At 72.0% G+C, this 55,799-nt stretch carries 49 protein-coding genes, 1 tRNA gene and 5 pseudogenes (1 of these 55 running past the window's edge); 25 read left to right on the top strand and 30 right to left on the bottom strand.

The window, feature by feature from the left end:
- The 10 genes and pseudogenes from MMR14E_RS08840 to MMR14E_RS08795 all read left to right on the top strand — a co-directional run.
- On the top strand, positions 1 to 43 hold the 3' portion of the coding sequence (locus tag MMR14E_RS08840) for a TetR/AcrR family transcriptional regulator (RefSeq protein WP_331313750.1). The gene continues 503 nt to the left of window position 1, outside the view; the window shows 43 of its 546 coding nt (coding positions 504-546); the start codon falls outside the window, past its left edge; it ends in the stop codon at positions 41 to 43.
- 200 nt (positions 44 to 243) lie between these two features.
- Complete coding sequence (locus MMR14E_RS08835) at positions 244 to 3,279, top strand: PAS domain S-box protein (RefSeq protein WP_331313749.1); 3,036 nt, start codon at positions 244 to 246, stop codon at positions 3,277 to 3,279.
- Between the two features lie 139 nt (positions 3,280 to 3,418).
- The gene (locus tag MMR14E_RS08830; RefSeq protein ID WP_331313748.1) at positions 3,419 to 3,703 is read left to right on the top strand and encodes an Hpt domain-containing protein; all 285 of its coding nucleotides are present in this window, start codon (positions 3,419 to 3,421) and stop codon (positions 3,701 to 3,703) included.
- A gap of 202 nt (positions 3,704 to 3,905) precedes the next feature.
- Positions 3,906 to 4,931 (top strand): taurine ABC transporter substrate-binding protein, encoded by a 1,026-nt coding sequence (gene tauA, locus MMR14E_RS08825; RefSeq protein ID WP_331313747.1) that lies wholly within the window; start codon positions 3,906 to 3,908, stop codon positions 4,929 to 4,931.
- 23 nt (positions 4,932 to 4,954) lie between these two features.
- Positions 4,955 to 5,731: pseudogene (locus tag MMR14E_RS08820) on the top strand (taurine ABC transporter ATP-binding protein); the annotation flags it as partial.
- On the top strand, positions 5,705 to 6,571 hold the full coding sequence (locus tag MMR14E_RS08815) for an ABC transporter permease subunit (protein ID WP_331313814.1): 867 nt from the start codon (positions 5,705 to 5,707) through the stop codon (positions 6,569 to 6,571). The pseudogene MMR14E_RS08820 and the gene MMR14E_RS08815, both read left to right, overlap by 27 nt.
- 571 nt (positions 6,572 to 7,142) lie before the next feature.
- Complete coding sequence (locus tag MMR14E_RS08810) at positions 7,143 to 7,742, top strand: PAS domain-containing protein (RefSeq protein ID WP_331313746.1); 600 nt, start codon at positions 7,143 to 7,145, stop codon at positions 7,740 to 7,742.
- 345 nt (positions 7,743 to 8,087) lie between these two features.
- On the top strand, positions 8,088 to 8,597 hold the full coding sequence (locus MMR14E_RS08805; protein WP_331313745.1) for a ferritin-like domain-containing protein: 510 nt from the start codon (positions 8,088 to 8,090) through the stop codon (positions 8,595 to 8,597).
- 108 nt (positions 8,598 to 8,705) lie between these two features.
- Positions 8,706 to 9,350, top strand: coding sequence for an isochorismatase family cysteine hydrolase (locus tag MMR14E_RS08800; protein ID WP_331313744.1), 645 nt, complete (start codon positions 8,706 to 8,708; stop codon positions 9,348 to 9,350).
- Positions 9,351 to 9,553: 203 nt separating this feature from the next.
- Positions 9,554 to 9,751, top strand: coding sequence for a hypothetical protein (locus tag MMR14E_RS08795; protein WP_012318739.1), 198 nt, complete (start codon positions 9,554 to 9,556; stop codon positions 9,749 to 9,751).
- Between the two features lie 91 nt (positions 9,752 to 9,842).
- Here MMR14E_RS08795 and MMR14E_RS08790 read toward each other — a convergent pair whose 3' ends face one another.
- Positions 9,843 to 10,613 (bottom strand): glucose 1-dehydrogenase, encoded by a 771-nt coding sequence (locus tag MMR14E_RS08790; protein WP_331313743.1) that lies wholly within the window; start codon positions 10,611 to 10,613, stop codon positions 9,843 to 9,845.
- 152 nt (positions 10,614 to 10,765) lie between these two features.
- Between MMR14E_RS08790 and MMR14E_RS08785 the strand changes: the two genes are divergently transcribed.
- Positions 10,766 to 11,395: a TetR/AcrR family transcriptional regulator gene (locus MMR14E_RS08785; protein WP_331313742.1), complete on the top strand. Its 630-nt coding sequence runs from the start codon at positions 10,766 to 10,768 to the stop codon at positions 11,393 to 11,395.
- An 11-nt stretch (positions 11,396 to 11,406) separates the two neighbouring features.
- Here MMR14E_RS08785 and MMR14E_RS08780 read toward each other — a convergent pair whose 3' ends face one another.
- From MMR14E_RS08780 to MMR14E_RS08760, 5 genes are all read right to left on the bottom strand, one after another.
- Positions 11,407 to 11,751, bottom strand: a complete 345-nt coding sequence (locus tag MMR14E_RS08780) for a DUF1330 domain-containing protein (RefSeq protein WP_043346068.1) — start codon at positions 11,749 to 11,751, stop codon at positions 11,407 to 11,409.
- A gap of 63 nt (positions 11,752 to 11,814) precedes the next feature.
- Complete coding sequence (gene pyrF / locus MMR14E_RS08775) at positions 11,815 to 12,507, bottom strand: orotidine-5'-phosphate decarboxylase (protein ID WP_331313741.1); 693 nt, start codon at positions 12,505 to 12,507, stop codon at positions 11,815 to 11,817.
- A gap of 70 nt (positions 12,508 to 12,577) precedes the next feature.
- Complete coding sequence (locus MMR14E_RS08770; RefSeq protein WP_331313740.1) at positions 12,578 to 13,195, bottom strand: uracil-DNA glycosylase family protein; 618 nt, start codon at positions 13,193 to 13,195, stop codon at positions 12,578 to 12,580.
- Between the two features lie 137 nt (positions 13,196 to 13,332).
- Complete coding sequence (locus MMR14E_RS08765) at positions 13,333 to 15,528, bottom strand: xanthine dehydrogenase family protein molybdopterin-binding subunit (RefSeq protein WP_331313739.1); 2,196 nt, start codon at positions 15,526 to 15,528, stop codon at positions 13,333 to 13,335.
- 72 nt (positions 15,529 to 15,600) lie between these two features.
- The gene (locus tag MMR14E_RS08760) at positions 15,601 to 16,056 is read right to left on the bottom strand and encodes a (2Fe-2S)-binding protein (protein ID WP_103984994.1); all 456 of its coding nucleotides are present in this window, start codon (positions 16,054 to 16,056) and stop codon (positions 15,601 to 15,603) included.
- 284 nt (positions 16,057 to 16,340) lie between these two features.
- On the opposite strand from MMR14E_RS08760, the gene MMR14E_RS08755 reads away from it, so the two are divergent.
- Positions 16,341 to 17,876 carry a HAMP domain-containing sensor histidine kinase gene (locus MMR14E_RS08755; RefSeq protein WP_331313738.1) on the top strand — a complete coding sequence of 512 codons (1,536 nt, stop codon included), beginning with the start codon at positions 16,341 to 16,343 and terminating at the stop codon, positions 17,874 to 17,876.
- A 27-nt stretch (positions 17,877 to 17,903) separates the two neighbouring features.
- Here MMR14E_RS08755 and MMR14E_RS08750 read toward each other — a convergent pair whose 3' ends face one another.
- Positions 17,904 to 18,320 (bottom strand): EVE domain-containing protein, encoded by a 417-nt coding sequence (locus tag MMR14E_RS08750; protein WP_331313737.1) that lies wholly within the window; start codon positions 18,318 to 18,320, stop codon positions 17,904 to 17,906.
- 222 nt (positions 18,321 to 18,542) lie between these two features.
- Between MMR14E_RS08750 and MMR14E_RS08745 the strand changes: the two genes are divergently transcribed.
- Positions 18,543 to 20,978, top strand: a complete 2,436-nt coding sequence (locus MMR14E_RS08745) for an EAL domain-containing protein (RefSeq protein WP_331313736.1) — start codon at positions 18,543 to 18,545, stop codon at positions 20,976 to 20,978.
- A 40-nt stretch (positions 20,979 to 21,018) separates the two neighbouring features.
- Here MMR14E_RS08745 and MMR14E_RS29205 read toward each other — a convergent pair.
- The 4 genes and pseudogenes from MMR14E_RS29205 to MMR14E_RS08725 all read right to left on the bottom strand — a co-directional run.
- A pseudogene (locus MMR14E_RS29205) lies at positions 21,019 to 21,474 on the bottom strand (TerB family tellurite resistance protein); the annotation flags it as partial.
- Positions 21,468 to 22,274 (bottom strand): annotated as a pseudogene (gene tsaD / locus MMR14E_RS08735) (tRNA (adenosine(37)-N6)-threonylcarbamoyltransferase complex transferase subunit TsaD); the annotation flags it as partial. The pseudogenes tsaD and MMR14E_RS29205, both read right to left, overlap by 7 nt.
- 147 nt (positions 22,275 to 22,421) lie before the next feature.
- Positions 22,422 to 22,631, bottom strand: coding sequence for a TOBE domain-containing protein (locus tag MMR14E_RS08730; RefSeq protein WP_010686190.1), 210 nt, complete (start codon positions 22,629 to 22,631; stop codon positions 22,422 to 22,424).
- A 95-nt stretch (positions 22,632 to 22,726) separates the two neighbouring features.
- Positions 22,727 to 23,065, bottom strand: coding sequence for a DUF2293 domain-containing protein (locus MMR14E_RS08725; protein ID WP_042670839.1), 339 nt, complete (start codon positions 23,063 to 23,065; stop codon positions 22,727 to 22,729).
- Between the two features lie 102 nt (positions 23,066 to 23,167).
- Between MMR14E_RS08725 and MMR14E_RS08720 the strand changes: the two genes are divergently transcribed.
- Complete coding sequence (locus tag MMR14E_RS08720; RefSeq protein WP_331313735.1) at positions 23,168 to 23,470, top strand: hypothetical protein; 303 nt, start codon at positions 23,168 to 23,170, stop codon at positions 23,468 to 23,470.
- Positions 23,471 to 23,581: 111 nt separating this feature from the next.
- On the opposite strand, the gene rpsD is transcribed toward MMR14E_RS08720, so the two are convergent.
- Positions 23,582 to 24,199, bottom strand: coding sequence for a 30S ribosomal protein S4 (gene rpsD / locus MMR14E_RS08715; RefSeq protein ID WP_010686187.1), 618 nt, complete (start codon positions 24,197 to 24,199; stop codon positions 23,582 to 23,584).
- Positions 24,200 to 24,392: 193 nt separating this feature from the next.
- Here rpsD and MMR14E_RS08710 point away from each other — a divergent pair, with 193 nt between their 5' ends.
- A complete protein-coding gene (locus MMR14E_RS08710) occupies positions 24,393 to 24,872 on the top strand; it encodes a GNAT family N-acetyltransferase (protein ID WP_331313734.1) in 480 nt (159 codons plus the stop codon).
- A 127-nt stretch (positions 24,873 to 24,999) separates the two neighbouring features.
- On the opposite strand, the gene MMR14E_RS08705 is transcribed toward MMR14E_RS08710, so the two are convergent.
- The 10 genes from MMR14E_RS08705 to MMR14E_RS08660 form a co-directional block, all read right to left on the bottom strand.
- Positions 25,000 to 26,634: an alpha-D-glucose phosphate-specific phosphoglucomutase gene (locus tag MMR14E_RS08705; protein ID WP_331313733.1), complete on the bottom strand. Its 1,635-nt coding sequence runs from the start codon at positions 26,632 to 26,634 to the stop codon at positions 25,000 to 25,002.
- A gap of 231 nt (positions 26,635 to 26,865) precedes the next feature.
- Positions 26,866 to 29,031, bottom strand: coding sequence for a methylmalonyl-CoA mutase (scpA, locus tag MMR14E_RS08700; RefSeq protein ID WP_331313732.1), 2,166 nt, complete (start codon positions 29,029 to 29,031; stop codon positions 26,866 to 26,868).
- Between the two features lie 105 nt (positions 29,032 to 29,136).
- A complete protein-coding gene (locus MMR14E_RS08695; protein WP_331313731.1) occupies positions 29,137 to 29,922 on the bottom strand; it encodes an SURF1 family protein in 786 nt (261 codons plus the stop codon).
- Between the two features lie 14 nt (positions 29,923 to 29,936).
- Positions 29,937 to 30,332, bottom strand: a complete 396-nt coding sequence (cyoD, locus tag MMR14E_RS08690) for a cytochrome o ubiquinol oxidase subunit IV (RefSeq protein WP_331313729.1) — start codon at positions 30,330 to 30,332, stop codon at positions 29,937 to 29,939.
- On the bottom strand, positions 30,329 to 30,961 hold the full coding sequence (cyoC, locus tag MMR14E_RS08685) for a cytochrome o ubiquinol oxidase subunit III (protein WP_020093234.1): 633 nt from the start codon (positions 30,959 to 30,961) through the stop codon (positions 30,329 to 30,331). Before cyoC ends, cyoD begins: the two co-directional genes overlap by 4 nt.
- Positions 30,962 to 30,965: 4 nt before the next feature.
- Positions 30,966 to 32,966, bottom strand: a complete 2,001-nt coding sequence (gene cyoB, locus MMR14E_RS08680; protein WP_331313728.1) for a cytochrome o ubiquinol oxidase subunit I — start codon at positions 32,964 to 32,966, stop codon at positions 30,966 to 30,968.
- 75 nt (positions 32,967 to 33,041) lie between these two features.
- Positions 33,042 to 34,271, bottom strand: a complete 1,230-nt coding sequence (cyoA, locus tag MMR14E_RS08675) for a ubiquinol oxidase subunit II (RefSeq protein WP_331313727.1) — start codon at positions 34,269 to 34,271, stop codon at positions 33,042 to 33,044.
- Between the two features lie 139 nt (positions 34,272 to 34,410).
- Positions 34,411 to 35,742 carry an MFS transporter gene (locus MMR14E_RS08670; RefSeq protein WP_331313726.1) on the bottom strand — a complete coding sequence of 444 codons (1,332 nt, stop codon included), beginning with the start codon at positions 35,740 to 35,742 and terminating at the stop codon, positions 34,411 to 34,413.
- 167 nt (positions 35,743 to 35,909) lie between these two features.
- Positions 35,910 to 37,733 carry a glycosyltransferase family 2 protein gene (locus tag MMR14E_RS08665; protein WP_331313725.1) on the bottom strand — a complete coding sequence of 608 codons (1,824 nt, stop codon included), beginning with the start codon at positions 37,731 to 37,733 and terminating at the stop codon, positions 35,910 to 35,912.
- A gap of 453 nt (positions 37,734 to 38,186) precedes the next feature.
- Complete coding sequence (locus MMR14E_RS08660; protein WP_331313724.1) at positions 38,187 to 39,230, bottom strand: hypothetical protein; 1,044 nt, start codon at positions 39,228 to 39,230, stop codon at positions 38,187 to 38,189.
- 487 nt (positions 39,231 to 39,717) lie between these two features.
- On the opposite strand from MMR14E_RS08660, the gene MMR14E_RS08655 reads away from it, so the two are divergent.
- Positions 39,718 to 39,792, top strand: a tRNA-Val gene (locus MMR14E_RS08655).
- A 356-nt stretch (positions 39,793 to 40,148) separates the two neighbouring features.
- Here the strand turns inward: MMR14E_RS08655 and MMR14E_RS08650 are convergent.
- Positions 40,149 to 40,649: an STM3941 family protein gene (locus tag MMR14E_RS08650; protein ID WP_331313723.1), complete on the bottom strand. Its 501-nt coding sequence runs from the start codon at positions 40,647 to 40,649 to the stop codon at positions 40,149 to 40,151.
- A gap of 520 nt (positions 40,650 to 41,169) precedes the next feature.
- Between MMR14E_RS08650 and MMR14E_RS08645 the strand changes: the two genes are divergently transcribed.
- The 4 genes from MMR14E_RS08645 to MMR14E_RS08630 all read left to right on the top strand — a co-directional run bounded on the left by MMR14E_RS08645 (position 41,170) and on the right by MMR14E_RS08630 (position 45,012).
- Positions 41,170 to 41,949 carry an SDR family oxidoreductase gene (locus MMR14E_RS08645; RefSeq protein WP_331313722.1) on the top strand — a complete coding sequence of 260 codons (780 nt, stop codon included), beginning with the start codon at positions 41,170 to 41,172 and terminating at the stop codon, positions 41,947 to 41,949.
- A 66-nt stretch (positions 41,950 to 42,015) separates the two neighbouring features.
- Positions 42,016 to 43,299 (top strand): amidase, encoded by a 1,284-nt coding sequence (locus MMR14E_RS08640; RefSeq protein ID WP_331313721.1) that lies wholly within the window; start codon positions 42,016 to 42,018, stop codon positions 43,297 to 43,299.
- 408 nt (positions 43,300 to 43,707) lie between these two features.
- On the top strand, positions 43,708 to 43,962 hold the full coding sequence (locus MMR14E_RS08635; RefSeq protein ID WP_012318703.1) for a hypothetical protein: 255 nt from the start codon (positions 43,708 to 43,710) through the stop codon (positions 43,960 to 43,962).
- Positions 43,963 to 44,211: 249 nt separating this feature from the next.
- Complete coding sequence (locus tag MMR14E_RS08630) at positions 44,212 to 45,012, top strand: class II aldolase/adducin family protein (protein WP_331313720.1); 801 nt, start codon at positions 44,212 to 44,214, stop codon at positions 45,010 to 45,012.
- A gap of 223 nt (positions 45,013 to 45,235) precedes the next feature.
- Here MMR14E_RS08630 and MMR14E_RS08625 read toward each other — a convergent pair whose 3' ends face one another.
- Positions 45,236 to 46,135 carry a LysR family transcriptional regulator gene (locus MMR14E_RS08625; protein ID WP_331313719.1) on the bottom strand — a complete coding sequence of 300 codons (900 nt, stop codon included), beginning with the start codon at positions 46,133 to 46,135 and terminating at the stop codon, positions 45,236 to 45,238.
- A 140-nt stretch (positions 46,136 to 46,275) separates the two neighbouring features.
- Here MMR14E_RS08625 and MMR14E_RS08620 point away from each other — a divergent pair, with 140 nt between their 5' ends.
- The gene (locus tag MMR14E_RS08620; protein WP_331313718.1) at positions 46,276 to 48,438 is read left to right on the top strand and encodes a malate synthase G; all 2,163 of its coding nucleotides are present in this window, start codon (positions 46,276 to 46,278) and stop codon (positions 48,436 to 48,438) included.
- Between the two features lie 572 nt (positions 48,439 to 49,010).
- On the opposite strand, the gene MMR14E_RS08615 is transcribed toward MMR14E_RS08620, so the two are convergent.
- Entirely contained in the window at positions 49,011 to 49,838 is an 828-nt protein-coding gene (locus MMR14E_RS08615) for an EscU/YscU/HrcU family type III secretion system export apparatus switch protein (RefSeq protein WP_331313717.1), read from the bottom strand.
- Between MMR14E_RS08615 and MMR14E_RS08610 the strand changes: the two genes are divergently transcribed.
- Positions 49,824 to 50,954 carry a chemotaxis protein gene (locus MMR14E_RS08610; protein ID WP_331313716.1) on the top strand — a complete coding sequence of 377 codons (1,131 nt, stop codon included), beginning with the start codon at positions 49,824 to 49,826 and terminating at the stop codon, positions 50,952 to 50,954. The two genes, MMR14E_RS08615 and MMR14E_RS08610, sit on opposite strands and share 15 nt — an antisense overlap.
- Positions 50,955 to 51,442: 488 nt before the next feature.
- Here the strand turns inward: MMR14E_RS08610 and MMR14E_RS29200 are convergent.
- Positions 51,443 to 51,577: pseudogene (locus tag MMR14E_RS29200) on the bottom strand (4Fe-4S binding protein); the annotation flags it as partial.
- Between the two features lie 290 nt (positions 51,578 to 51,867).
- Here MMR14E_RS29200 and MMR14E_RS08605 point away from each other — a divergent pair.
- Positions 51,868 to 52,272 carry a flagellar hook-length control protein FliK gene (locus MMR14E_RS08605; protein WP_331313715.1) on the top strand — a complete coding sequence of 135 codons (405 nt, stop codon included), beginning with the start codon at positions 51,868 to 51,870 and terminating at the stop codon, positions 52,270 to 52,272.
- A pseudogene (locus MMR14E_RS08600) lies at positions 52,232 to 52,776 on the top strand (transglycosylase SLT domain-containing protein). The gene MMR14E_RS08605 and the pseudogene MMR14E_RS08600 overlap by 41 nt, the downstream one beginning before the upstream one ends.
- 256 nt (positions 52,777 to 53,032) lie before the next feature.
- On the opposite strand, the gene MMR14E_RS08595 reads toward MMR14E_RS08600, so the two are convergent.
- Both MMR14E_RS08595 and MMR14E_RS08590 read right to left on the bottom strand, forming a co-directional pair.
- Entirely contained in the window at positions 53,033 to 53,437 is a 405-nt protein-coding gene (locus MMR14E_RS08595; RefSeq protein WP_331313714.1) for a hypothetical protein, read from the bottom strand.
- Between the two features lie 197 nt (positions 53,438 to 53,634).
- Positions 53,635 to 53,826: a hypothetical protein gene (locus MMR14E_RS08590; RefSeq protein WP_331313713.1), complete on the bottom strand. Its 192-nt coding sequence runs from the start codon at positions 53,824 to 53,826 to the stop codon at positions 53,635 to 53,637.
- 87 nt (positions 53,827 to 53,913) lie between these two features.
- Between MMR14E_RS08590 and MMR14E_RS08585 the strand changes: the two genes are divergently transcribed.
- Positions 53,914 to 54,210 carry a hypothetical protein gene (locus tag MMR14E_RS08585; protein WP_331313712.1) on the top strand — a complete coding sequence of 99 codons (297 nt, stop codon included), beginning with the start codon at positions 53,914 to 53,916 and terminating at the stop codon, positions 54,208 to 54,210.
- 75 nt (positions 54,211 to 54,285) lie between these two features.
- Here the strand turns inward: MMR14E_RS08585 and MMR14E_RS08580 are convergent, their stop codons facing one another.
- The gene (locus MMR14E_RS08580) at positions 54,286 to 54,912 is read right to left on the bottom strand and encodes a cell wall hydrolase (protein ID WP_331313711.1); all 627 of its coding nucleotides are present in this window, start codon (positions 54,910 to 54,912) and stop codon (positions 54,286 to 54,288) included.
- Positions 54,913 to 55,051: 139 nt separating this feature from the next.
- Complete coding sequence (locus MMR14E_RS08575; RefSeq protein ID WP_331313710.1) at positions 55,052 to 55,378, bottom strand: multidrug efflux SMR transporter; 327 nt, start codon at positions 55,376 to 55,378, stop codon at positions 55,052 to 55,054.
- Positions 55,379 to 55,799 lie beyond the last annotated feature (421 nt).

Genomic DNA, 55,799 nt, shown 5'->3' with positions numbered 1-55,799 from the left:
TCGGGCGCAGGTGCGGGCGATCGTGGAGCGGCTGGTGCGGTAGGCCCGCCTGTCCCGGCATCGCGGAGGCGGCCACGGCGCGCCGGACCCTCGAGCGATCGTGATCGCCGGGGGGGCAGGCGCCGAATGCCGCACGGTGCCGGCAAGGAATTCGCAACCATCGCGCGAGCAGGTTCGACCCGATGCGCGCCGCCGGCGCGCCCGGGCGCGGTCCGCGCCGGCGTTGGGGATCCCCAGGGACCGATGCAGACTGACGCGACCCGCCCGGCCGCGCCGCCGGATCCCGCCGTGCTCCAGGCCGCGGGCGAGCCTGCCCCCTGGGACGGGGCACCCGGGTTCGGACAGTGGCGGCTCGATCCGCGCACCCGCCGGGTGACCCGGTCGGCGAACCTCGCGCGGCTGCTCGGGACGCCCGGCGCGTGCGACCTGCCGCTCGTCGAGCACGTCGCCTGCTATCATCCGGACGATCGCGCCACCCTGGTCGCGCGTCTCGATGGAATCCTGGAGGGAAACCGGCCGGCCATCCCCTACCAGGCGCGGGCCCGCTTCGTCCGCCCGGACGGGACCGTGCGGGACGCGATCATCCAGGGCCTGCCCGAGTTCGGGCCCGACGGCGCGCTCCTCGCACTGCACGGCCTCATCCTCGACGTGACCGACCTCGTGCAGTCGGAGCGGCGGGCGCGCGAGACCGACATGATCCTGCGCGGCACGCTGGACAGCATGGACCAGGGTCTCGTCGTCCTCGATGCCGACCGGCGTGTGCGCGCGTTCAACCGGCGCGCCGCGGACCTCCTCGAACTGCCAGCCGACGTCCTCCGGGCCGGCGTCGCCCTCCCGGACATCCACGCCTACCAGCGGGCCCGCGGCGATTTCGCGGAGGCCGGGTCCGATCCGGGCCTCGGGCCGGGCGCGCGCGGCGCGCTGCCGCCGCTGTTCGACTGGCGCCTGCCCGGCGGCCTGATCCTCGAGGTCCGGTGCGCGGCCCTGCCGGACGGCGGCACGGTCCTGACCTTCGGCGACGTGACCCAGAGCCGGATCGCCGAGCAGGTTCTGGAGGAGAGCGAGCGCCGCTACCGGCTGCTGGCCGAGAACGCCACCGACATCATCATCTGGTCCGACCTGACCGCCCGCCGCCGCTACGTCTCGCCGGCGGTGCGCGCCGTCCTGGGCTACGACCCGCAGGACCTGATCGGCACCCACCCCCTCGACTTCGTCCATCCCGACGAGGTCGGCGCGTACCGCCGCCTCCTCGACGACCTCACCGGCGGCCGCGCGTCCCGCGCCCTGACCTCCCAGCGCTACCGGCACCGGGACGGGCACTGGGTCTGGCTGGAGATCTCGTTCAGCCTGACCCACGACCGGGCGACCGGTGCCCCGGACGGCTACGTCGCCACCCTGCGCGACGTGAGCGCCCGCAAGGCCGCGGAGGACGCCCTGCGGTTGAGCGAGGCCCGCTACCGTGCCCTGGCCGACGCGCTGCCGCAGCTCGTCTGGATCGCCAGCATCGAGACCGGCGACGCCTCCTACGTCAACCGGCGCTTCGAGGATTACTACGGCCCGATCGGCCCGACGCGCGCCGCGCGGATCGCCCGGACCCATCCCGACGACGCGGAGCGGATGGAGCGGCTGTGGTCGGAGGCCCCCGCCCGCCGCGCGCCCTACGAGGTCGAGGGCCGCCTGCAGCGGCACGACGGCCCCTACCGCTGGCACAAGATCGTGCTCCTGCCGATCTGGCAGGGCGAGAGCATGGTGGGCATGCTCGGCACCGCCCTCGACATCGACGAGATCGTGACCGCCCGGCGCGCGGTGGAAGCTGCCAGCAGCCTGCTGCACCTCGCCCAGCAGGCCGCCCATGCCGGGACGTGGCACCTCGACCTCGACAGCGGCCGGATCGAGTGGTCCCCCGAGAGCGCGCGGCTCCACGGCATCGAGACCGACCGGAACCACAGCCTCGACACCCGGGACTGGCTCGCCCTGATCGACCGCGCCGACGGCGAGCGGGCGATCCAGATCGCCGCGGCGGCCGCGGCCGCGGGGGAGACCTTCTCGATCGAGTTCCGGGTCCCCACCGCGGACGGGGGCGTGCGCTGGATCAACGGCGTCGGGCGCGGCGCGCCCGGGCAGGCGCGGCGGATGATCGGCCTCAACATCGACGTCACCGCCCGCAAGGCCGCCGAGGCGGCGCTCCTCGCCGCCAAGGCGGCGGCCGACGCCGCGTGCCTGGAGGCGGAGCGGGCGAGCGCGGCCAAGAGCGAGTTCCTCGCCGCCATGAGCCACGAGATCCGCACGCCGCTCAACGGGGTGATCGGCTACGCCGACCTGCTCCTCGACGGGACGGATCTCGGCCCGGCGGCGCGCCGGAACGCCGAGCGCATCCGCACCGCCGGGGCCGCGCTCCTGACGGTGGTCAACGACGTCCTCGACTTCTCGAAGGTCGAGGCCGGGCAGATCGAGATCGTGCCCCGGCCCTTCGCCCTGGAGGCGCTGATCGACAACGCGGTGTCGATCGTGCGCCCCCTCGCGGCGGGCAAGGGGCTCGCCCTCACGGTCGCCCAGGGCCCGGGCCTGCCCGACTGGGTCGAGGGCGACGAGGACCGCCTCCGGCAGATCCTGCTCAACCTGCTCAACAACGCGGTGAAGTTCACCGCGTCGGGCGGCATCGAGCTGTCGGTCCGGGTCAGCCCGGACGCCGCCCGCGCGACGGGCGGGACGCGGCTGCGCTTCGCCGTCCGCGACACCGGCATCGGCATCCCGACCGACAAGTGCGGCCGCCTGTTCCGGCGCTTCTCGCAGGTCGACGGCTCGATCAGCCGCGAGTACGGCGGCACCGGGCTGGGGCTCGCCATCTCGAAATCCCTCGTCACGCTGATGGGCGGCACGATCGGCGTCGCGAGCACGGTCGGGCACGGCTCGACCTTCTGGTTCGAGGCCGACCTGCCCGCCGCCGGCCCACCGGCCCGCGAGACCGCGCCGGACGCGGCGATCGCGCGCGCGACCGGCCGCCGCCTCCTCCTGGCCGAGGACGTGCCGCTCAACCAGGACCTCGCCCGGATGATCCTGGAGCGCGCCGGGCACGCCGTGGACGTGGYGGCCGACGGGGTCGCCGCGGTGGCGGCCGTCCAGGCACGGTCCTACGACCTCGTGCTGATGGACGTGCAGATGCCCGTGATGGACGGCATCGCGGCGACCCGGCGGATCCGCGCCCTGGGCGGCGCCCCCGGCCGGCTGCCGATCCTCGCGATGACGGCCGAGCTCGGCATCACCGACCTGTGCCGGTGAACCGATCTTCCTATAGTGAGAGACATTTCGATCGCTCACCAGTTGATGACAAACCGAGCTGAACGCTGTCCGCCACGCCGCATTCTGTCCGGCATGGCCGCAGCTGACAGCGAAGACATCCGCNGACGAGATGACCGCGATGGTCGGCCAGACGCGGATGGGCGATCTCCTGGCGATGCTGGCGAAGGAGCTCGCCGAGCGGTTCGGGCCGGGGGCGCCCGTCGGCGACCGGGCGCGGCTGACGGGCGACGCGCACGCCATGGTGTCGGCGGCCAGCATGATCGGCTTCGTGGATCTCGCCGCGACCTGCCGGACCTTCGAGACGGCCTGCCGCGCGGGCGACGACGTCACCGCGCTGCTGTCCACGCTCCGGGCTCAGGCGGCCGCCACGATCGACGAGATCGCGGTGCTGCGCGCGGCCTGAGCGGGGGCGCCGCCCGGCTGGCGGCCCCGTCGCAGGCCGGGCCCCGGTGTTCCGCACGCCGACACGTTCCTCTCCCGGACCCCGGCGGCGAGGGACGATGTTCCGGCCCGGGCCCTTGCCTTCGACGCCGAGCCTGGCCGAACCTCATCCCCGGCCGCCCGAGTCGCCTCCGCGCCGGGCCGGCCGGAGAGGGGGACATCTCATGACATCTGCCGGTACATCTGCCGGTCCGCACCGCCGCGCCGTCGCGCTGGCCGCCCTGGCCGCCCTGGTTCTCGGCGCGCCGGCGCCCGGCCCCGCCCGCGCGGCCGACCGGGAGGTCACCTTCGCCCACCAGGACATGGTGGTGCCGTTCCGCGCCCTGATGGCCTCCGGGGCGATCGAGAAGGCGACCGGCTACACGGTCCACTGGCGCAAGTTCGGCGGCGGCGGCGACGTGATCCGCGCCATGGCCTCGGGCAGCGTCCAGATCGGCGAGGCGGGGTCGAGCCCGATCGCGGCGGCCGCCTCGCAGGGGCTCGACATCCAGCTGTTCTGGATCCTCGACGAGATCGCCGACGCCGAGCAGCTCGTGGCCCGCGCCGGCAGCGGCGTGACGGGCGTGGCCGACCTGCGCGGCAAGACGATCGCGGTGCCGTTCGTGTCGACCGCCCACTATCAGCTGATCGCCGCCCTGGCGGAGGCCGGGCTGACGCAGGCCGATGTCCGGATCCTCAACATGCGCCCGCCCGAGATCGCCGCCGCCTGGGAGCGCGGCGACATCGACGCGACCTTCATCTGGGACCCGGTGCTCGCCCGGGTGAAGAAGTCCGGCACCGTGGTGGTCTCGGCCGGCGACCTCGCCCGCCGGGGCAAGGCGACCTTCGACGGCCTCGTGGTCGACCGGGCCTGGGCGGCGCGGAACCGGGACTTCCTGGTGACGCTCGTCCGGCTGATCGCCGCCCAGGACGCGGCCTACGCCGCCAGGCCCTGGAGCGCCGACGCGCCGGAAGTGGCGGCGGTGGCCCGGATCAGCGGCTCGGCGCCCGCGGAGGTGCCGGCGAGCCTCGCGGCCTACCGGTTCCCGACCCTGGAGGCGCAGGCCTCCCCGGCCTGGCTCGGCAGCGGGGCCGCCAAGGCCCTGACCGAGACCGCCGCGTTCCTGAAGGCGCAGGGGCGCGTGCAGGCGCTGGCGCCCGATTACGGTCGGTTCGTCACGACGGAGGTCGTGGACGCGGCCCGGAAATAGCCTGTCCCCGGACCGGAGGGCCCATGATCGAGATCCGCAACCTGAGCGTCCGCTACGGCGAGGGCGCCGACGCGGTCGCCGCGCTGTCGGGGATCGACCTGACCATCGGTCCCGGGGAGTTCGTCGTGGCGCTCGGCGCCTCGGGCTGCGGCAAGACCACCCTGCTCTCGGCGATCGCGGGGTTCCTGGCGCCGACCGAGGGCCGCGTCCTCCTCGACGGGGAGCCGGTCCGGGGGCCCGGGGCCGAGCGGGGCGTGGTGTTCCAGCGCCACGCCCTGATGCCGTGGCTGGACGTCGCCGAGAACGTGGCCTTCGGGCCGCGGATGCGGGGCGCGCCCCGGGCGGAGCGGCGGCGGATCGCCCTGGCGATGCTCGACCTCGTCGGCCTGGCCGACTGCGCCGACCGGAAGGTCCACGAACTCTCCGGCGGGATGCAGCAGCGGGTCGGCCTCGCCCGGGCGCTCGCCGGAGACCCGCGCGCCCTGCTGATGGACGAGCCGCTCGGCGCGCTGGACGCCTTCACACGCGAGCAGATCCAGGAGCTGATCCTCCGGATCTGGCACCGGACCGGCAAGATGGCCTTCTTCATCACCCACGACGTCGAGGAGGCGGTGTTCCTCGCCACCCGGCTGGTGATCATGAGCCCGCGGCCCGGCCGGGTCGTCGAGACGCTGGACCTGCCCTTCTCCCGGGCCGCCGTCGGCGGCCGCGACACGCGGGCCGTGAAGTCGGACCCCGCCTTCATCGCCGTGCGCGAGCGCGTGCTCGCGCGCATCCGCGGCGGCGCCGGCGCGGCGCCCGNGGACCCGGCTACGGTCCCGGTCCCGGCCTCGGCGGCGGTCCCGCGGGCGCGGCCCGGAGCCCGCCGACGCGGCGGGATCCTGGTGCCGGCGGTCAGCGCCGCCACGGTGCTGGGAGCCCTCGGCCTCTGGCTGGTCGCCACCCGCTCCGGCTGGGTGAAGCCGCTGTTCCTGCCGCCGCCGGAGGCGGTCCTGGCGGCCTTCGGTCAGGCCTGGCGCGGGGAGATCGACGGCGCCCCGCTCGGGCTCCACATCGGCGACAGCCTGCTGCGCGTCCTCGGCGCCTTCGGCCTCGCCGCCCTGGTGGGCATCCCGGTCGGGCTCGCCATGGGCACGAGCCGGATCGCCCGGGGCATCCTCGACCCGCCGATCGAGTTCTACCGGCCGCTGCCGCCGCTCGCCTACCTGCCGCTGATGATCATCTGGTTCGGGATCGGCGAGCTGTCGAAGGTGCTGCTGATCTTCCTCGCCTGCCTCGCCCCGGTGGCGCTCGCCGCGCGGGCGGGGGTGCGCTCCGCCTCGGTCGACCAGATCAACGCGGCGCGCGCCCTCGGGGCGAGCCGTTGGCAGGTCCTGCGCCACGTGGTCTTCCCGGCGGCGCTGCCGGAGATCCTGATCGGCCTGCGGATCGGCATGGGCGTGGGCTGGACCACCCTGGTGGCCGCCGAGATGGTGGCGGCCCAGGCCGGGCTCGGCCAGCTCGTCCTCAACGCCTCCAACTTCCTGCGCACCGACGTGGTGCTGATGGGCATCCTGGTGATCGGCCTGTTCGCGGGCCTGTTCGAGCTCGCGATGCGGGCCCTGGAGCGCGTGCTGGTGCCCTGGAAAGGCAGACACTAGCGCCGCGGGTCATTCCTCCGCGGGCCGCCGGGACGTCCGAACCCGCTCTCGCGGCGCGTTCACGGCGTGGGGGCGGACGGTGCCGCGCGGAGGCTTTGCGCGTCCGAGGAACCGGCCGGCCCCGCATCCACGTCCGCGTCCCGACAAGATGTGGGGCCCACCAGGCAGCGGACGTGGAGGTCGGCAGAACCAACCCGTCCTGATCGCGTCGGCCCGCTCGCCGGTCGCCCTCATTTGATGCGCTGACGAATCGCGCCCCGGGTCCGTCGGGGGGCAACGCGCGCACGGCCTGGTTCGGATCGGCCTCGGCACCGCTCCTGCCCGGGCAGTTCAGGTGCCGGCCAGTGGAAGGATCCGGGCGTCGCCGCACCGGACAGAAGAAAATTCTCTCCGGCTCCTCCGCTCAACGCTGATGAAAGCCTAGGGCAGGCGATCCGGGCCGGGAGAGACAACACATATATTTGAATACAAGATCTTTACGAACAATTATATTACTATAAAGTGAATACCGCAGGATGATGATCGTCGCGCAGCATCGCCACTGGTTGCGGTGAGATCGGGGATGTCTCGGATGGACCACGCGGACGACGTCGTATCCGAGGCGGCGCTCGTCGCGGCGCTCGAGGCCTCCGGCGGCGTCGGCTTCTGGATGTGGGACATCCTTCGGGACGAGGCGCGGGCCGATCCGGTGAGTGCCCTGCTGTTCAACATCAGTCCGGCCCGGTCGCGGGCCGGGGTCAGCCTGGCCGAACTCCTGAAGGCCGTCCACCCGGACGATCAGCCCCACATCTCGCAGGTCATCCTGGACTGCGTCCGGACCGGCGGCTCCTACACGGCGGAGTACCGCGTCTGCTCGCCGGAGGGGCGGCTGCGGTGGCTGTTCACCCGCGGGCACTTCTACCTGGACCCGAACGGGCGGCCCACCACCGGACGGGGCGTGATCGTCGAGATCTCGGACAGCAAGTCGGCCGGCGCGGCCTTCGCGGAGCGCGACGGGGACACGATCGACGACGCCCTCAACCGCACCGCCGACCTCTGCCTGTCGCTGCACAACACCGTCTCCGTGCTCGGCGACACGGCCCTGGTGGCGCTGACCGAGACGCTGCTCCTCGAGATCGGCAAGCGCCTCGCGGAGCGCCAGCGCGCCGAGCGCAGCGGCGCCCTGCACTGAGCGGGGCGCCGCTAGAGGCCGCGGATCTTCCGCTCGATGCGCGCCGCCTCGGCTTCGTCGACCTCCACCGGCCGGCCGGTGTCGTTGGGCAGCCCGCGCCCCGTCTGGGCGATGGTCTCGTCGCGCCGACCCGGCCGGGACCGGCGCTCACGGCGCGCCGCTGTTCCGGGCCGGGCCCGCCTTCCTGCACCGACGCCGCCCCTCCTCGGTCACGCGCCGGGGCCGCACCGGGGCCGCACCGGGCGACCCGGCGCCTGCGACCTTCCGACCGGAACTTGGCCGCGCGGCACCCGTGTTTGCCGGTTGAATGAGCCCCGGGCTCGCAACCGCCTAGAGGTGAACGCCATGACCATGGACGCCCGCGAGATCTACGTCACGGCCCTGAAGAACACCCATGCTGTGGAGATGCAGGCGCTGCAGATCATGGAGCGGCAGGTCGAGCGCCTGGAGCGCTACCCCGAGATGGAGCAGGCCCTGCGCCGCCACATCGAGGAGACGCACGGGCAGCGCCACCGGCTGGAGGAGGCTCTGCAGAGCCTGGGCGACAGCCCCTCGGCCCTCAAGGAGGGCTTCCTGGGCTTCGTCGGCAACATGATGGCGCTGGGCCACACGCCGGCCCAGGACGAGATCCTGAAGAACACCTACGCCAACCACGCCTTCGAGAACTTCGAGATCGCCGCCTACGAGTCGCTGCTCACCATCGGCGACGCCGCCGGCCAGCAGGGCCACCGGACGGCGTTCGAGCAGTCGCTGAAGGAGGAGCAGGCCATGGCGGAGGCGGTGCGCAAGCTGATCCGCCCGACCACCGAGCGCTACCTCTCCCTGACGGTGTCCGGCGCCAAGGCCGACCGCTGAAGTCCCCCCGTCCCGGCCCCGAAACGGGGCGGGGACGGGGCGGGGACGGCCCCCGCGTCCCCCTTCAATCCCTCCCGAGCCACGCTCGCCCGGCCTGATCGCGCGCCCATGGATACCGGAACCCGCCCCTCGACGGACAGCCCCCGGCCGGAGCCGGGATCCTCCGGCGGAGCCCTGGGGCCGGACTGCGTCCACCTCTGCGTGGACATGCAGCGCATGTTCGCCGAGCCCACCGACTGGCAGACGCCGTGGATGAACCGCGTCCTGCCCCATGTCTGCCGCCTCGCGGCGGCGCGTCCGGAGCGGACCGTCTTCACCCGCTTCATCCCGGCCGCCCGGCCGGGGGAGGGGCGCGGCACCTGGGCGACCTACTCGCGGCACTGGGCCGGCATGACCCGGGAGCGCCTCGACCCGGGCCTGGTCGACCTCGTCCCGGACCTCGCCCGGCTGGCTCCGCCCGCCGAGATCGTCGACAAGACCGTCTACTCGCCCTGGCTGGGGACCGGCCTCGACGCGCGCCTGCGGGCGCGGGGCGTCGAGACGCTGATCGTCACCGGCGCCGAGACGGATGTCTGCGTGCTGGCCGCGGTGCTCGGCGGGGTCGATCTCGGCTACCGGATCGTGCTGGCCACCGACGCCCTGTGCAGCTCCTGCGACGAGGCGCACGACGCCCTCCTGCTGATGTACCGGATGCGCTACGGCCACCAGGTCGAGACGATGACGACCGCCGAGATCCTCGACCGCTGGCGGTGAGCCGGCCGCGCGCCCGCCCTCCGGGCCGGAACATTCGTCCTGTAATGGCCAAGCTCAGGCGAGATCTCCACCCGGCCCCGCCGGCCTTCCCGGTTCACGAACACTCGATCCGTGCGCGCACGCACGCGAAAAACAGTCGCGCCCCATGAACCGACGGCCGGCACGACCGTTATGTTCCTGAACTGGGTTCCGGAGGAAAGGTTATGGCCAAGCACGAGATCCTCGGCTACTTCGAGCACCGCCGCGACGGGGCCTGGGTCTGCGTCCGTCCCTTCACCCTGACCACGCGGGATGCCAGCGTCGACATCCGCCAGGGCATGCGCTTCGACTACGGCAAGCGCGTCGGGGGCGTCGATCTGGCCGAGTACCTCGAGCGCCTGGGCTCGCAGTTCGGCTCCTGAGGCGCGGTCACGCGCGAACCGCACATCGCAGAGCCTTCGACGCGGCGCCGGGCGTGACCCCCGCGCCGCGCTTCGTCGTTCCGGGCGCCGCTCAGGCGCCGCCCCACTGCATCGTCAGGCCGCCGTCGACCACCAGGGTGTGGCCGGTGACGTAGGCGGCCTCCTCCGAGGCGAGGTAGAGGATCGCCCGGGCGATCTCCTCCGGCTGGCCGGCCCGGTGCCACGGGATCCGCTCCAGGGACTGGTCGAGAACCTCCGGCTTCTCGAAGCGGTCGGCGGTCATCGGCGTCTCGATCAGGCCCGGGGCGACGTTGTTGACGTTGATCCGGTCCGCCGCGAGTTCGCGCGACAGGGACCGGCAGAGGGAGCCGAGCCCGGCCTTCGACATGCCGTAGGGGGCGCTCTCCGGCGTCGGCAGGTGCTGGGCCACGGAGGAGACGAACACGATCTTGCCGTTGCCGCCCTGGGCCCGGCGCATCCGGATGAACGGGCGGGCGCAGAACAGCGGCCCCATGAGGTTCACCCGCAGGATCCGCTCCAGCACCGCGTCGTCCATCTCGGCGACCGGCATCCCGCTCATGGCCTGCCCGGCATTGGCCACGAGGATGTCGAGGGTGCCGAACTCGCTGCCGATGCGGTCGAAGGCCGCCGTGACCGCGGCCGGGTCGCCGACGTCGAGCTGGAGCACCAGCGCCCGCCGGCCCGCGGCCTCGACCCGCGCGGCGGTCTCCCGGATGCCCTCGGCGTCGCTGTGGTAGGTGATGGCCACGTCGGCGCCCGCGCGGGCGAGCAGTTCCGCGGTCGCCTGCCCGATGCCGGAATCGGCCCCGGTCACCAGGGCGCGGGTGTCGGTGAAGCGCATCGCGGATCTCTCGCTGGCGCCGCCGTCGCGGCGGGGTGCCTGGGCAATGGGTGTCGCCCGGACCGGTTCCTTGCGCGCGCAGCCGCCGCAGGGGAACCCGACCCGGGCCCGCGTCTTTGACGCCCCGCCGCCGCATGGCCTAGTGAGGACGCATGTCCCTGGAAGATACGACCCGCTCGCTCGCGGAGGAGTGCGCGCCCGACACGCGCAGCCGCATCCTCGCGACGGCGGGCACGTATTTCCGCGAGATCGGCTACCAGAAGACGACCGTGGCCGACATCGCCCGGACGCTGAAGATGAGCCCGGCCAACGTCTACCGCTTCTTCGAGTCGAAGAAGGCGATCAACGAGGCGGTGCTGGAGCGGCTGATCGGCGAGAGCGAGGCGGTGATCCTCGGCATCGCCGACCGGCCGGGCCTCGACGCCACCGCGCGCCTCGCGGCGGCGATCGAGGCCCTGCATCGCGACTGTACCCGGCGCTGCGAGACGTTTCCCCGCCTGCACGAGATGATCGAGGCGGCGATGGCGGAGAGCTGGGACGTCTGCCGCCACCACGTGGCCCGGATCACCGCCGGGTTCGAGCGAATCATCCGGGACGGGGTGGCGCGGGGCGAGTTCGAGGCGGCCGACCCCGCCGAGGCGGCCGCCTGCGTCCACGTCGCCATCGCCCGCTACACCCACCCGCTGCTGGTGGGCTGCTCCACCCTCCAGCCGGTGCCGCCCATGGCGGCGATGACGGCGTTCCTGCTGCGGAGCCTCGCGCCGCGCGGGCCGCTGTCGTAGCGCGCGGCGGCCTACTCGGAGGCCGGTCCCGCCTCCGGCGCCGGCTCGGAGGCGCTGGGCTGCGGGCCGTCATAACCCTCGATCACCAGGATCTCGGCCTCGACGCCGCCGCGCTGCTTGGCCTTGGCGGCCTGGTAGAGGTCGGAGTTCCAGCAGGCGAGGGCGTCGGCGTAGCTCGGGAACTCGATCACCACGTTGCGGGACCGGGCCGGGCCCATCACCGCCTCGTGGGCGCCGCCGCGCACGAGGAAGCGGCCGCCGAACTTGGCGAAGGCCGCGCCGTTGGCCGCCACGTACGCCTTGTAGGCCTCCGCGTCGCGGACATCGACCCGCGCGATCCAGTAGCCCTTGGTCATGCTGCGTCTCCTGCCCTGCGGAGCGAAGTGGGACCGCTCCGCCCGAAGGCAATCCCGCTCGGATCAGGCGAGGTCCGCCACGATCGCCCGCGCCACCGCGCGGGGGTCGGCGGCGCCGGTGATCGGGCGTCCGACCACCACGTGGTCGATCCCGGCCCGGCGGGCATCGCCGGGGGTCATGACCCGCTTCTGGTCGCCGGCCTCGGCGCCCGCCGGGCGGATCCCCGGGGTCACGATCAGCCGGTCCGGGCCGACGACGCGCCGGACCGCGCCCGCCTCGGCGGCCGAGCAGACGAGGCCGTCGATGCCGATCTCGGCCGCCTGGGCGGCGCGCTTGGCGACGAGCTCCGCCACCGGCAGGCCGTAGCCGGCCTCCGCGGCGTCGGCATCGTCGTAGGAGGTCAGCACCGTCACGGCGAGGATCTTGAGCCCCGCGCCCCGGCCGCGGACCGCCGCCCGCATGGTCTGCGGGTAGGCGTGGACGGTGAGGAAGGTGGCGCCGGAGCCCGAGGCCGAGCGCACGCCCTCCTCGACGGTGTTGCCGATGTCGTGGAGCTTCAGGTCGAGGAAGACCTTGAGGCCGCGGCCCGCCAGCCGCTCGGCGAGCGCGAGGCCGCCCGCGTAGCCCAGCTGGTAGCCGATCTTGTAGAAGGTCGCGGCGTCGCCGATCCGGTCGATCAGGGCCTCGGCCGCCCGCACGCTCGGCAGGTCGAGGGCCACGATCAGGCGGTCGCGGGGGTCGGCAATCTCGGTCATCGGCGCGTCCTTCGGAGTCGCGGCAGCGATCCCGCGGAACGCCTGCGCCGTCAATGCCGGCACGGCCACCTCACCCCGCCAGCACCCGCGCCACCTCCGCCTTCAGCACCGGCAGCAGCTCCGCCTCGAACCAGGGCTCGCGCTTGAGCCAGCCGGTGTTGCGCCAGGACGGGTGGGGCAGGGGCAGGACCCGGGGGCGGCGCGGCTCGGCCAGGATCTCCCGCCAGCGCCGCACCGTCCCGGTGAGGCCGCCCGCCATCCGTCCGAGGTGCCAGCCCTGCGCGTACTGGCCGATCACCAGGATCAGCTCCAGGTCCGGCAGGCCGGAGAAGAGCTCCGCCCGCCAGCGCTCGGCGCATTCCCGGCGGGGCGGCCGGTCGCCGCCCTTGGCGTCGAGCCCGGGGAAGCACGACCCCATCGGCACGATCGCGACCCGGGCGGGATCGTAGAACCGCGCCTCGTCGAGCCCGAGCCAGGATCGCAGCCGCACGCCGGACGGGTCGGTGAACGGCTGGCCGGTGCGGTGCGCGCGGGTACCGGGCGCCTGGCTGGCGATGCACAGGCGGGCCGTGGCCGAGCCCTGCACGATCGGCCGGGGCTCCTGGGGCAGGGGCGGACCGTAGCGCGGCGTGTCGCGGCAGAGGCGGCAGGCGCGCAGGCGCGCGGCGGTGTCGTCGAAGGCGGGCATGGCCCGGAGATGGCGTCGCGGCGCGCGAAAAAGAAACGGCGCGGTGTCGCGCCGCGCCGTCGTCAGTCGGGTCTCTTGCCTTGGGGGGAAGGCCCCTCCGTCCTACGCCGATCCGCGCGATCGGAACGTGCGTTTCCTCACGCGCCCTTCGCGCCCGAGAGGTCGAGGGGCAGGGAGCGCAGGCGCCGGCCGGTCGCGGCGAAGACCGCGTTGGCGATCGACGGCCCGAGCACGGGCACGCCCGGCTCGCCGATCCCAGTGGGCGCCGCCTGGCTCGGCACGATGTGCACCTCAACCTTCGGCATCTCGCTCATCCGGGTCGGCTCGTAGGCGTCGAAATTGTGCTCCTGCACCTGGCCGTCCTTGAGGGTGATGCGGTTGCGCAGCACCGCCGACAGGGCGAAGCCCACCGCGCCCTCGACCTGCGCGCGGATCACGTCCGGGTTGACCGGAACGCCGACATCCACCGCCGCCACGATCCGGTTCACCCGGATCGCGGCGTCGTGCGCCGTGACGTCGGCCACCATGGCGACGTAGGAGCCGAAGGATTCGTGGACCGCCACCCCGAGGCCGCGGCCCTGCTCCTGCGGCCTGGCGCTCCAGCCGGCCTTGTCGGCGGCGAGCTTCAGCACGCCCGACAGCCGCGGCGCCTGGGTCAGGAGGGAGAGCCGGTAGGCGACCGGATCGACGCTGGCGGCGTGCGCCAGCTCGTCGATCATCACCTCCATCACGTGGGCCGTGTGGGTGTGGCCGACCGAGCGCCACCACAGGACGGGCACGCCCTCGCGGCCGTTGTGGACGCCGAACCGGTAGGCCGGCAGCGCGTAGGGCGTGTCGGAGGCGCCCTCGACGGTGGTGGAATCGATGCCGTTCTTGACGATCATCGCCTCGAAGGGCGAGCCGATCATGATCGACTTGCCGACCATGACGTGGTCCCAGCCGACCACCGCGCCCTTGCCGTCGATGCCGGCCCGGACCTTATGGAGCACGGTCGGGCGGTAATAGCCGCCGGCCATGTCGTCCTCGCGGGTCCAGACGAGGTGGACCGGGGCCTTCTCGCCGGACGCCTTGAAGACGGCAGCGGCCTCCGCGAGGTAGTCGGCGGTGGGGGTCGCCCGGCGGCCGAAGGAGCCGCCGGCCCAGTTGCTGTGCAGCCGGACCCGGTCGGCCGTCACGCCGAGGATCGCCGCCATCGTCGCCTGCTCGACGGTCTGGAACTGGAAGCCCGCGTAGACGTCGTAGCCGCCGTCGGCCGCCCGCTCGATCGTGGCGTTCAGGGGCTCCATCGCCGCGTGGGCGAGGTAGGGGAAGGTGAACTCGGCCTCGACGACCTTGGCGGCGCCCTTCAGCGCCGCCCGCGGGTCGCCGCGCTCGGACGCCGTCAGGCCCGGGCCCTTGGCCCGCTCCCGGTACTCGGCCAGGATCGCGTCGGACGAGCGGGTCTCGGCGGCGCTGTCGTCCCAGGCGACGGTCAGCGCCTCGCGGCCCTTCATGGCCGACCACGTGTCGCGGGCGATCACCGCCACGCCGGTCGGCACCTGCACCACGTCGAGGACGCCCGCGACCTTCCGGGCGGCCGCGGCGTCGAAGCTCTTCACGGTGGCGCCGAAGCGCGGCGCCCGCGCCACGACGGCCGTGACCTGGTTCGGGCGGCGAATGTCGAGGGAGTAGACCGCCGTGCCGTTCGTCTTGGCGACGGAATCGAGGCGCGGCACCTTCGCGCCGATCAGCGTCCACTCGCTCGGATCCTTGAGCCGCGGCTCGGAGGGCACCGGCAGGGAGGCGGCCGAGAGGGCGAGCTCGCCGAACCGGGCCTGCCGGCCGGACGGGGCGTGGCGCACGAGACTGTCGGCGACCGTGATCTCGGAGACCGGCACCTTCCAGCGGAAGGCGGCCTCGGCCATCAGCATCTCGCGGGCGGCCGCGCCCGCCTTGCGCAGCTGGAACCAGGAATTGGCCACCGCGGTCGAGCCGCCGGTGCCCTGGATCGGGCCCATCAGGGTGTTGTTGTAGAGCGCCGCGTCCGCGGGCGCGAACTCGGTCCGGACGTGTCGCCAGTCGGCGCCGAGCTCGTCGGCCAGGATCGTGGCGAGCCCCGTCGTGTTCCCTTGGCCCATGTCGAGGTGCTTGATCACCACCGTGACGGTGTCGTCCGCGCCGATCCGCACGAAGGCGTTGGGCTGCGCCTTCACGTCGGCGAGGTTCGGGCCGGGCGCGGCGCGGGCGGGTTTCGGGTCGAGCCGGAACGCGACCACGAGGGCGCCGGCGCCGGCCAGCAGGCCGCGGCGGCTGGGACGGGCGGGCAGGGGGCTCGGTCGACGGGCGTTCAGCATGGCGGCGAGGCTCCGGTCGGGACCGCGGGGCGGGGCGGGCGAGGGGCAGAGGAAGGTGGGCGCCGGGACGGATCAGGCGAGGCTGCGCGCGGCTTCGTGAATCGCCGCGCGGATGCGCTGATACGTGCCGCAGCGGCAGATGTTGCCGTCCATGGCGCCGTCGATGTCGGCGTCGGTCGGCTTGGCGTTGCCCGAGAGCAGGCCGATGGCCGACATGATCTGGCCGGACTGGCAGTAGCCGCACTGGACCACGTCGAGCTTGCGCCAAGCCGCCTGGACGGCCTCGGCCACCCGGCCCGACACGCCCTCGATGGTGGTGACCTGCGCGGTGCCGACATCGCCCAGGCGCGTCTGGCAGGCGCGGACCGGCTGGCCGTCGAGATGGACCGTGCAGGCGCCGCACTGCGCGATGCCGCAGCCGTACTTGGTGCCGGTGGCGTCGAGCCGGTCGCGCAGGACCCAGAGCAGGGGCATGTCGGGATCGGCGTCGATCGCGTGCGCGACGCCGTTGACGGTCAGATTCGGCATGGTCGGCGACCCTCTCTCGACGCGCGTGTCCGGGCGCCCCGGATCGCGGCGTGCGGCCGCGCTCGGGCAAGCGGGCCTGCGCGCCAGGATAGCGGGCGCCGGCCCGGACACGATGTGCGGCACCGCACGTCGATCCGGCGCAACGACAGGCTCACCACAGCCCGCGATGCTTAAGATTGAGGGGATGCCGGCAGCCCCTTCTTAACACATCCGCCCCATCCTCACGGAGAGGTTCCCAGCCACCGCCGCCCGCCCGCGCATTCGAGCCGAGTTTCAAGACGCGCATGTCCGATCTCACCGTCGAGATGGTCCAGCGCGGTCGCGGCCCCTCGACGGAGGAGGCGGCGCGCCGCCTCGGGGTTGCCCGCGAGATCCGCTCGGCCCGCGAGAAGCTGACCTCGCAGACCGGCCTGGAGCGGGCCTTCGACTACGAGCTGCTGCGTCACTACGCCCAGTACCGGGCCGGCGCGGGCATCCCGCTGGCGGGGTTCGCGGCGGCCCTGGCCGCGGCGGCGACCTTCTGGATCGCGCCGCCGGTGGCCGTGGCCTGGGCGCTCGGCGTCTTCCTGATGATCACGCTCAACACGACGTTGAGCCGGCGTTTCCTCCGGGCGGACCCGGCGACGATCCCGCTCGCCCGCTGGCGCCGCCGCTTCCTGATCGGCGAGGTGCTGCAGAGCCTGTCGTGGGCCGCGATGATCGGGCTCGGCACGACCGGCGGCTGGACCTTCGCGCTGTTCGGCCTCGTCATCGCCTCCGCGGTCACCACCATGCTGGCCGCGACGGTGCCGCTCGCCGCCGTCGCGGCCCTGGTGCCGCTGGCCCTCGCCACCGCCTCGCTGGCGGCCTTCTCCCGCGGGATGGACCTGCTGATGCTGGTGGTGATGGCCGGCGGCGCGCAGGTCTTCTTCCTCGGCCTGTCCCGCCGCCTCTACACCTCGACGGTGGGCGCCCTGCGCTCCCGCGCCGAGAAGGACGCGGTGTTCGGCGAGCTGGAGCAGGCCAAGGCCAACTCGGACGAGGCCCGCCGCCGGGCCGAGGAGGCCAACCTCGCGAAGTCGCGCTTCCTCGCCACGATGAGCCACGAGCTGCGCACGCCGCTCAACGCCATCCTGGGCTTCTCGGAGGTGATGAAGAACGAGGTGTTCGGCACCCACACGGCGCCGTCCTACCGCGAGTACTCGCACGACATCCACGACAGCGGGATGCACCTCCTGAACCTGATCAACGAGATCCTCGACCTGTCGCGGATCGAGGCGGGGCGCTACGAGCTCAACGAGGAGCCGGTGCAGCTCGCCCACGTGGTCGAGGAGTGCCGCCACATGATGGGCCTGCGGGCCAAGGCGAAGAACCAGACCTTCCACGACCTCGTCGACGCCTCGCTGCCGCGGCTCTGGGCCGACGAGCGGGCGCTGCGCCAGATCGTCTTGAACCTGCTGTCGAACGCCGTGAAGTTCACGCCCCCGGGCGGCGAGATCTGGCTGAAGGTCGGCTGGACCGCCTCGGGCGGCCAGTACGTGTCGGTGAAGGACAGCGGCCCGGGCATCCCCGAGGACGAGCTCGGCACGGTCCTGTCGTCGTTCGGGCGCGGCTCGCTGGCGATCAAGACCGCCGAGCAGGGCTCCGGCCTGGGCCTGCCGATCGTGAAGGGCCTCGTGGAGCTGCACGGCGGGCAGTTCCAGCTGTCCTCCAAGCCCCGCGAGGGCACCGAGGTGGTGGTGACCCTGCCGGCCGCTCGGGTCATGGACACGCTGCCGCCGGTCGAGGTCGAGCCGGACTTCGTGGGCCCCGTGCGCGGCCCCCTCAACCGCGCCGCCTGAGCGGCCCGGCGGGCCGCGCGCCCCGGTTCAGCCGAGACCGCCGAGGGCGCAGATCCGCGCCCACTCGGCCTCGGTCACCGGCTGCACCGACAGGCGGGAATTGTTGACCAGCACCATGCCGGCGAGCGCCGGGTCGGTCTTGATCGCCTCGAGCGTGACCGGGCTCGGCATCGCCCGCACGGCCTTGACGTCGACCATGCCGAAGCGGCCGGTCTCGTCCGTGTGGTCGGGATAGTAGGCGCGGGTCACCGCCACGATGCCGACCACCGCCTTGCCCTCGTTCGAGTGGTAGAAGAAGCCCCGCTCGCCGACCTGCATGGCCATCAGCTGCTTCTTGGCGAGGTGGTTGCGCACGCCGTTCCAGTACGTGCCGGCTTCCCCGGCCGCGACCTGCTGATCCCACGACCAGGTCGCGGGCTCGGATTTGAACAGCCAGTACGCCATCGCTGAAGTCCCAGTAGACCGCCCGGCCGGGCGGCGCGCCCCGCCATAGCCCAGCTTCGCCCCCCGGGGACAGGCCGGCGCGGCCGTGGCCGGGCGCGGCGCCCGCGACCAAGCACAGCCCGCGTAGAACGCCGCGCAGTTCTATCGCAATCCTTGGGCAAATATTAAATTCTGCATGCAATATCCGTAGAGCGTACCTCATACCAATCACCGGTTGCATATATGTTCTCAGTCATCGGTTGTTTTGCCGGGGAACACAATCTGTGGTTGGTATCCCTCGCGGCCCTCGTCTGCGCGCTGGCGAGCGGCACCGCGATGGAGCTGCTCACCCATGCCGGCCGGACCGGCGGCCGCGGCCGCTACGTCTGGCTCGCGGTGGCCGCCGCCGCCGGGGGATCGGGGATCTGGGCGACGCATTTCCTGGCGATGCTCGCCTTCGAGCCCGGGCTGCCGTCGGGCTACGGCGTCGGGCTGACGCTCCTCTCCTACGTGGACGCCGTCGCGATCACCGGGCTCGGCTTCGCCCTGGCCGCGTCCGGCCGGTCGGTCCAGGCGGGCCTCGGCGGCGCCGTGGTCGGCGGCGGCATCGCGACCATGCACTACACCGGCATGGCGGCCTACCAGGTGGCGGGGCACCTCGCCTGGAATCCCGCGCTGGTCGCGGTCTCGGTCGGCCTCGGGGCGGGGCTCGGCGCCGCCGCCCTGGTGGTCGGCCTGTCGGCCACCACAGTCCGGGGTCGGTACGGCGGCGCCGCGCTGCTGATCCTGGCGATCTGCGGCCACCACTTCGCCGGCATGGGCGCGGTGACCCTCCATCCCGACCCCACCGTGGCGATCCCCTCGGGGGCGATCCGGACCGGATGGCTCGCGGCGGCCGTGGCGGTGGCGAGCTGCCTGATCCTGCTGCTCGCCGGCGCCGCCCTCGTGGTCGACCTGCGCGAGCGCCGCCGCGCCGATCTCGAGCGCGAGCGCCTGCGCAGCCTCGCCAACGCGGCCGTGGAAGGCCTCGTCGTCTGCCGCGGCGGCGAGATCGTCAGCGCCAACGAGGCCTTCGCCCGGCTCGCGGGCCTGGAGGCGGCCCTCCTGACGGGGCGGAGCCTGAGCGCCTACCTGCCGGACCTCGTGCCCGGCGCCGGGACGGCCGACCAGCCCCTGGAGACCGAACTCCTCCCGGCGGGAGGCGCCCCCATCCCGGTGGAGGTGATCATGCGCCCGGTCGCCGAGTACGGGCGCCTGCCGCACCACGCCGTGGCAGTGCGCGACCTGCGCGCCCGGCGCCGGGCCGAGAGCGAGATCCACTACCTCGCCCACCACGACGCGCTCACCGGCCTCGCCAACCGCACGAGCTTCCACGCGCGGCTCGAGCGGGAGATGCGCGCCGCGGACGTCCGGGGCGGCCGGCTCGCGGTGCTGTGCCTCGACCTCGACCGCTTCAAGGAGGTCAACGACCTCTTCGGGCACGCGACCGGCGACGCGATGCTGCGCGACCTCGCCCTCCGGGTCGGCGGCCTCCTCGATCCCAAGCAGCTGATGGCGCGGCTCGGCGGCGACGAGTTCGCCATCCTGACGCCGCAGGCGGAGGGACACGTGGAGGGACACGTGGAGGGACACGTGGAGGGACACGTGGAGGGACACGTGGAGGGACAGGCCGAGCGGCTGGCCGAGCGGATCCTCGCCACCCTGGCGGCGGTGCCGGCCGCCTCCGGCCCGGTGATCGCCACCAGCATCGGCATCGCGGTCTATCCCGACGACGCCGCGGACCTGCGCGCGCTGCTGAGCCACGCCGACGCCGCCCTCTACCGGGCCAAGAACGAGGGGCGCGGGACCTGCCGGCGCTACGACGCCAGCATGGGCGCGGAGATCCGCGACCGGCGCCAGCTCGAGCACGACCTCCGCCACGCGGTGGCGCGGGGCGAGCTGGCGCTCGTCTACCAGCCGCAGAGCCGGATCGAGTCCGGCACGGTCACGGGCTTCGAGGCGCTGCTGCGCTGGCACCATCCGGACAGGGGCAGCATCTCGCCGGCCCTGTTCGTCCCGATCGCCGAGGAGACCGGGGCGATCCTCGAGATCGGCGCCTGGGTGCTGCGAGAGGCCTGCCGGGCGGCGGCCGCTTGGCCGAACCCGCTGGCGATCGCCGTCAACGTGTCGGCGGTGCAGCTCCACAACCCGCTCTTCGTCCAGTTCGTCCACGGCACCCTGTACGAGGCCGGGCTGCGGGCGGAGCGCCTGGAGATCGAGATCACCGAGACGGCGCTGATCCGGGACCCGGCCCGGGCGCTCCTCACGCTGCGCCAGCTCAAGGCCCTCGGCGTGCGGATCGCCATGGACGATTTCGGCACCGGCTACTCGTCGCTGTCGAACCTGCGCTCCTTCCCGTTCGATCGGATCAAGATCGACGGCTCGTTCATCAGGGCGGTCCACACCAACCCGCAGGGGGCGGCGATCGTGCGCTCCGTCCTGGGACTGGGGCGCGGCCTCGGGCTCGCCGTGGTGGCGGAGGGCGTGGAGACCGCCGAGGAGCTGTCCTTCCTGGCCGGCGAGCAGTGCCACCTCGCCCAGGGCTACCTGCTGGGTCGGCCGGCGCCGATCGCGCGCTTCGCGGACCACACCCACGGCCAAGGACGAGACCGCGCTGTACCGGCGGCCTCGGTGGCGTGACGGGGGTTGCGGGCGGGGGATGGCGGGCCGGGGCCGGCGCTCAGTCGGTCTCCCCGCGCAGCGGACGGGCCAGCAGGCCGGCGATCACGTCGTCGACGCTGGCCGTGCCCGCCACGATGGCCGCGACGGCCTCCGCCACCGGCATCTCGATGCCCTTGGCGGCCGCCAGCCCGGCGAGCGCCGCGGCCGTGAACGCCCCGGTGCCGGTCGGGAGCTTGCTGTCGTCGAGCCCCAGGCGCCGGAACGCCGCCTCGTCGAAGCCGAAGATGCCCGAGACCGCGCGCAGGTAGCGCTCCTCGGCCTCGTGCAGCGCCCCGTCGGCGCCGGCGATCTGGAACAGGCCGTCGAGCACGTCCTCGAGGAGCGCCGGCTCGTCGCCGAAGGTGGTCGCCAGCTGCTGGGCGTAGGCCTCGAAGCCGTTGGTGGTCTTCTTGGCGAGGTCGAACAGGCGCTCGACGCCCGCCCGCGCGGACGGCTCCACCTGCACGACCCGGCCGCGTCTGAGAAGGCGCGCAGGGCGACCCGGGCGCGGTCCACCACCACGTCGACCACGGCGGCCTGGAAGCTCGCGCAGAGATCGGCGACGTCGCGCTCGGCCAGCGGGGCGATCCGCTCGGCCTCGATCCGCACGGCGGTCTTGAGGCCCGAGAGGGAGAAGTCGGCCTCGCGGCGGCCGAGCATCGGCCGGGGCAGGGCGAAGCGCTCGGGATCGCCGGCCTCGGCCACGCGCTCGACCTCGGGGCCGCCGGGATAGCCGAGGCCCAGGAGCTTGGCGACCTTGTCGAAGGCCTCGCCGATGGCGTCGTCGACGGTGGAGCCGAGGCGCACGTAGTCGCCGACGCCGCGCACGGCGACGAGCTGGGTGTGGCCGCCCGAGACCAGGAGCAGCAGGTAGGGGAAGGCGATGCCGTCGGTGAGCCGCGCCGTGAGGGCGTGGGCCTCCAGGTGGTTGACGGCGAGCAGGGGCTTGCGGGTCACGAGCGCCAGGGTCTTGGCGGTGACGAGGCCGACCAGCACGCCGCCGATCAGCCCGGGCCCGGCCGCCACCGCGATGCCGTCGAGGTCCCGGAAGCCCGTTCCGGCCCGGTCGAGGGCGCGGGCGATCAGCCGGTCGAGCACCTCGACATGGGCGCGGGCGGCAATCTCCGGCACGACGCCGCCGTAGGCCGCGTGCTCGGCGATCTGGCTCAGCACCTCGTTGGCGCGGATCTGGGCGACCCCCTCCTCGTCGACCGACACCACCGCGGCGGCGGTCTCATCGCAGGTGGTCTCGATGCCGAGCACGGTCTTCTGCACGCGCGGAACTCCTTAGTCCGGGCTCATCCTATCCGGCGGCGGTGGCGGCGCGAAGGCGGCCGGCCCATGCCCATGCCCATGCCCGGGCCCGGAGCGTGGTGGATGCGCGCCGCCCTCCGTCCCCGAACGGTGGCGCGCCGGCCGTCGTCAGTCGACGGCGACCATGACGTCGGAGGCCTTGATCACCGCGTAGGCGGGACCGCCGGCGACGAGCTTGAGGGACTCGACGGCCGCGTTGGTGATCGAGGCGGTGACCACCTGGCCGGGGCTGATCTCGATCTTCACGTGGGAGGTGGTCGCCCCCTTCTCCACCGAGACGACCGTACCCTTGAGGACGTTGCGCGCGCTGATCTTCATGGTCTGCTGCCAATCTCCACGAGCGGCACCGGAACGGGCCGCGGGGCGGCCCCGGGCCGGTCTCCTACAGCATGGCGGAGCCCGGCGCGACCGCCTCAGCGCGGATCGGCCCCGGGCGCGCCGGGCTCGTCCTCGGGGACCGGCGCGGCGCCCCAGGCGGCGAGCGCGGCGTTGAGGTCTTCGAGGACGAAGTGCCGGGCGCTGTCCCGGTCGTAGCCTTCCGCGAGGAGTTCGTCGTAATCCGTGAAGACGTGGCGCGCGTAGGCCACGAGGGCGAGGCGGGCCGCCGTCTCGGGGGCGGCCCGGCGCAGGCCCGGGCTCGCCAGCGCCCGGTCGAGGGCGGCCTCCGCCTCGAAATCCGGCAGGCGCGGGGCGAGGCGGGCCAGGGCCGCGGCGACGGCCTCCCGGCGGTTCAGGGGCGGACCGGCGCTCACCGGGGATCTGCCGTCGGCATGATTTTAAAGGTGTGATCGGGTAGGATCGCCGCCAGATGAGGCGGGGCCGGCACAGGATCCTCCGCCGGGGAGATCACGTCCATGGCAATTCTTCGTCCCGCGCTGCTTCTCGGCCTCCTGCTCGGGGCGACGCCGGCGCTGGCCCAGAGCCCGGCTCCGGGCGCGGGCCCAGGCCCCGCCGCCCCGGCCGGCCCCATCGTGGGCGGCCGCCGGGTCACCCCCATGAGCCAGACCAAGCCGACGGGCAACGCCGCCGTCACCGGCCTGCCGCAGCCCGTGAACCAGGCCGAGATGATCAAGGCCCAGAAGGCCGCCGAGGCCCGCTCGAAGGCCTGGGACAGCAAGATGCGGCACACGATGGGCTCGATCTGCCACGGCTGCTGAGGCCCGCATCCCGTCCCGGGTGCCGGAGGTCCGCCTTCGGGACGGGGCTCTCGAAACGCGAAGGGGCCGCCCGAACGGGCAGCCCCTCCATCGGTCGCCGGGGCGACAGGATCAGCGGGAGTAGAACTCGATGACGAGGTTCGGCTCCATCTGCACCGGGTAGGGCACCTCGGACAGGCTGGGGATGCGGGTGACGCGGGCGGTCATCTTGGCGTGGTCGGCCTCGATGTAGTCCGGCACGTCGCGCTCGGAGAGCTGGGTCGCCACGATGACGATCTCGAGCTGGCGGGACGACTCCTTGACCTCGATCAGGTCGCCGGCCTTGACTTGGTAGCTCGGGATGTTGACGCGCACGCCGTTCACCTTGACGTGCCCGTGGTTGACGAACTGGCGCGCGGCGAACGGGGTCGCGACGAACTTCGCCCGGTAGACCACGGCGTCGAGGCGGCGCTCGAGCAGGCCGACGAGGTTCTCGCCGGAATCGCCGCGCAGGCGGATCGCCTCGGCGTAGTAGCGGCGGAACTGCTTCTCGGTGATGTTGCCGTAGTAGCCCTTGAGCTTCTGCTTGGCGCGCAGCTGCGTGCCGAAGTCGCTCATCTTACCCTTGCGGCGCTGGCCGTGCTGGCCGGGGCCGTACTCGCGGCGGTTGACGGGGCTCTTCGGGCGGCCCCAGATGTTCTGGCCCATGCGGCGGTCGAGCTTGTGCTTCGCCTGAATCCGCTTCGACATATCTTTCGCGTCCTCTCGTGACGAGAATGAGGAACGCGCCCTCCTTTTCCCGGCCCTTCGCGGTCCGGGACGACAGGGCGGGAGGATCCCGCCCACGGGTGCGCGTGAAAACGCGACGGGGCCCCGCTCGGAGCCCCATCGTCGGGCGGGTCTTTAGGGGACGGAGGCGCCGCGGTCAACCGTGAGAGGTCAGATGGACGAGTCAGTGGCGGTCCGGCGCGGTGTGCCGACGGACGCGGAGGCGATCCGGGCGCTGGTGGAGGTGGCCTACAGCAAGTGGATCCCGGTGATCGGCCGCCTGCCAATTCCCATGCAGGCGGATTACGCGCAGGCTCTGCGGGACAACCGCTTCGACCTGCTGCCCGCCGGTCCGGATCTCGCCGGGTTGATCGAGACGAGGGCGGAGGCCGACCATCTGCTGGTCGTCAACGTCGCGGTGCACCCGGCCTTCCAGGGGCGGGGCTTCGGCAGCCGGCTGATGAGTCTCGCGGATGCCGTCGCGGCCGGGGCGGGGCTCGCGCGGCTGCGCCTCTACACCAACAAGAAGTACACGGCGAACCTGCGCCTCTACGGCGCGCTGGGCTACCGGGTGGAGCGGGAGGCGCTCTACGACGGACCGGGCCGGACTCGCGACGACGACGTCACCGTGCACATGGTGAAGGACTTGGTTTGAGGAATCGGCGCCGGCCCTGCCGTCATCGCGAGCAGCGAAGCGCCCCAGGGTCGCGCACCGCCGTCGAGCGTGGCGCCTCTGGATCGCTTCGCTCCGCTCGCAAAGACGGGGCGTCGCCCGGCTCCCCTCAGGTCACCACGCTCGGCTCAGGCCTTCCGGTGCGGGGCTCGATCTCGGCGATCGCGCGGGCCGCGGCCGCGACCGGGGCCAGCACCTCGGCCACGGCCGAGTCGAGCCGGTCCGGCGCGTTCTCGTAGCGCTCCAGGTAGACCCGCAGCGTCGCCCCGGCGGTGCCGGTGCCGGAGAGCCGGAACACCGCCCGCGCGTCCTCGGCGAAGCCGATCCGGATGCCCTGACGCTCGGTCATCGAGCCGTCCACCGGGTCGCGGTAGGCGAACTCGTCGGCCGTCGACACCGTGAGGTCGCCGATCCGCGTGCCCGGCAGCTCGGCGAGTTTCTCGCGGAGCGCGTCCATCAGGCCGTTGGCGGCGTCCGAGTCGACCTCCTCGTAATCGTGGCGGGCGTAGTAGTCGCGCCCGTAGGCGCGCCAATGCGCCCGCACCAGCGCGTCGGCGCGCTCGCCGGTGGCGGCCAGGATGTTGAGCCAGAGCAGCACCGCCCAGAGTCCGTCCTTCTCGCGCACGTGGTTCGAGCCGGTACCGGCGCTCTCCTCGCCGCACAGGGTGATGAGGCCCGCATCCAGCAGGTTCCCGAAGAACTTCCAGCCGGTGGGGGTCTCGTAGGCCTTGATGCCGAGGGCGGCCGCGACCCGGTCGGCGGCGCGGCTCGTGGGCATGGACCGCGCGACACCGGCGAGCCCGCCCGCGTAGCCCGGCGCCCGGTGGGCGTGGGCGGCGAGCAGGGCGAGGCTGTCGCTCGGCGTCACGAACAGGCCCGGCGCCACGATCATGTTGCGGTCGCCGTCGCCGTCCGAGGCGGCGCCGAAATCCGGCGCGTCCGGGCCCTGCATCAGGTCGAACAGGTCGTGGCAGTGGACCGGGTTCGGGTCCGGGTGGTGGCCGCCGAAATCCTCCTTCGGCTCGGCGTTGACCACCGTGCCGGCGGGGGCGCCGAGCATCCCTTCGAGGATCGCCGTCGCGTAGGGGCCGGTCACCGCGCTCATGGCGTCGAAGCGCATGCGGAAGCCGGAGGCGAACAGGCGCGACACCGCGTCGAAGTCGATGAGCGTGCGCATCAGCTCGGCATAGTCGGCCACCGGGTCGATCACCGTGACGGTCATGGTGCCGAGGCGGGTGTCGCCGAGCGTGTCGAGGTCGAGATCCGGGGCCTCGACGAGACGGTACTCGGTCAGCGCCTTGGCCCGCGCGAAGATCGCGTCGGTGACGGATTCCGGTGCCGGGCCGCCATTGGCGGCGTTGAACTTGATGCCGAAATCGCCCTCCGGTCCGCCCGGGTTGTGACTCGCCGAGAGCACGATGCCGCCGAGCGCCTTGGCCTTCCGGATCACGCAGGAGGCGGCCGGCGTCGAGAGCAGGCCGCCCTGCCCGACCAGCACCCGGCCGAACCCGTTGCCGGCTGCGAGGCGCAGCGTCTTCTGCACCACCTCCCGGTTGAGGAAGCGCCCATCGCCGCCGAGCACCAGGGTGGCGCCCGCCTTGTCGGGCAGGGTGTCGAAGATCGCCTGGACGAAGTTCTCGACGTAGTTCGGCTGCCGGAACACCGGCACCTTCTTGCGCAGGCCGGAGGTGCCCGGCTTCTGGTCGGGGAAGGGCGTGGTGGCGACGGTCGTCGGGGTCGTCATAGGCGGGCGTCTCCCGGGCTCTCCCGCCTCAATGCCCGCGCGGAGGCGCGGCGTCACCAGCCCCGGCGACAGGGGCGGGCTTTTTTCACGGCGTTTCGGGGGATCAGGCGACGGAAGCGTCTTTGCGCGCGGCGCGCGGCAATCCGGCAGCGCCGCGCTCATCGAGGTCGCGCGGCCCGGGGTCGCTTCGCTGCGCTCGCGATGACGACAGGATCGAAGCGCTCCGCACCGCTACTCCGCCGCCTGCCGGGCCGCGTAGCCCAGCCGCTCGTTCAGCGCGCGGATCAGCTTGGCGGCAGCCTCGGCGATCACCGTGCCGGGCGGGAAGATCGCCGCCGCGCCCGCCGCCGTCAGCGCCTCGTAGTCGCCCGGCGGGATGACGCCGCCGATGGCGATCATCACGTCGTCGCGGCCCTGCTCGGTGAGCGCCGCCTTCAGCTCCGGCACCAGCGTCAGGTGGCCGGCCGCCAGCGACGAGACGCCGACGATGTGCACGTCGTTCTCCACCGCCTGCCGGGCGGCCTCCGCCGGCGTGGCGAAGAGGGGCCCGATATCCACGTCGAAGCCGAGATCCGCGAAGGCCGAGGCGATCACCTTCTGGCCGCGGTCGTGCCCGTCCTGGCCCATCTTGGCGACCAGGATGCGCGGCCGGCGGCCGTCATTCTCCTCGAACGCCTCGACCAGCGCCCGGACTTCCTCGACCACAGGCGACATGCCCCCCACCTCGCGCTTGTAGACGCCGGAGATCGAGCGGATCTCGGCGCGGTGCCGGCCCCAGGCCTTCTCCAGGGCCTCCGAAATCTCGCCCACCGTCGCCTTGGCGCGGGCCGCCTCGACGGCGAGTTCCAGCAGGTTGCCGGCGCCGTCGGCGGCCTTCGTGAGCGCCTCCAGCCGCGCGGAAACCGCGGCCTCGTCGCGCTCGGCGCGCAGGCGCTTGAGCTTGTCGATCTGGAGCCGGCGGACATTGCCGTTGTCCACCCGCAGCAGCTCGATCGCCATCTCGTCGTCGGCCCGGAACTTGTTCACGCCGACGATGGTCTGGCGGCCGGAATCGATCCGCGCCTGGGCCCGGGCGGCGGCCTCCTCGATCCGCAGCTTCGGGATGCCGGCCTCGATCGCCTTGGCCATGCCGCCGAGCCCGTCGACCTCGCGGATGTGCTCCCAGGCCCGGGCGACCATGTCGGCGGTGAGCTTCTCCACGTAGTAGGAGCCGCCCCAGGGATCGACGATCCGGGTGGTGCCGCTCTCCTGCTGCAGGAACAGCTGGGTGTTGCGGGCGATCCGGGCCGAGAAGTCGGTCGGCAGGGCCAGCGCCTCGTCCAGCGCGTTGGTGTGGAGCGACTGCGTGCCGCCCTGCGTCGCCGCCATCGCCTCGATGTTGGTGCGGGTGACGTTGTTGAACACGTCCTGCGCGGTGAGCGACCAGCCCGAGGTCTGCGAGTGGGTGCGCAGCGCCAGGGACTTCTCCGACTTCGGGTCGAACCCCTTCACGAGCTTCGCCCAGATCAGGCGCGCGGCCCGCATCTTGGCGATCTCCATGAAGAAGTTGGTCGAGATCGCCCAGAAGAACGACAGGCGCGGGGCGAACTGGTCGATGGTCAGCCCGGCGGCCAGCCCCGCCTTGATGTACTCGACGCCGTCGGCCAGCGTGTAGGCGAGTTCGAGATCGTTCGTCGCCCCGGCCTCCTGCATGTGGTAGCCGGAAATCGAGATCGAGTTGAACTTCGGCATGTTCTTCGACGTGTAGGCGAAGATATCCGAGATGATCCGCATCGATCCCCTGGGGGGATAGATGTAGGTGTTGCGGACCATGAACTCCTTGAGGATGTCGTTCTGGATCGTGCCGGCGAGCTTCTGGGGCGGCACGCCCTGCTCCTCGGCGGCGACGATGTAGAGGGCGAGGATCGGCAGCACCGCGCCGTTCATCGTCATCGATACGGTCATCTCGTCGAGGGGAATCCCCGAGAACAGCGTGCGCATGTCGTAGATCGAGTCGATCGCCACGCCCGCCATGCCGACATCGCCCGAGACGCGGGGATGGTCGGAATCGTAGCCGCGGTGGGTGGCGAGGTCGAAGGCGACCGACAGGCCCTTCTGCCCGGCCGCGAGGTTGCGCCGGTAGAAGGCGTTCGAATCCTCGGCCGTGGAGAAGCCGGCGTACTGCCGGATCGTCCAGGGCTGGGTGACGTACATGGTCGGGTAGGGGCCGCGCAGGAACGGCGCGATCCCCGGATAGGTGTCGAGGAACTCGATCCCCTCCCGGTCCTCAGGCCCGTAGCGGCCCTTCACCGGGATGCCCTCCGGCGTCATCCAGGGCTCGCCGAGCGCCGGAGCCGCCACCGCGAGCGATTCGCCTGAGAACGGGACTTCGGCGAAGTTCGGGATGCGGGAGGTCATGGCGTTGACTCGTTGTGGCGTTTGTCACGCCATTATAGGGACCCGCTCGGAGCGGGCTACTCCCCTATCGGTCGAGCTTCCGCGGAGGCGCGCAGCACAGGCGCCTCAGCGCACCTCGGCGTCCCGTTGCCCTGGGCCGCGCCGCAGGAGGTAGATCACCGCGCCCGCCAGCATCAGCGCCATCCCGTACCACGTGATCGCGTAGACAAGATGGTTGTTGGGGAAGGCGATCACCGTCAGGCCGCCCACCGGCAGGCCGCCGGGATTGGGCGTCGCGTCCGCGTCCACGAAGTAGGGGGCGACGTCGGTCAGGCCGCGCGCCGCCGCGATCGCCGCCACGTCGCGGGAGTACCAGCGGTCGTCCCTGGCATCGTTGGAGCGCAGGAACGCGCCCTTCGGCTCGGTCAGCCGCAGGAGACCGGTGACCGCGGTCTCGCCCGCGACCTGCCCGGCCGCCCGGCTCGCCGGATCCCGCCGGGCGCCGGGCACGAAGCCGCGGTTGACCAGCACGAGGGTCCCGTCGGGACGCCGCAGGGGCGTCAGCACCCAGAAGCCGCCGCCCAGCTCGGTGACGGCCTGAACCAGGGTCTCGCGATCGTGCAGGAACGTGCCGGTGATCTGGACGTGCCGGTAGGCGTCGTCGGGGCCGACACGCGCCCAGGCGGCGGGCCCGGGGGCCGGCACGGGCGGCGCGTGGACCCGGGCATCGACCTGGGCGATCAGGTCGAGCTTCCAGGCCCGCCGCTCCACCTGCCAGGTCCCGAGCCCCAGCAGCACCAGGAAGACGATGCCCGCGCCGACGCCGAACACGGCGCGCCGCAGAAACGCGCGCGGGGCCGGGGAGGGGGCCGATCCCGGATCAGCCCCCCCTCCCGACCCCGCGGGCCTCATCGCCGGACGCGCGCTCAGCGGGCGTTGTTCATGACGTCGTGGGCATCCATCGGCATCATGTTGTGATTGAGGTGGTACATCACCCACACCGAGCCGGCGAGCATGATCACCACCAGCGTGATCGTGAAGATCAGCGCCATGAAGGTCCAGCCGCCCTCCGACTTCGTGCTCATGTGCAGGAAGTAGATGACGTGCACGACCATCTGGACGCCGCCGAGCGCCAGGATGACCAGGGTGGTGACGAGGCTGTTGTCGAGGACGTTGCCCATCACCAGCCAGAACGGGATCACCGTCAGGATCACCGACAGGACGAAGCCCGTCATGTAGCTCTGGAAGGTGCCGTGCCCGCCCTCGCTGTGGGCGTCGTGGTGGCCGTGCCCGGCGGCGGCGTTGTGAACGTCGGCGCTCATTCGAGCACTCCCATCAGGTAGACGACGGTGAAGACGCCGATCCAGATCAGGTCGAGGAAGTGCCAGAACATCGACAGGCACATCAGCCGGCGCTTGTTCTCGACGATCAGGCCACGCTTGCTGACCTGCACCATCAGCACGACGAGCCACAGGATGCCCATCGAGACGTGCAGGCCGTGGGTCCCGACCAGGGTATAGAACGAGGACAGGAACGCGCTGCGCCAGGGCGGCGCGCCCTCGTGGAACAGGTGGACGAACTCCCGGATCTCCAGGGCCACGAAGGCGACGCCGAACAGGCCGGTGATGGCGAGCCAGATCTGCGTCTGCTTCACCCGGTCCCGGTCCATCTCCAGCATGGCGAAGCCGTAGGTGATGGACGAGAACAGGAGCATGGCGGTGTTCACCGCGATGCCCGGCAGGTCGAACAGCTCCTTCGGGGTGGGGCCGGCCGCGTAGCTGCGCCCGAGCACCCCGTAGGTCGCGAACAGGGTCGCGAAGATGAGGCAGTCGCTCATCAGGTAGAGCCAGAACCCGAGCATGGTCGAGCCCTCGGAATGATGGCCCTCCTCGTCGGTCTGGTAGAAGACTGGCGCCGCGGCGCCGGGGGGTGCAGTCTCCGCGTGCATCATCGGATCACGCCATCTCCAGTTCGCGCGTCCGCTGACCTTCCGTCCGACTGACGACGTCGGCGGGAATGTAGTAGTCGCGATTGTAATTGAAGGTGTGGGCGATCGCCACGACGAAGATCGCGACGAAGCTGAGGATCGCCAGCCACCAGACGTACCAGACCATGGCCAGGCCGAAGATGAAGTTCAGGACCGCCAGGATCGCGCCGGCCGCGGTGTTCTTGGGCATGTGGATCGGCTTGTAGCCCTTGAGCGGGCGGTCGAAGCCGCGGTTCTTCATGTCCCACCACGCGTCGGAATCGTGGACCACCGGCGTGAAGGCGAAGTTGTAGTCCGGCGGCGGCGAGGAGGTGGACCACTCGAGCGTCCGGCCGCCCCAGGGGTCGCCGCTGAGGTCGCGCAGCTTGTCGCGGTTCCGGATCGAGACCACGAACATGACGATCTGCGAGGCGATGCCGCAGGCGATGAGCGCCGCGCCGATGGCGGCGATCACGAACCAGATCTGCAGCGACGGGTCGTCGAAGTGCTGCATGCGCCGGGTCACGCCCATCAGGCCGAGGACGTAGAGCGGCATGAAGGCGACGTAGAACCCGGTCACCCAGAACACGAGGGCGACCTTCCCCCAGAACTCGTCGAGCTTGAAGCCGAAGGCCTTCGGGAACCAGAAGGTCACGCCGGCGAACATGCCGAACAGCACGCCGCCGATGATCACGTTGTGGAAGTGCGCGATCAGGAACAGCGAGTTGTGCAGGACGAAGTCGGCCGGGGGCACCGCCAGGAGGACGCCGGTCATGCCGCCGATCACGAAGGTGACGATGAACGCCACCACCCACAGCATCGGCACCTCGAACCGGATCCGGCCGCGGTACATGGTGAACATCCAGTTGAAGATCTTCGCGCCCGTCGGGATCGAGATGATCATGGTCGTGATCCCGAAGAACGAGTTCACGTCCGCGCCCGAGCCCATCGTGAAGAAGTGGTGCAGCCACACGAGGTAGGCGAGGATGGTGATGACCACCAGCGCGTAGACCATCGAGGTGTAGCCGAACAGGCGCTTGCCGCAGAAGGTCGAGGTGATCTCCGAGAACACACCGAAGGCCGGCAGGATCAGGATGTAGACCTCCGGGTGACCCCAGATCCAGATCAGGTTGAAGTACAGCATGGCGTTGCCGCCGAGGTCGTTCGTGAAGAAGTGCGTGCCGACGTAGCGGTCGAGCGACAGCATCGCGAGAACGGCCGTGAGGATCGGGAAGGCGGCCACGATCAGGATGTTGGTGCACAGCGCCGACCAGACGAAGATCGGCAGCTTCATCATGGTCATGCCCGGCGCCCGCATCTTCACGATGGTGGCGACCAGGTTGATGCCCGAGAGCAGCGTCCCGATACCGGCGATCTGCAGCGCCCAGATGTAGTAGTCGACGCCGACGCCGGGGCTCATCGCCGCCCCGGACAGGGGCGGGTAGGCCAGCCAGGTGGCGCGGGAGAACTCGCCGACGAACAGCGAGACCATCACCAGCAGGCCGCCGGCGACCGTCATCCAGAAGCTGAAGTTGTTCAGGAACGGGAAGGCGACGTCGCGGGCGCCGATCTGCAGCGGCACGGCGAAGTTCATGAGGCCCGTGACGAACGGCATCGCCACGAAGAAGATCATGATCATGCCGTGGGCGGTGAAGATTTGATCGTAGTGGTGCGGCGGCAGGAAGCCCTGCTGGTCGCCGAACGCGATCGCCTGCTGCGAGCGCATCAGGATCGCGTCGGCGAAGCCGCGCAGCAGCATGATGCCCGCGAAGATGCAGTACATGATGCCGATCTTCTTGTGGTCGATCGACGTGATCCAGTCACGCCACATCGGTCCCCAGAAGCGGTAGTAGGTGATGACGCCCAGCACGGTGAGACCGGCGACGGCCACGCCGGCGAACGTCGCCTGCAGGATCGGCTCGTGATAGGGGATCTGCTCGATCGTAAATCGCCCGACGAGCAGCTGCTGTAGGTCCAGGTTTGCGAACATGGGATCGGCCCGTTCAGTGGGTTCGACGGCGACCGCCGGTTGTGTGTGTAGAGTCCGCTGTCAGCACGCGCGGTCTCACTGGTTCAGCTGCTTGGGGGCGATCTGCTCGCCCTCGCTCTGGCCCGCGCCGGGGCCCTTGCCCTGGCTGTCGGGCGACTTCTGGCCCCGGACATCCGGGTTGCCCATGTCGGGCCTTGGCTTCATGCCCTGCGGCTGCGTCTGACCGTGCGGGCCGGTCTCCGAGGCCGGCGCCGTCGCGCCGGGCGCCTCCACGCCGCGCTCGGCGAGGCGGTTGTCGTACTGCAGCCGCTGGTAGTTCTCGGCGGCCTCCGCGCCGTGGGCACCGCCCTGCGCGTCGATCTTCACCATCTCGCCGACGCACATCTGGTCGGGCCGCGGGCACATGCCGATGATCCGGTCGTAGAGGCCCTTCATGTACGCCTTGTAGAACCGCGCCGGCTCGGCCTCGCTCGGCTCCTCGAGCTTCAGGTAGGCCTCCTGGGTGAGCTCGCCGCCCTCGGCCTTGGCCTTGGCGATCCACTGGTCGAACTTGTCGTTGGTCAGGCCGTGGAACTTGAAGAACATGTTGGAGAAACCGGCGCCGCTGTAGTGGGCCGAGCGGCCCTCGTAGGCGCCCTCGCGGTTGATCACCGCGTGGAGCTGGGTCTGCATGCCCGGCATCGCGTAGACCATGCCGGCGAGCGTCGGCACGTAGAACGTGTTCATCACGTCGGTGGCGGTGATCTTGAAGCGGATCGGGCGGTCCACCGGCGCGGCCAGCTCGTTGACCGTGGCGATCCCGTATTGCGGGTAGAGGAACAGCCACTTCCAATCCATGGCCACCGCCTCGACCTCCAGCGGCACGGTGCCGGCCGGGACGTCGCGCTTCGGGTCGATCTTGCTGAGCGGCCGGAACGGGTCGAGGGTGTGGGTCCCGATCCAGGTGAGGGCGCCGAGCGCGATGATGATCATCAGCGGCGCCGTCCAGATCAGCACCTCGAGCTGGGTCGAGTGGTGCCATTCGGGATCGTAGACCGCGTCCTCGTTGGTCGCGCGGTAGCGCCACGCGAAGATCAGCGTGAAGGCGATCACCGGGACGATGATCAGGAGCATCAGCCCGGTCGCCGCCAGCACGAGGTTGCGCTGCTGCTCGGCCACGTAGCCGGCCGGGTGCAGGACCACGAAGTTGCAACCGCCGAGCAGGGTCAGGAGCGGCAGGGCGAGGAGCGGCAGGAGGCGCCGCCCGCGGCCGCCTCGGCGGGTCGCGGTGTCGGTCCTGTCCGGTCGATGGATCGTGGAGGTCACAGCACGCGTCTCGTCATCCCAGGCCGCTCGCGCGGCACTTCTGCCATGCCGCTGCCGCGGCGCTTCTGCCGTGCCGCCCGAGGCGGCGTTCCTGTCCGGTGACGGGCGGGCCGGGCGGCCCGCGCCGCCGGCCGCCGACTCACATCTGGCGCAGTTCCGACCGGTCGGTGAACAGGGCCACGAGGCTGCAGACCGCGCCGGAGAGGAGGTAGACGCCGATCATCGCCAGGCCGTAGCGCTGCGACAGGAACAGGGCCACCAGGGGCGCGAAGCCGGCCCCGATCAGCCACGCGAAGTCGGAGGTCAGCGCGGCCCCGGTGTAGCGGTAGCGGTTGCCGAGGCGGGCGCTCACCGCGCCCGCGGTCTGGCCGTAGGCGAGGCCGAGCAGCATGAAGCCGATCGTGACGTAGATGGTCTGGCCGATGGCGCTCTCGCCGAACAGGAGCGGCGCGATGATGCTGCCGACGGCGAAGAAGGCGATCAGCGAGGAGCTCATGATCAGGCAGTTGCGGCGGCCGATCTGGTCGGCGATCAGCCCCGAGGCCGCCACCGCGCCGGCACAGACGATCGCGCCGGAGAACTGCACGATCAGGAACTCGCCCGGCGAGCGGGTGGTGCTGTTCAGCGCGAGCCACGCGATCGGGAAGATCGTCACGAGGTGGAACAGCGCGAAGGCGGCGAGCGGCACGAAGGCGCCGCGGACCACGTCGCCGGCGTGATGGCGGAACAGCTCCAGGGCCGGGACCGGGCGCAGCCGGTCGAGGTCCATCATGCGGGCGAACTCGTCGGTGGCGACGAGGCGCAGCCGGGCGAACAGCGCGACCACGTTGATGGTGAAGGCGCAGTAGAACGGGAAGCGCCAGCCCCAGTCGATGAAGTCGGCCTCGTCGAGGTTGACCAGGAAGAAGGCGAACAGGGCGCTCGCCACCATGAAGCCGAGCGGCGCGCCGAGCTGCGGGATCATCGCGTACCAGCCGCGGCGCTCGCGCGGCGCGTTCATGGCGAGCAGCGAGGCGAGTCCGTCCCAGGCGCCGCCGAGGGCGAGGCCCTGCAGGATGCGCAGGCCGGCCAGGATGTAGACCGCCGAGATGCCGATGCTGTCGTAGCGCGGCAGGAAGCTCACCGCCGCGGTCGATCCGCCGAGCAGGAACAGGGCCGTGGTCAGCTTGACGCTGCGCCCGTGGCGCCGGTCGATCGCCATGAAGATCACGGTGCCGACCGGGCGTGCGATGAAGGCGAGGGCGAAGATCGAGAAGGCGTAGAGGGTTCCCTTGAGCGGGTCGACGAAGGGGAAGAACACCTTCGGGAAGACCAGCACGCAGGCGATGCCGAACACGAAGAAGTCGAAGTACTCGGACGCGCGCCCGATCACCACGCCGATGGCGATCTCGTTGGGATGGACCTTGTGGTCGCCCATCGCCTGCTGGGCGTCACGCTCCAGGCCCGTGACCGTAGGGGTGTTCGCACTCATCTCTGATTGTCGCCCTCGCCGCGCGCCCGTCGGGACGCCTTGGCCGGAACTGCCTCTTGCGGCATGTCCAGAGGTATCGCAACCGGCTCCGGACGCAAGTTCACCCACTGACGCATGCATAGCACCGCGCGGTCGCGGCCACCGGCGGGGTCAGGGGCGAGGACCGCTCACACGCGGTAATGCGCCGAATTCCGTGACAGGTTGATGTTGTAATAGGGGTCGGCGCGCAGCTCAGGCCCCCAGCGGTCGAGCATGGTCAGCACCTCGCCCTCGAAGCGCTTCTGCTTCTCCGGCGTGTCCTCGGCCCCGCGGCTCTTCGACTCGTGATGAATCAGCTTCGCGAAGGGAGTCCAGACGATCCGGTAGCCGGCCCGGCGGATCTTCAGGCAGAGATCCACGTCGTTGAAGGCGACCTTCAGAGCCTGCGCGTCGAAGCCTCCGACCTCCGCGAACACGTCCGCCCGCATGGCCAGGCACGCGCCGGTGACCGCCGAGACCTCGTGGGCGATGACCATGCGGCAGAAATAGCCCGGATCCGCGTCGGCGAGGCCGAGATGGCTGTGTCCGGCCACCCCTCCGATCCCGAGGACGATGCCGCCGTGCTGGATCGTGTGGTCCGGGTAGAGGAGCTTGGCCCCGACGGCCCCGATCTCCGGCCGCACCGCGTGGCGCACCAGCTCGGCGAGCCAGCCGGGCTCGAGCACCTCGATGTCGTTGTTGAGGAACAGCAGCACCGCGCCGGTGGCCGCGGCCGCCCCGCGATTCGACAGATCCGAGAAATTGAACGCGCCGGGCACCGGCACGACGCGCACCCGCGGATCGTCCCGGTAGCGGGCGAACAGGGCGGCGGTCTCGGGCTCGCGGCTGTCGTTGTCGACGATGATCACCTCGATGTCGGGGTAGTCGGTCGCGCCGAGCAGGCCGTCGAGGGTCACCGACAGGATCTCGGCCCGGTCCCGGGTCGGGATGACCGCGGAGACCCGCGGCGGCCGCGCCGGCAGCGGCCGGACCAGGCGGTTGAAGCCGCCGGGACCGCGCTCCGCCCGCCCGCCCCAGGGCGCCACGACCTCCTCCAGGGCGCGCAGGCGCGCGGCCTCCGCCCGGGCGAGCGACCGGTCCGAGAAGGTGCCTGAGCCCTGCGCGGCGCGCCAGTGATAGAGCACCCGCGGGATGTGGCGGATGCGGGCGGGGTCGAGCCCGTCGGTCAGGCGCAGCAGCAGGTCGTGGTCCTGGCTGCCCTCGAAGCCGGGGCGCAGGCCGCCGACGGCGCGCAGCGCGTCGGTGCGCACGACCGTGAGGTGGTTGATGTAGTTCTGGGCGTAGAGCAGCTCGCGGTCGAAGCAGGACTTGAAGTGCGGGTCGAACCGCCGGCCGCGCCCGTCGATCTTGTCCTCGTCGCTGTAGATCAGCACGAGGCCCGGATCGCGGCGGAGCGCCCGGGCGACCTCGTAGAGGGCGTCCTCGGTGAGCGCGTCGTCGTGGTCCATGAAGGCGCAGACCGCGCCCCGGGCCATGCCCAGCGCGTCGTTGGTCGCCCGGGCGATGTGGCCGTTCTCGGTCCGGGCGAGGACGCGGATGCGCGGGTCGGCCTCGGCCGCCCGGCTCAGGATCCGCGGGATCTCGGGGCGCGTGGAGGCGTCGTCGACGGCGCACAATTCCCAGTGGGGGTAGAGCTGCGCGCGCAGCGACGCCAGGGCCGCCCGCAGCACCTTCGGATCCGGGTTGTGGACCGGCATCAGCACGGAGATCAGCGGCGGATCGGTCCAGGCGGCGATCTCGGCGGCGATGCCGTCCCGCTCCGCGCGGCGCAGGGTGTGGGTGCCGAGCCAGGCCTCGTAGCCGCTCACGCGCCGGTGGCGCAGCGCCCGGCCGAGGAAGCCCCGCGCGCGCACCTTCTTGCCGAGGATCCGCCAGGTGAAGGCCTGCACGGTCAGGCCGGGATCGCGCAGCAGCCCGCGGGCCGCCAGGACCGGCCGGGCGAGACGGCGCACCGCGATCCGGCGCAGCCGGACCNCAGCAGCGAGCCCGTCCGCGACGTACGCACCATGACGCTTCTCCCCGTGGCCCGGCACGATCCTGAGCGGCGCCGGGCTTTCGTTGGACGGGGAGTGGACAGGCTCGGGCCGGCGCGCGCAGCTCGACGACGTCCTCGGGCAGGCAGCCGATCCACGCGAAGGCGCCGCCGCCCCGGGCCTCCTGGGGCAGCAGCGTGCCCGGGCGCCCGTCGGGACCGACGAAGCTGATGTCGGGGAGGGTGTCGCGGGCCTCGGCCGGGTCGTTGGACAGGATGATCTCGACCCAGCGGCCCGCGAGATCCGGCAGCGCGACGCGCAAGCCGTCGGAGGCCGCCCGCGCCGGAAGGGCGCGCCGCTTGCCCCAGAGCCCCGTGACCTGCGCCGTCGGGAGGCGGAATTCGGGCACCGCCGGCCCGGTCGAACGCACCATCAACTCCAGCTCTTGTCGACCGAGGCCTTCACGGCATCCGACATGGCCACGTCGAACACGATCATGTCCTCGACCGCCTTGACGCTCTTCAGGCGCTCGGCCAGCGCCAGCGTCTCGGCCGGCACGGGCGGCAGGGCCGGGATCGGCGTGCCGATCCCGAGGCGATCGAACAGCGTCGACGCGAAGGCGGGGAACCGGGTCTTGTGGCCGACGATCCCGACGCGGGCGAGAATCTCGATCGCCGCGATCGAGTTGCCGGGATGCAGCCGGTCGTCCGGCATGCGGGTCCCGAGCTGGCGGGTCAGCGGGTTGTAGAGCAGCCGGTAGGCGGGCTCGGGCAGCATGCGGAAGAAGCGCTTGAGGCTCTTCACGTCGGAGAAGTCGTACCCGTCCGCGAAGGCGGCGGCCTCGGCCAGCGGCCCCAGGCGCCAGCTGCGCGTGGGATCGGCGGCATCCGCGGCCCGGGCCTTCAGCCAGCGCATCCGGGCCGCCATCTCGATCTGCGGCTCCTGGAGCAGGATGGCCGTGACCATCAGGTCCGGCGTCATGAAGTTCTCGTAGCGCGGGATGGTCACGGCGCCCGACAGGAAGGCCGACGGGGCGGCCGGGCCGGCCAGCACGCAGCTCAGGATCTCGTCCGGCAACTTGTGGATGCCGAAATAGCAGTGCTGGAAATACGGGAAGAGCGCCGTCTGGAGGACGATCTCGGGCTCGATGCCGGTGTTGATCAGCATCGCCCGCTGCCGGATCTGCCCCTCGGCCGGCATGCGCCGGTAGACCAGCACGTTGGTGTCGGCATCGTAGAGTTCGAGCCGCGGGATCTCGGACAGGCCCGGCACCTCGGCCTCGCTGACCACGAAGGTGCATTGGCCGGTGGCGTGCCAGCCGTTGCGCTTGAAGGCCTCGTCGATGACGCTGGCCGGGACCTCGGCCACGCGCCGTCCGTCGACCGCGACCACGACCCGGCTGATGGCGAGGGGATTGTCCGGCACGATCCAGCCGCGGATCGAATCGCCCTGATCGTGGTCGATGAAGTAGCGCATGTCCCGAAGCGTGAGGCGGCGGCATGCCGGCGCCAAGTGTCCGCCATGTGTCGCGGCGCGGCCGGATGCCGAGCGGCAGGGCCATAGCGCATTTTTCCGTCGGCGTGCACCAGGGCGCGTCCGGCCCGGAGACCGATCCCCGCGGCTTGACCCGGCCGGCTCGATGCCACCGTCTCTAAGGCAATGATGCGGCATGCGCTATCCGACGGCGGCCCGACAGCGCTGCGGGGCGACCGGCTCGGCGCGCACCCCGGCCGGACCGGCGGGGGACGCGACCGGTCGGCCGCGGCACGCAGGTTCCGCTTGCGCGCGCGCCGGGCAGCCGCTATAGGCCCCGCCCACCGGAGCCCGAACGGCACCGGCCCGGGCACGTAGCTCAGCGGGAGAGCACCACCTTGACAGGGTGGTCGACACCCCTCATAAGCTACTGAACAGTCTGGACTATTTCGATAGCTTCGGGTTCGGCGAACCCGATGGCGGTCGATACGGAGACGTAGCACAGCGGTAGTGCATTCCCTTGACATGGGAAAGGTCACAGGTTCGATCCCTGTCGTCTCCACCATTCGACGCTGTGAGAGTTCTGGCTCTTCCAGAGTGAGCGTCCCGGACACACGTCATCGCCGCATCGCCGACCCGAGAGGGGTTTGCAGAACCTGACGCGGCCTCCGCCGACGCGCTTGCCCGCCCACGCCATCCCATCCTCGCTCGTCGACCCGTCCCGCGTTGCGCGACGGTGAGGCCTGAGCGTGCGCGTCATCGACACGGTGACGCCCCTCGTGCGGGAGGCGATGTGTCGGGTCGTCGAGAGCGATCCTGCCGCGATCGGACAGCGCGAGGTCGCACGACAGCCCGCGCGGCGCCGATGCTCGATTGGCGATCGCGCAGGCGAGCCGCGCGCGCAGAGCGCGGTGAGGCGCCTCACAGGCATCTGTGAGACCCGGACCAGCCGCGTGCGACCGCGTCGGACAGGCACGGGAAGCCGCCGCGCAGGTCGACGGACGCGATCCAGTATCGGTGGTCGCCGAGGACCCGGTTCAACCGGGCCACGCGCCGGGCGCGCTTCGTCCAGGGCAGGGACGCCGCGATCCGGGGATCGACCTCGAACGCGATCATGCGCTGACGCCGGACCTGCACCGTCGCGATGCCGCGCACGGCCGTCCAGGGGATCCAGTCGGTGGAGAGCCTCCGATCGAAGATCCCGCCCGGCCCGACCGACACCACCGGACCGCGCTGGAACAGCGTGCGGAGGACGCGTGCCGCGCACAGCCCGAACACGCCGATCCCGAGCCAGGCCGCAGTTCCGGCGAAGCGTCCGGGATCGTCGGCGAGCAGCCAGGCGCAGGCGAGGACGAAGCCGCAGGCGGCTCCGAACAGCCCGGCCGCCCTCCAGGGCGAGCGATGGATCTCGACGACGGTCAAGGCGATGCGCTCCCGCCTGCCTCCGGCCCCGCGCGGACCCCGGTCTCATAGCGAAGGCGCGGCTGGCCGGCACCCCGCCGGGCCGGTCTCGACCGCAGTCTCGGCGGCAGTCTCGGCCGCGGCGACCGACGCGCCGGCGGCGCGACCGGGCTCCTACGGCTGCCCAATCCGTCCCAGGCGATGTTGTTGTTGCAAGATTCGTCAATGTAAATCTGGAGGTGACTACTCAAACACCAACTTGAACACAGTAAGATTAACTAATTAAGCTGAGTCCAGCCTGGTTTTGGTTGCAGATCCAGGGCCTTCAATGCCTAAATGTTTCTCGGATCGCGCTGATGTTCCTGTGCGATCCGAGATTTGTATCTGGTTCCGGCCGCGAGGCGCCCGCCGCCGAACGGCGCCTCCCGGGTGACGTCACGCCGCTCCGTGCCCTGCCCCGGGCCGCTTCCGGGGACGGCACCCCGCGCGCTATGACGCGCCGGACGCCCTCGCGGCGAGGGCCGGCTCACGGAGGCTTCCCATGGATCTCGGCTTGAGCGGGCGCCGGGCGCTCGTCTGCGCGGCGAGCAAGGGTCTGGGCAAGGGCTGCGCCCTGGCGCTCGCCCGGGAGGGCGTCGCGGTGACGATCACGGCCCGCACCGCGGAGACGCTGGAGCGGACCGCGGACGAGATCCGCGCCGCGACGGGCGTCACCGTCACGACCGTCGCGGGCGACATCGCCACCGAGGCCGGCCGGGCGGCCGCGCTCGCCGCCTGTCCCGAGCCCGACATCCTGGTCAACAATGCCGGCGGCCCGCCCCCCGGCGATTTCCGCGAGTGGGACCGCGACGCCTGGATCCGGGCGCTCGACGCCAACATGCTGGCGCCGATCGCGCTCATCAAGGCGACGGTCGACGGGATGATCGGCCGCAGGTTCGGCCGGATCGTCAACATCACCTCCGGCGCCGTGAAGGCGCCGATCGAGCATCTCGGCCTGTCGAACGGCGCCCGCTCGGGGCTGACGGGCTTCGTGGCCGGGCTGGCGCGCAAGACCGTGCGGCACGGCGTGACGATCAACAACCTGCTGCCCGGCCCCTTCGACACCGACCGGATCCGCAGCAACGCCGCGGCGGGGGCCGCCAAGGCCGGCACCACCGTGGAGGCGTTCCTGGAGGCGCGGGCCCGCGACAACCCCGCCGGCCGGTTCGGCCAGCCCGACGAGTTCGGCGCCGCCTGCGCGTTCCTGTGCAGCCAGCAGGCGGGCTTCATCACCGGGCAGAACCTGCTGATGGATGGCGGCGCCTATCCCGGCACGTTCTGACGCGGACCGGCCCGTCCGGCCCTCCGCTTGCAGGAGCGGGCCGGATCACAGCGCGCGGTGAGGACCATGAGCGTACGCGAGACCCTCGAGGCCCGGATGGCCCGGATCGCGGAGGAGGACCCGGCGGTCTTCACCCGCCTGTACCCGGAACAGGCCCGCGCGGCGGCGGACGCCGCCGATGCGCGCCGCCGGGACGGGATCTGCCTCGGCCCCCTCGACGGCGCGATGGTCTCGATCAAGGACCTGTTCGACGTGGCGGGCGAGACGACGCGCGCCGGCTCGATCCTGCTGGCGGACGCGGCACCCGCGCGCACCGACGCCCCGGTGGTCGCCCGGCTGCGCCGCGCCGGGGCGGTGATCCTGGGCAAGACCAACATGTCCGAGTTCGCCTTCTCCGGGCTCGGCCTCAACCCGCATTACGGCACCCCCGGCAACGCCGCCGATCCGGCGCGCATCCCGGGGGGCTCGTCCTCCGGCGCCGGGGTCTCCGTGGGGCAGGGGACCAGCGACATCGCGATCGGGTCCGACACGGGCGGCTCCGTCCGGATCCCGGCCTCGCTGAACGGCGTCGTCGGCTTCAAGCCGACCGCAAGCCGCGTGCCGCTGGAGGGGGCGTTCCCGCTGTCCTACGCCCTCGATTCCCTGGGGCCGCTCGCCCGGACGGTCGCGGATTGCGCGGCCGCCGACGCCGTGATGGCGGGCGCGGAGCCCGCGCCGCTGGAGGCGCTCGCCGTCGCCGGTCTGCGGATCGGCGTGCCGCGGGGCCTGCTGTTCACCGAGACGGAGGCGCCCGTCGCCGAGGCCTTCGAGCGGGCGCTGTCCCGCCTGTCCGGCGCCGGCGCCCGGATCGCCGATCACCCGATCGACGACCACCTCGCCGCCATGGACGCCGCGCTCCCGGACGGCTCCCTCGCGGCGATCGAGGCCGCGGCGATCCACGCCGACTGGCTGGACAGCGCGGCCGACCGCTACGATCCGCGGGTCCATCGCCGCATCGTGGCCGGCCGGGGCGCGACGGCCGCGGGCTACATCCGGACGGTGCGCCGGCGGGCCGCGCTGATCGCCGCCCTCGACCGGCACCTCGGCCCGCTCGACGTGCTGGCGCTCCCGGCGACCGCCACGACAGCGCCGCTCACCGCCCCCCTGGCGGCGGACGACGCGGCCTTCCTGGCGGCCAATCGCCTGATGCTGCGCAACACGGCCTTCGGCAACTTCTTCGATCTCACCGGCCTGTCCCTGCCGATGCCGGGCCTGCCCCGGCCGGCGGGCCTGATGCTGCTGGCTCGGCACGGGCAGGACCGCCGGCTCCTGGCGATCGGGGCCGGGGTCGAGGCCGCGCTGGCGGAGTGAGCGATCATCCATCCGCCGGCGCGCCGCCTGTGCAGGTTGCGCGGGGCTGCGCCGCGAGCAGTGATGACGGTGGAATACACGACGAACCTCGCGCGATGCGCGAATGCCGACGCGCGAACGATGCAGTCATTCGTTGAATGCGCACCATTGACATCAATCTTCGTTCATAAGCAGCGTGCCACAGGATCGGGGCGCGAAGGACGCGTCGCTCGCGGGAGGGACACGCCGCGCGCCTCATGCGGGTGGTGCGGGTCGTGACCCTCGGGTTGAGCGGCCCGAACTCGGCGGGTGCCGCACGGGCGGCGGTCTAGACGGCCCGGTCCGGGCCCCCGTGCTGTCCATCTCGTGGCCCATCCGCGGCCGGCAAAGCGGCTGCCGACCCAAGGCCGTATCCGGAGACCTGTGACGATGCGCCCCCTCATCACCCCCCTCGCCATCGTGATCGCCCTGACGACGGGGGCGGCGGCGCAATCCGTTCCGGAGCCGCCCATCCAGAGCCCGCAGGACGCTGCCTGCCGCGAGCAGGCGCGGGCCCAGATCTTCAGCTATCCCAACCCGAACAACCTCAGCCTCTACGACCTCGGCTCGCAGATCTGGCACCTGTGCATGGCGTCCTATCATAGCCGCGGCCCCAACCCCGGCCGCACCGATCAGCGCTTCTAGGAGCGCGCCGGACCGACGCGAGACCGTCGACGGCAGGGTCGGCCCCGCGCCACCGGCGCTCGCCGCCCCGACTCGGCCGCGTCCGCGCACGCGCGGCCCGGTGCATTGCCGGACCGCGCGCCGTGGTGCACCCTGCCGGCGATTCCCGGGCCCGGTCCTCGTCCCGGACCGCCTCAGGAATCGCGGGACCGCCTGCGCCGGGCGGCGATCCCGGAGGGCCGACAGGGCCGACCGGCAGGGAGCCGTCGCATGAGCGCAGCCACACCGTCGATCGCCGCGGACCGGGACGCGGGTCCCGCCGATCACGCCGCGATCCGCGCGATGCGCGTCGACCTCGCGGCCGCCTACCGGCTGATCCACCGGCTGGGCCTCGACGACAGCATCTACACCCACATCTCGGCGCGGCTGCCGGGCGCCGGGCACCGGTTCCTGATCAACCCCTACGGGATGCGCTTCGAGGAGGTGACGCCGGAGAACCTCGTCACCGTCGACATCGACGGGAAGGTGCTGGAGGATCCGATGAGGCTCGGCATCAACCCGGCCGGGTTCACCATCCACAGCGCCATCCACGCCGCGCGCCACGACGCGATCTGCGTGCTGCACACCCACACGGTCGCGGGCGTGGCGGTCTCCTGCCAGGAGGAGGGGCTCCTGCCCCTGAACCAGTGGTCGATGCAGTTCACGGGACGCGTCGCCTACCACGACTACGAGGGCATCGCCCTCGACCTCGACGAGCGGCAGCGGCTGGTGGCCGATCTCGGCGACAAGCCCGTGATGGTGCTGCGCAACCACGGCCTGCTGACCTGCGGGCGCACGGTCGGCGAGGCGTTCCGGCTGATGCACAACATGGAGCGCTCGTGCCGGGCGCAGCTGGCGATTCAGGCGGCGGGCGCACCGGTGATCCGGCCCTCCTCCGCCGTCGCCACCAAGACCGCCGGGCAGTACGCCGCCGGCTACGACCGCGTCGTGATCCAGGGGGCGCCCGACAACGAGTGGGCGGCGTTCAAGCGGATGCTGGCGCGGACGGACCCGGACTTCGCGCAGGGCTGAGGGCGGACCGGTCGCCAGCTGACCCGTTCGGTCGATAGGCCCCATTCCGACCTCGCGAGCGGCGCGAAGCGACCCGGGGCAGCGCGATTCCGGTCAGCTGGCGCCGCTGGACTGCTTCGCTCCGCTCGCGAGGACGGCGGTGCCGCTCTCATCGATCGGAGAGGGGATGAGACGCCACTCGGGTGCTCGCTCTCCGCAGGAGCGGGACGCCGCAGCACCGGCCTCACCCCTCCGCCCAGGCGCCGCTCGACCGGTAGGTCTGCTTGAGGAACGCGATGAAGGCCCGCGTCTTGGCCGGCACGAAGGCCCGGCTCGGGTAGACCGCGAAGATGCCCGCCGAGGCCGCCGCCGCGTAGGCCGGCAGCACCACCTCCAGCAGGCCGTCGCGCAGCTCCGCGTACACGTCCCAGGTCGATCGCAGCGCGATCCCGAGGCCGCCGATCACGGCCTCGCGCACCACCTCGTTGGAATGGGTGCGCAGCGGCCCCGACGCGCCGACCGTGCAGGGTCCCTCCGGCCCGACCAGCCGCCAGGGATTCTGGTTCTCGGTGGCGAGGCAGACGTGGCCGCGCAGGTCATCGAGGCTCTGCGGCCGCCCGGCCGCGTCGAGGTAACTCGGCCGCGCGCAGAGGACCCGCTGCACCGGCGCGAGGCGCACCGCCGTCAGCCCGGAACTCTCCAGCGCGCCGACCCGGATCGCGAGGTCGTAGCCGCGCTCGACGATCGACTCGAAATCGTCGCTCAGCTCTAGGTTCAGCACGATGCCGGGATGGAGGGCGAAGAAGGCCCGCAGGTGCGGGACGATGTGCAGGCGCCCGAAGGAGCTCGGCGCGGTGACCCGGAGGGTCCCCCGGGCCCGGGTCGCCGTCTGCGACACGAGGCTCTCGGCCTCCGCGATGGCGTCGACGATCGGGGCGATCCGCTCGAAGAAGGCCGCGCCGACATCCGTCGGCGCGACGCGCCGCGTGGTGCGGTGCAGCAGGCGCACGGCGAGCCGCTCCTCGAGCCGCTTCAGCCGCTTCGAGACCACCGCCACCGACAGGCCGAGCTCCGACCCGGCCTGGGTGAGGCTGCCGGTGCGGACCACCCGGGCGAAGATCTCCAGGTCGCTCTGGTCGTGCATTCTCAACGCTGCGGAAAAAATCAAATCCCTTTTGCTGCCTTTCTCGCGGAAGCCAAGCGATCTATCGATGCGTCATCAAAAATTTTTCACGGCGCGTTCGATTTTTTCTGACGCGCGGGCCTGTATCCCAGAGGATCGCCATGTCGAATCTCGTCGTCGCCGAGGATCTCCGCACCTTCCTGTCCGAGGAGGCGCTGCCCGGGACCGGCCTCTCGGCCGACCAGTTCTGGTCGGGCTTCGCCGCGCTCGTCCGCGATCTCGCACCGCACAACCGGGCCCTGCTCGACCGGCGCGACGCTCTCCAGGCGGACATCGATTCCTGGCACCGTGACCATCGCGGCCAGCCGCACGATCCGGCGGCCTACGCGGCCTACCTGACGCGGATCGGCTACCTGCAGCCGGAGCCCGAGACCGTGCGGGTGACCACCGAGAACGTGGACGCGGAGATCGCCGCGATCGCCGGACCGCAGCTCGTGGTGCCGATCTCCAACGCCCGCTACGCGCTGAACGCCGCCAACGCCCGCTGGGGCAGCCTCTACGACGCGCTCTACGGCACCGACGCGATCCCGCAGGACGGCGACCGCGCGCCCGGCACCGGGTTCAACCCGGCCCGGGGCGCCGCCGTGGTGGCTCGGACCAAGGCGTTCCTCGACGCGACCGCGCCGCTCAGCGTCGGCTCCTGGGCCGATGCCGTGGGCTTCTCGGTGACGGACGGCCGCCTCGCCGTCGACCTCGGCGCCGGCCGCAGCGCCGGCCTGACCGGCTCGGCCGCCTTCGCGGGCTACACCGGCGACGCCGCGGCGCCGACCGCGCTCCTGCTGCGCCACAACGGGCTGCATATCGAGATCGTCGTCGACCGCACGAGCCCGATCGGCCGCACCGACCCGGCCGGCATCGCGGACGTGGTGCTGGAAGCCGCCCTGTCGACCATCATGGACATGGAGGATTCGGTGGCGGCCGTGGATTCGGCCGACAAGGTCGCGGTCTACCGGAGCTGGCTCGGCCTGATGCGCGGCGACCTCATCGCCACCCTGTCCAAGGGTGGCCGCACGGTCGAGCGGCGGCTCGCCGCGGACCGCACCTTCACGGGCCCCGACGGGGGGTGCCTGACCCTGCCGGGACGGTCGCTGATGCTGGTCCGGCATGTCGGCCACCACATGTACACCGACGCCGTGACCCTCGACGGCGCCGAGATCCCGGAGACGATCCTCGACGCGGCCGTCACCGCGCTGATCGCGCTGCACGACCTGAAGGGGACCGGTCCGCTCCGTAACAGCCGGACCGGCTCGGTCTACATGGTCAAGCCCAAGCTGCACGGCCCCGACGAGGTCGCCTTCGCGGTGGCGCTGTTCGGGCGGGTCGAGGCGCTGGTCGGCCTCGCGCCGCGGACGCTCAAGATCGGCGTCATGGACGAGGAGCGGCGCACGACGCTGAACCTCAAGGCGGCGATCGCCGCGGCGTCGGACCGGCTGTTCTTCATCAACACCGGCTTCCTCGACCGGACCGGCGACGAGATCCACACCGCGCTGGAAGCGGGTCCGGTGGTCCGCAAGGATTCCATGAAGGCGACCGCCTGGATCAAGGCCTACGAAGACGGCAACGTCGATGCCGGCCTCGCCTGCGGCCTGCCGGGCCACGCGCAGATCGGCAAGGGCATGTGGGCCGCCCCCGACCGGATGGCGGCGATGCTCGAGGCCAAGGGCGCCCACCCGGAGGCGGGCGCCAACACCGCCTGGGTGCCGTCGCCGACCGCCGCGACGCTCCACGCGCTCCACTACCATCAGGTGGATGTCCGCGCCCGCCAGGCGGACCTCGCCGGCCGGGCGCCCGCGACCCGCGCCGCCATGCTGACCCTGCCGCTCGCCGAGGGCGCGTTCGCGCCGGATTCGGTGCGGGAGGAACTCGACAACAACTGCCAGGGGATCCTGGGCTACGTGGTCCGCTGGGTCGACCAGGGCGTCGGCTGCTCCAAGGTGCCGGACATCCACGAGGTCGGGCTGATGGAGGACCGCGCCACCCTGCGGATCTCCAGCCAGCACATCGCCAACTGGCTGCGCCACGGGATCGTGGATCGCGCGGCGGTGGCCGCGGCCCTGCGCCGGATGGCCGAGATCGTCGACCGCCAGAATGCCGGCGACCCGGCCTACCGTCCGATGGCCCCGGGCTTCGACGGTCCGGCCTTCCGCGCCGCCGAGGCCCTGGTCTTCGAGGGTGCCGGCCAGCCGAACGGCTACACCGAGTTCGTGCTGCACCAGTTCCGCCGGGAGGCGAAGCGCCTGGAGGCCCACGTGCGGGCGGCCTGAGGCCGCTCCCGGATCCCGGGCGCGCGCCGCCCCCCGGGATCCGCCCCGACGGCCCGGCGATACGCGAGCATGTGCGACCCGTCATCGGCCATGCCGATGCCGATGGCGATACTCCGGTTCCGCAGGATCGGAGGCGCTGACCGGGTCAACATGGAATCGCGGTCGCGCCCAGTCCCGCCGGTCGGACGCGCCCGCCGGGTCGAAGGCGAGGCCGTCCGGACGATCGAGGGCGGCGAGCGCCTGCGCGAGACGCGCCGTCGCCGCCGCGACCGTGCCGGGCCTGTCCCGCACGTCCCAGCTCTCGGGGACGCCCCGCACGAGCCGGCCGGGCAGCGCCTGCCCGCCGAGCAGGCAGACCGCCTCCTGGGTCTGAGACGCCGCGACGCGGATCTGCGAGGCGAGAGGCAGCAGACCCGGCGCGGGACGGGCGGCGAGGGGCGGCGAGGGGCTCCTTCGCCGCGCCCGGCCTCCGCTCGAGAGCCCTGTCGAGCAGTCCCGCCGAGGTCCCCAGCCTCTGCCGGTCGGTCGGAACGAGCAGGTCGGCCAACGCCACGGCGACGCGTCCGCGTCCGTCAGCGGCGCTTGCGCGTCATCACGTAGACCAGCAGGTTCGCCACCGCCCGGTAGAACTCCGCCGGGATCACCTGGTTGACCTCGACATGGTCGTACATCGCCCGGGTGAGCGCCTTGTCGACGACCACCTCGATCCGGTGCTTCTCGGCGATCTCGCGGATGCGCAGGGCGATCAGGTCCGCCCCCTTGGCCAGAACCATCGGGGCGTCGTTCTCGCTCTGGTCGTAGCGGAGCGCGATCGCGTAGTGCGTCGGGTTCGCCAGGATCATGGTGGCGCGGGGCACCGCCGCCATCATCTGCTTGCGCAGCCGGTCCTGCGCCAGCGAGCGCATCTTCGCCTTCACGAGCGGATCGCCCTCGAGCTGCTTGAACTCGTCCTTCACCTCCTGCCGCGACATCCGCAGATCGCGCTGCCAGCGCACGCGGGTCCAGACCAGGTCGCCGGCGACCAGCGCGATCGTCGCGACGCTCACGGCCGAGACGAGGCGCACCGACAGGGTCAGCAGGAATTCGGGCAACCCGACTGGATCCACGAACATGACATTGACGATCTCGTGGCGGTCCGCGTGCAGGACCATGTAGGACATGCCGCCGATCGCGAAGAACTTGAACAGATTTTTCCCGAACTCGATGAATCCCTGCAGACTGAAGAGCCGATTCCAGCCGGCGACGGGAGAGATGCGGGACCATTTCGGCTGGATTCGATCGGACACGACGCGCGGTGCATTCTGGAAGATCGAGGCGGCGATACCGGCCACGAGGAGGATGACCAGCGCCGGCAGCAAGAACCGTCCCATCTCCAGGGCGAGGGCGTGGACGAGGCGCATCGCGTCGCGGCTGGTCTCCACGCTGAAGTTGCGCGGCTGCTCCAGGATCGCGTCGCCGCCGGCTCCCTGGCCGCCCACGAGAGCCAGCCGCTCCTGATCGCCCGGATCAACGCGGATCTCCTGGCCGCCCCGCCCGAGATCTGGAACCGCCGGAACAATCTCCGGTCCGCGATCACCTTCGCCCTGATCGGCGGCGGTCCGGTCGTCCTGCGACGGCTGACGGCGCAGGACGGCCTCGTCGAGCCCGAAGCGACGCTCGCGCGCGGCGCGCTCGCCTATCTCGAGGGGCGGGAGGCCGAGGCGAAGCGCCTGCTCCAGGACGTCGACACGACGGGCCTGCCGCCGACGCTGGCGGGCGCGATCGGCCTGACGCAGGCCTCGCTCGCCGTGCCCGACCAGCCGGCCCGGGCGGTCGCCCTGCTCGACCGCGTCCGGGTGCTGCTGCCGGGAACCCTGACCGAGGAGGGCGCCCTGCGCCGCGAGATCTTCACCCTCGGTCAGATCGGCGAGCTGAAAGCGTTCGAGGCGCTGGCGATCCAGTACCTGCGCCGCTTCCCGCACTCGGTCTACGCGGGCAACTTCCGGCAGCGCCTGGCCTATCAGTTGACGCAGTTCGATGTCGGCCAGGACGCGGAGCGGTTCGCGACCCTGAACAGGATCCTGAACGAACTCCGTCCCGAGAGCCGACGCGACCTGTATCTCCTGGTCGCCGAGACGGCGATCCAGGCGGGCAAGACGGCCGGGGCGCTTCGCGCCAGCGAGAGGGCCCTCGCGCTCAGTCCGCCCGGGAGCGCGGAGGCGATCCGGGCCCAGCTCTACCGGGCGGCCGCCGAGATCGTGAGCCTGGGCACGTTCCAGTCCGGGTTGCGCGCGCTGAGATCCCTCGACAGGGCCAAGCTCGCGGCCGACGACCTGCTCCTCCTCGAGACGGCCCTGTCGACGGCCGAGGCGATCGGACGCGGGCTCGCCGGGCGGCCCGGCGCGCCGGAGCCCGACGGCGCCGCGAAGCCGGCGCAGGCCGCCCCGGGTCCCGCCGACGGGCCCGCGAACCTGATCCCGAAGGCGCAGGCCGCGATCGACCGGATCGATCTGATGCTCAGCAAGGCGACCCCGTGAACACGATCTCCGCCGCGCTCCCGAAACCCGCCTCCGCACCCGATCGGAAAGTCGCATCGTCCCCGCATCCGGCGGGCGACCTTCCGGCGCTGCCGGATGCGGGGGTGCGGAGCGCCTTCGACCTGGCTCTGTGCGCCGTCTCGGAGCGCGCAACCGCGCACCGATCCGACGCGGACGCGGGCGAGGCCGACGAACCGGACGACGCGACCGCGAAGGATCCGACGGACGAGGCCGGCGCATCGCCCGAAACGCCGCCGGCACCGGTCGATCCCCGCAACGCCGCCGCAGTGCTCGCCGAGATCCTGGGTGCCGCTTCCCGGCCGGCCGCGCCGAACACCCCCGCGGGACACGGGACCGAGGCCCCGGGACCGACCGCCGCCGCAGCCGCCCCGGTGGGCCCCGGCGCGGTCCCGGAGATCCCCCGCGCGGAGGACGGCGAGGCGGCCCGTCCGGACGCGTCGCCGCGCGCCGGGCCGGGGCCGGGCAGCCTCCCCCAGGGGCAGCCCGTGGCGTGCGTGGTAATGGTGCAGGAACTCGATCTTCATCTTGGCCATGTCGACGCCGGTCGGGCACTCGCGGCGGCAGGCCTTGCAGGAGACGCAGAGATCGAGGGTGCGCTTCAGATGGGCCGGGGGAGCTCGCGGCGCGCGAGGACAACCGGTCCCGCTCCGGAATCGCCGGGGTCCAACCCGCCTCCAGCGGCCGCCAGGAGCCGCCGAGCGGCCCGAACCAGGACGCGGCCGGCGGATCCGGGTCCGGTCCGGGCCAGGCCAGGCCAGGCCAGGCCGCCGCCGCCCTGCCGGCGATCGCGGCGGCCATCAAGGAGGAGATCGAGCGCGCGGCCGCGGCCGGACCGGAGGGTCGCGTCAGCACCGACCCGGCGATCCCCCCGGCTCCGGACGGGCCGCTGCGGGTGCTCAAGATCCAGCTTCGGCCGGACAATCTCGGGATCGTCACGGTGGAGTTGCGGCTCACCGACGGTCATCTCGAGACCCATCTGCGCGCCTCGCGCCCCGAGACGGCGGCGATGCTGCAGCGGGATTCGGCGATCCTCACCGAATTGATGAAGCAGGCCCATTACCGGCCCGAGATCACCGTCGGGCCCGTTCGCCCGACCGAAGCCGGGTCTTCCGCGGGCGGGTCACCGTCACAGGGCCAATCCGCCAACACCGACGGGGGGGGCCGGCCGGGTCCCGGCGGGGAGGGGCAGCGGCGGTCAGAGCAGCAGCGCGCGGAGCAGCGGCCGGCGATCGGCAGACGCGACGGGGAGCGGATGGATGAGACGGTACGTCCTCGCGACGGCGGCGTTTATCTGTAGCGCCGCGCCGGTCGCCGGGACCGTGTGCGAGGCCGAGATGGGCCGTGCCTCGGCCCGCTACGGCGTGCCCCTCGGCGTGCTCTACGCGGTGGGCCTCACGGAGACGGGCAAGCGCGGCTCGCTCCAGCCCTACGCCTGAACATCGAAGGGACGGCCTATTTCGCGACCGGGCCCCAGGACGTGCTGGCCCACTTCACCGCGGCGCGCCGCCGGGGCGCGCGCCTGATCGATCTCGGCTGCATGCAGATCAACCATCACTATCACGGCGGCAAATTCGCCTCGGTCGAGGCCATGATCGACCCGCGCGCGAACGTGGACTACGCGACGCAATTCCTCCGCGATCTGAAGCAGCGGGAGGGCAGCTGGACGATGGCCGTGGCGCGCTATCACGCCGGCCCGCACAACGACGCGGCGCAGAAGATCTACATCTGCCGGGTCGTGGCCAACATGGTCGCGACGGGCTTCGGCCAGTGGACGCCGGCCGCGGCGCGTTTCTGCCGGTGATGGTTCTCCCGGTGAGCGTCCCGGCCGGCCGGGACGGCGGCCCGCGGCCCGGGGCGGGCCAGGGAACCAACGGGAGGACCGGGGTCTTTCGGCAGAGGCCCCGTCACCGGCCCGGAGGAGCCGCATGACCGACGCCCCAGACCCGCCGGAGGGACCGTCCGGGAAAACGGCGCTGCTGGTCGTCCTCACCCTCACGGCCGTCGTCGCCGCCGCCTACGTCCTGATCCACATGGACTAGATCGCCCGGAGGCGGGCACTACAGAGTGCGGCAGTTCCCGTAGCTGACCTTGATGTCGCCGCGCTCCTCGGGGTTGAGCTGCGCCTCGACGAAGTTCATCTTGTTGAGGTCGATCAGCAGGAAGTAGACGCCGTTCTGACACTTGATCGCGTTGCGCGGCGTGCGCTCGTTCAGCCGGGGCGAGGCCGTCTGGCACTCGTAGTAGTCGGAGCGTCCGGCCGAGATCACGGTCAGCAGACCGCCGCTGGAGACCAGCGAGAAGGTCCGGGCCTTGTGGGGCTGCGGCTTCGCCCCGTCGGCGGCGACATCGAGGCCGGTCGACGCCTCCACCGTACAGGTCATCGGACGGCGCAGCTGGGAGACCGCGGGCGTGATGCTCAGCAGGAGGAGCGCACCAGCGAGTGCTACCCGTTTGGCGATCATCGGCGGAGGATCCGTGATTCGTGGGTAGTTTCTACCCAGAAGCTAGGCCGTTATCCATCGTTGTAAACGCCGTCTGGTCGGATCGATGGGCCGATCAACAGATTTGCCGCACGCTCCATTGCATCGCCCGAAGGATTGCGGGCGCGCCGGCCCTTCCGTCGAGGCCCGGCCGCGACGCCGGCGCGGCGCGGCGCGCTCTACTCCTCCACGGCATCCGGATTGTCGTTGGCGGCCGTGTCGGCGTCGCGCCGCGCCGCGATCTCCGTGCCGATCTCCATGAGCAGCAACCGGGACAGGAGCTGCATCGTCGCCGTGCCGTGCGCGGCCACGAGTTGATGGGCCAGGATGGTCGTCTCCACCATGCGGTCAAAACCGTCGTCGTCGGGCATGGCGGCGCAGTAACCTGGTTGAATGCCGAGCATACAACTTAAAGGTAAGGATCCGGTTCGACCGCCCGCGCAGAAACAGGATTTCCCATGATCCCGACCGTCCAGGCCGACGCGCTGCTGGGGAGATTGGCCGAGGCCCTGGGCAGCCCGGTCGAGATCTTCTTCGCCGAGTTCGGGCCCGCGGGGAGAGGCGCGTCTCCGGATCGCGACGCGCTGCCGACGCTGGAGCTGTTCCGCCTCTGGGAAACGCTGCGGGAGCCGGTGAGCTGGCAGCGGGTGCTGGCCGCCGCCCGGCAGGAGGCCCGGCAGGAGGCCCGGCGGGAGGCCCGGCAGGAGGCCCGAACCCCGCGGACGATCCGCGCGGAGGATGCGGCGGCCGGCTGACCGGGGCTCGCCGTGCCGATTCCGGCGCGCGGCGAGCGGATCGCCGCGCGCTCCGGTCGAATCGGGCCGTCCCGATCAGGGGCTCGCGGCAGGCGGCGCCGGTACGGCCGCGAAGGTCAGGGCCGTCGCGGGCAGGGCCGGCGTGGCCAGCCTGTCCTGCGGGGTCGGCCTCTCCTGCTTCTCCAGCTTGGCCGTGCGCCTGTCGCGCTTCTCGTAGAAGGCGTTGCCGCCGGCGACGGCGACGTAGTGCATGTTCGTGTAGGGGAAGTGGTGGCCCGCGGTGTGGAAGTACATCGCCTTCCCGACCTTCGGGTGCCGCTCGCCGGCCAGGACGGCATCGGCGGCGTCGGCGACCTTCTGCAGGTCCTTCTCCTGCATCGGCTTGGTGAGGACGCCGGGCGCGAACTGGCCCGGCTGCCCGACCACCGCGCAGATGCCGCCCGGGAAGATCGCGTTCTCGAGCCGGTTCATCACGACCGTGCCGACGGCGACCAGCCCGTCGCTGTCGCTCCGATTCGACTCGAAGTACATGGCGCGGCCGAGACAATCGCGCTCGGCGTCGCTGACGACCATCGGCGGCTTGCGGTCGGGGATCGATCCCGTCGTGAGCACCGGCGACGCGGTGTTGCAGGCCCCCAGGCCGCCCGCCGCCGCCAGAACGATCAGTGCAGGACCGACCTTCGTCCTCTCGCTACCCCGCATGCATCGGCGCTCCGTGCTCCTCCAGCCTGACCAGCCGGGCGGTGTTCCGCTCCGACCGGGAAGGCCAAGCTTGACGGCACGTTCGCGGCGAGGATGTGGCGAGGGCGTCCCGTTTCGGGACCGGCCCCGAACCGGAGCCTCAGTGCTGGCCCTGGCCGGCGGCCAGGATGGTCACCCCCAGGGCGATCACCCCGATGCCCACCAGCATCGTCGGGTTGAGCGCCTCGCCGTACAGCCACGCGCCGCCGAGGGCCGCGCCGATCATGCCGATCCCCGACCAGATCGCGTAGACGACGCCGATCGGCAGCATGTCCATGCTGGTCGACATCAGCCACAGGGCGGTGCCGTATCCGAGGGCCACGATCACCGTCGGGCCCGGGCGCGTGAGGCCCTCGGCGGCCTTCAGCGCCAGGGTCGCGGTCACCTCCGCGCCGATGGCGAGCCCGAGGATCAGGTACGGATTCATGGCACGGCGGACTTTCGGGCTGCGCGGGCTGGGTGAAAGGGGCGGTCGCGGCGTGTAGAATCAGATTCGCGTCGGACGCCCGAGCGGACGGGGCGGCGCCGGGCCGGCCCGGATCCGCGTCAAAACGGCCGCGGGCCGTCGGCGGCCGCCGGACACAAGGCCACAGATCCATGAACATTTCCGAACCGGTCCCCCGCCGCGGCGCCGGCGACGGACCGGCCCCGCGCCCGGGCCGGTTGGGGCTTTCGTTAATGCCTCCTGATCATGGTGACGGCGCGCCGTCCCGTCCCGGGGCCGGCCGCGCGACAGCGACGATCCAGAGCGACACAGATCCAGCATGACCGCGTCCTTGGCGATCCCGGAGTCCCCGGCCCGCACACGCCGGGGCCGCCGCTGGGGCGCGATCGCCGCGGCGGGCGGC

Source organism: Methylobacterium mesophilicum (assembly GCF_036441335.1).
GTDB classification, from domain to species: Bacteria; Pseudomonadota; Alphaproteobacteria; order Rhizobiales; family Beijerinckiaceae; genus Methylobacterium; species Methylobacterium mesophilicum_B.
This window is presented reverse-complemented; position numbering and strand designations above follow the sequence as displayed.

Bases quoted from the DNA above. Each gene is read 5' to 3' on its own strand.
- MMR14E_RS08730 (WP_010686190.1), bottom strand. From the start codon at position 22,631: ATGAAGATCAGCGCGCGCAACGTCCTCAAGGGTACGGTCGTCTCGGTG.
- MMR14E_RS08580 (WP_331313711.1), bottom strand. From the start codon at position 54,912: ATGCGGGGTAGCGAGAGGACGAAGGTCGGTCCTGCACTGATCGTTCTG.
- MMR14E_RS08745 (WP_331313736.1), top strand. From the start codon at position 18,543: ATGTTCTCAGTCATCGGTTGTTTTGCCGGGGAACACAATCTGTGGTTG.
- MMR14E_RS08595 (WP_331313714.1), bottom strand. From the start codon at position 53,437: ATGATCGCCAAACGGGTAGCACTCGCTGGTGCGCTCCTCCTGCTGAGC.
- MMR14E_RS08630 (WP_331313720.1), top strand. From the start codon at position 44,212: ATGAGCGCAGCCACACCGTCGATCGCCGCGGACCGGGACGCGGGTCCC.
- MMR14E_RS08790 (WP_331313743.1), bottom strand. From the start codon at position 10,613: ATGCGCTTCACCGACACCCGCGCCCTGGTGACCGGGGCCGATTCCGGC.
- MMR14E_RS08695 (WP_331313731.1), bottom strand. From the start codon at position 29,922: ATGAGGCCCGCGGGGTCGGGAGGGGGGGCTGATCCGGGATCGGCCCCC.
- MMR14E_RS08670 (WP_331313726.1), bottom strand. From the start codon at position 35,742: ATGAGTGCGAACACCCCTACGGTCACGGGCCTGGAGCGTGACGCCCAG.
- MMR14E_RS08720 (WP_331313735.1), top strand. From the start codon at position 23,168: ATGGCAATTCTTCGTCCCGCGCTGCTTCTCGGCCTCCTGCTCGGGGCG.
- tauA (WP_331313747.1), top strand. From the start codon at position 3,906: ATGACATCTGCCGGTACATCTGCCGGTCCGCACCGCCGCGCCGTCGCG.
- MMR14E_RS08780 (WP_043346068.1), bottom strand. From the start codon at position 11,751: ATGACCAAGGGCTACTGGATCGCGCGGGTCGATGTCCGCGACGCGGAG.
- MMR14E_RS08805 (WP_331313745.1), top strand. From the start codon at position 8,088: ATGACCATGGACGCCCGCGAGATCTACGTCACGGCCCTGAAGAACACC.
- cyoB (WP_331313728.1), bottom strand. From the start codon at position 32,966: ATGTTCGCAAACCTGGACCTACAGCAGCTGCTCGTCGGGCGATTTACG.
- rpsD (WP_010686187.1), bottom strand. From the start codon at position 24,199: ATGTCGAAGCGGATTCAGGCGAAGCACAAGCTCGACCGCCGCATGGGC.
- MMR14E_RS08755 (WP_331313738.1), top strand. From the start codon at position 16,341: ATGTCCGATCTCACCGTCGAGATGGTCCAGCGCGGTCGCGGCCCCTCG.
- MMR14E_RS08795 (WP_012318739.1), top strand. From the start codon at position 9,554: ATGGCCAAGCACGAGATCCTCGGCTACTTCGAGCACCGCCGCGACGGG.
- MMR14E_RS08765 (WP_331313739.1), bottom strand. From the start codon at position 15,528: ATGCTGAACGCCCGTCGACCGAGCCCCCTGCCCGCCCGTCCCAGCCGC.
- MMR14E_RS08575 (WP_331313710.1), bottom strand. From the start codon at position 55,378: ATGAATCCGTACCTGATCCTCGGGCTCGCCATCGGCGCGGAGGTGACC.
- cyoD (WP_331313729.1), bottom strand. From the start codon at position 30,332: ATGAGCGCCGACGTTCACAACGCCGCCGCCGGGCACGGCCACCACGAC.
- pyrF (WP_331313741.1), bottom strand. From the start codon at position 12,507: ATGACCGAGATTGCCGACCCCCGCGACCGCCTGATCGTGGCCCTCGAC.
- MMR14E_RS08635 (WP_012318703.1), top strand. From the start codon at position 43,708: ATGCGCCCCCTCATCACCCCCCTCGCCATCGTGATCGCCCTGACGACG.
- MMR14E_RS08620 (WP_331313718.1), top strand. From the start codon at position 46,276: ATGTCGAATCTCGTCGTCGCCGAGGATCTCCGCACCTTCCTGTCCGAG.
- MMR14E_RS08785 (WP_331313742.1), top strand. From the start codon at position 10,766: ATGTCCCTGGAAGATACGACCCGCTCGCTCGCGGAGGAGTGCGCGCCC.
- MMR14E_RS08590 (WP_331313713.1), bottom strand. From the start codon at position 53,826: ATGCCCGACGACGACGGTTTTGACCGCATGGTGGAGACGACCATCCTG.
- MMR14E_RS08750 (WP_331313737.1), bottom strand. From the start codon at position 18,320: ATGGCGTACTGGCTGTTCAAATCCGAGCCCGCGACCTGGTCGTGGGAT.
- MMR14E_RS08800 (WP_331313744.1), top strand. From the start codon at position 8,706: ATGGATACCGGAACCCGCCCCTCGACGGACAGCCCCCGGCCGGAGCCG.
- MMR14E_RS08625 (WP_331313719.1), bottom strand. From the start codon at position 46,135: ATGCACGACCAGAGCGACCTGGAGATCTTCGCCCGGGTGGTCCGCACC.
- MMR14E_RS08710 (WP_331313734.1), top strand. From the start codon at position 24,393: ATGGACGAGTCAGTGGCGGTCCGGCGCGGTGTGCCGACGGACGCGGAG.
- MMR14E_RS08615 (WP_331313717.1), bottom strand. From the start codon at position 49,838: ATGCGCCTCGTCCACGCCCTCGCCCTGGAGATGGGACGGTTCTTGCTG.
- MMR14E_RS08705 (WP_331313733.1), bottom strand. From the start codon at position 26,634: ATGACGACCCCGACGACCGTCGCCACCACGCCCTTCCCCGACCAGAAG.
- MMR14E_RS08760 (WP_103984994.1), bottom strand. From the start codon at position 16,056: ATGCCGAATCTGACCGTCAACGGCGTCGCGCACGCGATCGACGCCGAT.
- cyoC (WP_020093234.1), bottom strand. From the start codon at position 30,961: ATGATGCACGCGGAGACTGCACCCCCCGGCGCCGCGGCGCCAGTCTTC.
- MMR14E_RS08810 (WP_331313746.1), top strand. From the start codon at position 7,143: ATGGACCACGCGGACGACGTCGTATCCGAGGCGGCGCTCGTCGCGGCG.
- MMR14E_RS08585 (WP_331313712.1), top strand. From the start codon at position 53,914: ATGATCCCGACCGTCCAGGCCGACGCGCTGCTGGGGAGATTGGCCGAG.
- MMR14E_RS08770 (WP_331313740.1), bottom strand. From the start codon at position 13,195: ATGCCCGCCTTCGACGACACCGCCGCGCGCCTGCGCGCCTGCCGCCTC.
- MMR14E_RS08645 (WP_331313722.1), top strand. From the start codon at position 41,170: ATGGATCTCGGCTTGAGCGGGCGCCGGGCGCTCGTCTGCGCGGCGAGC.
- MMR14E_RS08660 (WP_331313724.1), bottom strand. From the start codon at position 39,230: ATGCGCTACTTCATCGACCACGATCAGGGCGATTCGATCCGCGGCTGG.
- MMR14E_RS08640 (WP_331313721.1), top strand. From the start codon at position 42,016: ATGAGCGTACGCGAGACCCTCGAGGCCCGGATGGCCCGGATCGCGGAG.
- scpA (WP_331313732.1), bottom strand. From the start codon at position 29,031: ATGACCTCCCGCATCCCGAACTTCGCCGAAGTCCCGTTCTCAGGCGAA.
- MMR14E_RS08830 (WP_331313748.1), top strand. From the start codon at position 3,419: ATGGTCGGCCAGACGCGGATGGGCGATCTCCTGGCGATGCTGGCGAAG.